Source organism: Yoonia sp. I 8.24, from assembly GCF_022096995.1.
In the GTDB taxonomy this organism is placed as follows: domain Bacteria; phylum Pseudomonadota; class Alphaproteobacteria; order Rhodobacterales; family Rhodobacteraceae; genus Yoonia.
This window is the reverse complement of record NZ_JACXGQ010000011.1, coordinates 1-54,649: the sequence shown is the minus strand read 5'-3', so window position 1 is coordinate 54,649 and position 54,649 is coordinate 1. Positions and strand designations below refer to the sequence as shown.

Here is a 54,649-nt window from a genome sequence, read left to right as displayed (position 1 = left end):
GCCGCTGATCAGTTCAACGAACTCTGCCGCGCCGATATCTTTCCCCGCATGCTTTTCAACATCACCGACACCTTCTCAGACAGCGAAAAACATCGGATCGCCAAAGGCGCGGTTGAAGTGTTTTTGGCGAAATATGGTGCCTAAGCGCTAAAACTGGATTTGGGCCCGACACAACGCCGGGCCCATAGTGCATTAGTATTCCACAACGGCCCGGATCGACTTCCCGGCGTGCATCAATTCAAAACCTTCGTTGATATCTTCAAGCTTCAGCTTATGCGTGATCATCGGATCGATTTCTATTTTGCCGTTCATGTACCAGTCGACGATCTTAGGCACATCCGTGCGTCCTTTTGCACCGCCAAATGCGGTCCCGCGCCAGCTACGCCCAGTGACCAGTTGGAATGGCCGGGTAGAGATTTCAGCGCCCGCTGGGGCCACGCCGATGATGATGCTTTCGCCCCAGCCTTTATGTGCGGCCTCAAGCGCGGTGCGCATCACACCTACGTTGCCCGTGGCATCGAACGTATAATCAGCACCGCCGCCAGTGAGTTCAACAAGATGGGCAACCAGATCGCCCTCTACTTTGGCCGGGTTCACAAAATCGGTCATGCCAAAATGGCGACCCATTTCTTCTTTACCGTCATTCATATCGACGCCGACAATCTGATCAGCCCCCGCAAGGCGTAGCCCCTGCAAGACGTTCAAACCGATGCCACCAAGACCGAACACAATCGCACGGCTGCCGATTTCGACTTTGGCCGTGTTGATCACGGCCCCGATCCCTGTGGTCACGCCACAGCCGATATAGCAGATTTTGTCGAATGGCGCGTCCTTGCGCACCTTGGCCAAGGCGATTTCCGGTACGACCGTGTGGTTCGCAAACGTCGAGCACCCCATATAGTGGTGGATCGGCGTCCCATCGAGCATTGAAAACCGCGTTGATCCGTCAGGCAACAGCCCCGCCCCTTGGGTGGACCGGATTTTCTGACAGAGGTTGGTTTTAGGGTTCAGACAATATTCGCATTCACGGCACTCGGGCGTGTAGAGCGGAATCACATGGTCACCGACCTCAAGCGTGGTGACACCCTCCCCCACTTCGATGACGACACCAGCGCCTTCGTGACCTAGAATCGCCGGGAAAATCCCTTCGGGGTCATCACCGGAACGGGTGAATTCATCTGTATGACACAGACCAGTGGCTTTGATTTCGACTAAAACCTCACCCGCGCGCGGCCCCTCAAGGTTCACTTCCATCACTTCAAGCGGTTGTCCCGCTGCCATTGCTACTGCTGCACGTGTCCGCATTTTCGTCTCCATTTGCTTGCGGCAACGATCTGCGAAAAATACGGAAACTGCAACGATGGTTTTGTTTCAGCTTGCACAGGCTTGGACAATTGTCACATGATCACAAGATGAGATATATCCTCCCATTTCTTATACTTTCTGCTTGTACTGCTGCGGTGCCGAGCCTGCCCGAGATCCAAGACGATACCTGCGGCGCAGGAGAGCATGCGGATTTGATTGGGCAAGACGCCACAGCGCTTGAACGTGTTCTCATTCTGGGAATGGTCCGGGTCACGCGCCCTGGCGACATCGTCACCATGGACTTCTGGCCTACGCGGATCAATTTTCAAATTGACGCTAACGAAAAGATCGTGGCGATTACCTGCGGATAGCTTATTTAAAGGGAAGTGGTCCCCGGCATCGCGAAAAAGGTGGGGGCAATTAGCCGCAACACCGGGGTAGCAATTTGCTATACCGAAACCTTTGCATGCAGATGTGACCCGATTGGGTAAGACGTGCGGCGCAAATGCGGTAATATTGCGGCATGAACATGGCACACCCTTACGGGCTTGATTTTCTTTCATTTTAACGCGACGTTTTACTATGAGCATGCACCCATCTGATCCGTTTTCGCACCCGCCCCAAATCGCATTCCATCGAACCGAATTGGGCGTAATCTTGGGTCTTTACGGCCGTATGGTCGCAGCGGGCGAATGGCGAGATTACGGGATTTCATGTCTGCGCGAAGTGGCTGTGTTTTCGATCTTTCGGCGCGCAGCGGAACACCCGCTGTACCGGATCGAGAAACGCCCGAAACTGCGCCAACGCCAAGGTCAATATGCAGTGATAGGCATGGATGGGCAGGTGCTCAAGCGCGGCCACGATCTACGGCAGGTTTTGCGCGTACTAGAACGCAAACTGATCCGCGCGGTCGAGTGAATTAATACCTGACTAAAAATGTCGGATTGACTCATACCCCCATATCCGGCTAACTTACGCGGGTATCAAGCCACCTGTTCGCGTGACAGCCAGCCAATCCGCTAATTTCCAAGGATGAAAGTGCGCACGTGCTTTCATGCCTCTGTCACCGCAAGGAACTAAAAAATGTCATTCCACAGCGTCCCGCGCCCACAGCCGAGCACCGCACCGAAATTGCCTACATATGATGCCGAAGTGCTGACCCAAGATGGCGATCTCGCCAATATCGTCCTGCGTGATCAGACGTATACGCTTCGCATCACGCGCGCCGGAAAACTGATTCTTACAAAATGACCGCAGCATTTCGCAATCCCGGCGGCGCGGCTGTCGGCCAATTGGCCGACCAATCGCCGCTTGCGCGCTATGTCGTTCTATATTTCCGGATGTGGTGTGATGGCCCCGAAGGGCAAACCGCCGTCTGGAAGGATCTTGCCTCTGGTTTGGGCGAGACACAAGCGCGGTCAACATTGGAAATACTCGAAAGCCTGTTCGACTGTTGTGCGCGCCACCGTCGGCGCCCACTGATGCGCCATGCCGTGAATTGTCGGTGTCTTGGCGCGGATGAAGCCTGTTTTGCACATTTTGTGACCACAGCGACCGAGGGCGATCGGCAAGACGCAATGTTGATCGCAACGCTTCTGGTACGGACAGATGTCGCCCCGATCATCACCCCAATCGCAGCCGATTTGGGATGTGCTTTAATACGCATGATGAAGCGACACAGACCGCCGCTTCATCACTGCGAACCAATCACCGCAACGGTCCACTAAACCCGTCGTCGCGCCAATGGCTGGCCGTGGCCTTGGAACTCCACGCGGGCAATCACCTTTGTCAGCGGTTCATAGACGGTGGCCATGGGCGTCGCGCTAGCATGCAGCATAATATCCGCATCAACCATCATGCCCACATGACCTTGCCAAAACACGATATCGCCACGCATCAGGTCACCCTGCACATCCGTCCCGATCACATCGCACTGCAGATCGCTATCGCCGGGGCAAGCGATGCCGCAAGCTGTCAAACTGGCAAAAATCAACCCTGAACAATCGATGCCGCGTGTTGAATCGCCACCCCAAAGATAGGGCACGCCAAAATGAAGCTGCGCCACATTGATCGGATCCTGAAAAGGACGCTCCACATTGCGCAGATGTTTCTTTGATACGAACCCAACGGTTGTCTCATAAAATTCGCGCCGTTCATCCACAACGGTTACACGTGCCCCAAAGGGTAATGACATCAGCGGCTCTGATCGAAAATCATCCGCTGTATATGCATGGGTCGCTGTCGTACTAACAAAATGTGTGGTGTTTTGATGACGTGCGAGATGCGCCGATAGCACATATCCAACATACCTATTGGCAAGTTGAACAAACGACCATCCTTCGCGGTCTTCTAATACAGTGACAATCGCGCCAAGCAGAACCTGCCGATCCCGTGACCCATCGGGTGCCCGGCGCAAGTCCGTCACCGGGCGACGCACCATCTTCGGCACACCGACGACATAGTTATCCGCCTTGACCGTGCCCGCCAACTCCACCGCCGCGACCCGGCCGTTCGCAGCCAAAAGTCTGCGATCGGTCATAAGTTTAGCAGCGCGGGTAACGCGGCAAGCACTGCACGCGCGCCCATCCCGACGCCGCCTTTTGGCCGCGCGGGAGCGGCAGAAGGTTGCCACCCGTAGATATCAAAATGGATGTAGGGGCTTGTGGTGAAGCGTCGCAAAAACAATGCGGCTGTGATGCTGCCGGCCATACCGCCTTTGGGCGCGTTATCAAGATCCGCAATCCCCGGCTCGATCATTGCCTCGTACGGGGCATGAAATGGCATGCGCCATACCGGATCAGCAACATTCACCGCCGCATCCGCAAGGGCCGCGGCATAGCTATCGCTATCGGTATAGAACGGTGAAATATCCGGGCCGACGGCCACCCGCGCAGCGCCCGTCAATGTCGCCATCGAAATCACCAGCGCAGGTTGATCTTCGTCGGCATAGGTCAGGGCATCCGCCAGTACCAACCGCCCTTCGGCATCAGTATTATTGACCTCGACGGTCAGCCCTTTACGGGATGTCAGGATATCTTGCGGGCGGAATGCGTCACCATCAATGCTGTTTTCCACCGCAGGGATGAGCACCCGCAAACGGATCGGCAGGCCCAACCCCATAATCATATGCGCAAGGCCCAAGACAGTGGCAGCGCCGCCCATATCTTTTTTCATCAGCCCCATCGAGCCGCCAGGTTTGATATTCAGCCCGCCAGTGTCAAAGCAAACACCTTTGCCCACAAGCGTCAGCTGCGGGCCGACATCCCCCCAACGCATGTCCAGCAGGCGCGGCGCGCGCGATGATGCGCGGCCAACCGTGTGGATCATTGGGAACCCGTCCGCGTGCAAATCATCGCCAGTAGAGACGGCGATCTTTGCGCCATACTCGCCCGCCAATGCACGCGCGGCATCCTCGAGCTCTTGCGGGCCCATATCGGACGCAGGTGTGTTGATCAGATCACGGGTAAGCGCCTCACCATTGGCGATGATTTCAATTTTTTCGGCATCGACCCCAGCAGGGGCAATCAACTGCGCGGTCGTCGCGCTGGCGGTCGCGTAGCGGTCAAACATATACTGTGACAAAAGCCATCCAAGCGCCGCCTCTTCCAGTGCGGGGCCGTCCAGACCATCGGTGACCTTATAGACGCCAGCAGGTAGTTTGGCTGCTGCTGCACCCATATGAAACCGGCCGCGCGCGCGGCGTTCGGCGGTGCCATAACCCACCAAGACCTGCGCAATGCTGCCATCCGTCGCTGGCAGGGCCAGGATCTGTCCCAATCCGGCATTAAACCCTTGCGCTATCGCCCACGCGCGGCCCGCATCGTTAAGCGCCGCCAATGCATCATCGAACCCGGGCTTGTCGACCACCGTTATTGGAATTGCGTGGGCGGTTTCGGGGGCGAAGGTCAACAGCATAGGGTGCATCCAATAGGGTCAATTGAAACACCAGATTACCCCGCCACGACGGCACCGCAAGTGGCACCGCTTAGGTTTGGCGAAAATTCCACACTTCGCTGACGGCCGCATCAAAGCCTCGTTCCAGCCGCGCCATTGTCGCCGCAAGCGCGGTGAGATCGGCCTGTCGCAGACAGATTTGCACATGATCCGCCGTGATTGCGATTTCTGTCAGACCAATTTGCTCCGCGATCAGGCGAATCTTACGGCAAGGCTTCAGCATCATCGCAAGGTTTTGTGATGCCAACCCTTTTTGCAGCACATCCAAACGCAGCGCGAGATCTTCGAGCACGCGACACACGATTGCTTCTGCTTCACTTTCGCTTTTGGCGGCAAAAAGACGTTGCAGCGGGATCGCATCGAATTGCAGCCGGTCAGGACAGCGAAGCGTGATCACGTCAATATCAGCATCTACAGTTGGTACCAGCGTTTGATGTTTGTTTTTCATAGGCGTATCATGCGCGCCGAAAGTTTTCGGAGTGTTTACACACAGCAGAAAAAACGCTCGAATTTCCGCTCAATTCGATTTAGTTTGGCTAAAATCACGACGGAGCCCACGATGAAATACGCCCGCCCTCTGCCTTCTTATATGGTCACCCGCTACCAAGGTTGGAAAGCCACGACCCATGCTGAAAACAAAAGCTGGTATCGCCGCCTTGCAGACGAAGGTCAGCGCCCACGCGCGATGATCATTTCTTGTTGCGACAGCCGGGTGCATGTCACGTCTATTTTTGGCGCGGACCAAGGCGAATTTTTCATCCACCGGAACATCGCGAATCTGGTGCCGCCCTATAACCCAGACGGTGAAAACCACGGGACGTCCGCAGCGGTAGAATACGCGGTCAACGCTTTGAAGGTTTCGCATTTGGTGGTTTTGGGTCATTCTAGCTGCGGCGGTGTTGCGGGCTGCTATGACATGTGTTCGGGCAACGCGCCTGAGCTCGAAGAAAAGACCAGCTTTGTCGGCCGTTGGATGGAAATTCTGCGCCCCGGCTTTGACGCGTTGCCCGAAGGTGATGACGAATCCCGCAAAAGTGCGCTGGAAAAGATTTCCGTCACGGTCTCGCTGAACAACCTCATGACGTTCCCATTTGTACAAAAAGCCGTCGAAGAAGGTACGCTGTCACTGCACGGTCTTTGGAACGACATCGGCGAAGGCACGCTCGAATCTTATGATCCAGACGTAGACGGGTTCGTGACGATCTAAGCCCCCCAGTCAGCCGATTGCATTTCGCGCAAACGGCTGGCGGTGCGTTCAAATTCGAACGTCCCTTCACCTTCGAGGTAGAGCAGTTCGGGCGCGGCGGCGGCCGAACAAATCAACTGCACCTTTGCCTCGTAAAGCGCATCAATCAGGGTGACAAAGCGTTTCGCCTCGTTGAAATTACTGCGCGACAGGCTTGGTATATCTTCGAGGATCAGCACACGCACGGCCTCTGCCAGCGCAAGGTAATCCGCCGCCCCCAAAAAACGCCCGCATAGATCATAGAATTTGGCGCGTGCGACCCCGTTATGATAGCCCGGCAAGTCGACCTCGCGGCCTTTGACATGCAGCACTAATGGTTCTGATTTACCATTGCTCAGATGATCCCAGATTTCGGCAATCGCGGCCTGCGCAGTGGCATCGTTGGGAGTAAAATAGCTTTGCTTTCCAGCGAGCCGGTCCTGCCGATAATCTGTGTCGCTGACCAATTCATGCACCACCATCCGGTCTTTGATCAACGCGATGAATGGTGTGAACAGCTGGCGGTTCAAACCGTTCTTATAAAGGTCATCTGGTGGGCGGTTGGATGTGGTCACAACCACAACGCCCGCTGCAAAAAGCGCTTCGAACAGACGACCAACAATCATCGCGTCGGTGATGTCGGTGATTTGCATTTCGTCGAAGGCCAAAAACCGGACTTCGTCCGCCAGTTTCGCGGCAACGGGCGCAATTGCATCATCCACGCCGCGCTTGCGGGCTTCTGTCATCTCTGCATGCACCCATTGCATGAAGGCGTGGAAATGGCTGCGCCGTTTAGGGGCATCAACCTGATCATACAGTAAATCCATCAACATGGATTTCCCGCGGCCCACACCGCCCCACATATACAGGCCCGGCACGGGCGGCGGGGCTTTGCGGAATAGCCCGCGCTTAGCTGGCGGGGTCGCAAGCGCCAAGCGTACGCGCTCTAATTCCGGCAGAACATTTAGCTGCGCATCGTCAGCCGTTAAGGTCCCCGCATCAACGGCGGCATGATATACATCTTGAACTGTCATATTGGTCAGATACCCTGCGACTGCCGCGATGAAAAGCGTGTCGATACAATTGAATAATTGACAAAACATGACCATGCGCGCGAACTGCGCAGATGGAACATAAAGCCCCTCTTATCACCCCTGTCCTGATTGCAGGCTGCCTGATCATCATGACCGGATTCGCGATCCGCGCATCGTTTGGCGTTTTCCAAATTCCAATCGCCGATGAGTTCGGCTGGGCGCGGTCCGATTTCAGCCTTGCGATTGCAATCCAAAACTTGGCTTGGGGGATTGGGCAACCGATATTTGGGGCCATCGCCGAAAAGATCGGCGACCGCAAAGCGATCATTATGGGGGCCTTGTTCTATGCGGCCGGGCTACTGCTATCGGCGGGCGCGACCACGCCAGAGGCACATCAATTTTACGAAATCCTTGTCGGATTTGGGATTGCAGGCACCGGATTTGGGGTGATCCTTGCCGTTGTAGGACGGGCGGCATCGGCTGAAAACAGATCGATGGCGCTGGCCATTGCGACGGCGGCCGGGTCTGCAGGCCAAGTCTTTGGTGCGCCACTGGCCGCATATCTGCTAGGCTTCATGACCTGGCAATCCACGTTTGTGGCCTTTGCGGGGATGATCATGGCGACCCTTTTGGTCCTACCAATGATGCGCAGCCCTGCGCGCGCATCCAAAGCTGAACTTGAAGAAAGCATGGGCACGATCCTGATCCGCGCGTTTAAGGACCCATCCTATACCCTGATCTTTTTGGGGTTCTTTTCATGCGGCTATCAGCTCGCATTTGTGACGGCGCATTTCCCAGCGCTTGTGACCGAAATGTGTGGGCCATTGGACCAAGGTGGGCTGCTTGCCGGACTTGGAATTACGACAACCAGTCGGCTGGGCGCGGTCGCGATTTCATTGATTGGGCTGGCCAATATCGGGGGCACCTTATTGGCCGGATGGGCTGGCAATCGATATTCTAAGAAGTACTTGCTCGCGGGGATTTATACGGGGCGGACTGTTATCGCCGCCTTGTTTATTCTGCTGCCAATTACACCGCTATCGGTGGTACTGTTTTCTGTCGGAATGGGGAGCCTGTGGCTCGCCACTGTGCCGCTCACATCCGGGCTCGTCGCGCATCTTTATGGGATTCGCTATATGGGTACGCTCTATGGGATTGTGTTCTTTTCCCATCAGCTTGGATCGTTTTTAGGCGTATGGCTCGGCGGTAAGCTGTACGATATCTACGGCACATATACGCATGTCTGGTGGGTCGGGGTCGCAATTGGCGCGTTCAGCGCGATCGTGCATTTGCCGATCAAAGAAAATCGCCCCGCGCCAGCCCCGGCTTAGATTTTCATAGCTTTCACAATCGCCTGCAAAAGCTGCGGGCAATGTGTATACGGCATCGCGTGATCAGCGCCCGCGACAACCTCCTGGCGGACGGCGCGGTGCCATTGTGCCAAAACGCCCAGCGCCTGAATTGGGATTACTTGGTCATGTTCTGCCCAGATCGCAATTGTCGGCACATCAATACGCCCAAGGCGACGGTGATCCTTTTCTTGCCCCTCAGACAACATACCGCGACGGCTTGAAAGAACTGCGGGTAAATATCCACGACGCCGCAATTCAAGGCGCTGTGCGGCATAGACCTTGCCCGCCATTGAACTTGGTCCGACCTTTGGGATCGCCTTTGCGGCACGGCGACGTGCGAACATTCCATACACCCAATCGCCCAACACTGGTGTCTTACGACAAAACTCAGAAAATTTGCTTTCTTCGGTCACGACACCAGCCGTAGCGACAAGAATGAGCTGCTTGATGAAGTGCGGGTTATCGGCCGAAAACGCCGTCGCAATAGCGCCCCCCATCGAATAGCCGACAAGCGTTATATCCTCCGAGAGTCGATGATAAGATAATAATTCGGAAAGCTGTCGCAAGAAAAACGCGCGATCCTGGCGGCCAGATACTGTGTCCGACAACCCGCGCCCGTAAAGATCGTACACCAAGACCCGGTAACCCATTTCGCCTAAGCCGTCTGCAAGCCCGTCAATCGAAGCAGATGAGGTCGATAACCCGTGCACAACCACCGCAACCGGACCGCGCGCCGGCCCTACCCAGCGGTAATGCGTTAAACCTTGTGACAACGGCGCGAGATCACCGGTCGTCTGCCCGCGATCCCATTCGCTCACAGGTTTACACATGCGTTCCAACAGCAACGGCAAGGCAGCCAAAACCACAAATGCCCCAAGAACCCAGTAATACCACATGATCTTTCGTCCCGTTATTTAGCAGGTACCGCGCCCCGCGTCTGCCATGCAGCCAGTATGTAGCGGCTTGTCATAAGATCAAGATGCGCCCCACCACCGTTTTTGAACAGCGTAATCTCAGCGTCATCGACGCGTTTAAACTGACTTAGCGCATAATAGTCGGCCACAACATCCTTTTGCGTGATTGCCCCTGTTTCCAGCGGAATCTTGAGCTCTCCGATATGCCCCATGGTGGTGTCAAAACTATCCACAAAGATACGCGACCTTTGAAGTGCAAGATCATCGGCCTCGCGCATGTCGGGTCGATATGCGCCAATAAGATCAATATGTTGCCCCGGTCGCAGCCACTCGCCCTTGATCAGAGGGTCGTTCGACATCGTGGCCGAAGTCACGATATCTGCGGCGTTCACCGCCTCGGCGATATTTTGCGCAACTTTGACCTCTGGATGTGCCTCTTGAAACAAATCGGCCCCCGCAGGCGATCTGTTCCACACGGTGAACGCGGCGTCCGGAAAGGCAGCCGAGTAAGCAGCAAACAAGCTATGCCCGACCGTGCCCGCACCCACAATCAAGATTTTTTTACTATCAGGTCGCGCCAAACGCCGTGCCGCCAACAAGCTATCGCCCGCAGTTTTCCACTTGGTCACAAGATGGAAATCGACGATGGCTTCTAACGATCCGTCATCCCCCGAAAACAGGTTCACAGCGCCGCCAACCATCGGTTTACCCACCGTGCGGTTGCCCGGAAAGATTGTCGCGCATTTCACCGCCAGCCCCATGCCCGCAATCCAAGCCGACCTGTTCAACAGCGTATTGTCACCCTCATAAAGAAACACATCCGCGACATCCGCTTTGGGCAAATCATGCCCAGCGACCAACGCGTCGGTAAGCGCGATCCAGTCTAGCTGCGCCTCGCCTTCGGCGAATGGTATCATCGCGGTCATTGTGCGGCCTTCGCGGTCAAAAGTGTTTCAGCAACCAGACGGTCCGCCCAGCCCTGCGCGCCTGAAAACAAATGGGTTTGCCATCCCCGTGCAGCTGCCGTGTCGATATTTTCGGCACGGTCATCAACGAACAGCAAAGCCTCAGGCGCGATACCGCAATCCTGTTCGACCATTTCATAAATCCGGTGGCCCGGCTTCACCTCTTGCATATGGCCCGAAATATAGCGGCGGTCGAATTCTTTGAGAAATGGATAGACCGGCTCCGCGATGTCAAATGGCTGAATACCAAAGTTAGACAGGGCAAAAACCGGCACCCCCGCCGCACGCAACGCCCGTAGCAGACGCACAGAATGATCAATCGCGGGTGTCGCCATATCCGACCAATTATCGTGCCACATACGCACTTCGGCGGCCCAATCGGGGTTGGCCTCTGCTGCGGCATAAATCGTGTCGCGGAAATTATGGCCACGGTCGACCAGATCATTGATCCCGTGCAAATCAATCTCTGCAAACATCGCCTTGCGGCGTTCAGCGCCGATGACACGGTCATAAAACCGCTCTGGCTGCCATTCAATCAGCACGTTTCCGATGTCAAAAATGACGGCCTGAATTTTTGCCATACCGACCCCCAAAATATCTTGTTGCGGATAGTCTAGCAGCCGGGGGGTTGGTGTAAATGCTATCGCGCGGCTTGGCGCACCATCCGTTCAAGCGCGTCTAAAAAACGGGCACGGTCGGCTTTTCCAAAGGGTTTCCCACCACCTTGGCGAAACGGGTCAGCGGCGCGCATGTCTGCCATCAGATCACGCGTTGCAAGCACATTGCCAATATTCGCCGTCGTCAACGGTTCGCCATTGTGTTTGAGCACAAGCGCCCCGTTTTCGATGCAACGCGCGGCCAACGGAATATCCCCTGTGATCACCACATCGCCTTTGGTCGCGCGATCCGCGATCCACATATCCGCGATATCAGGCCCATCCGGTACGACGACAGTCTCAACAAACGGATTCGCCGATGGTCTGATCCCCCCGTTTGAGACCACAAACATCTTCAGTTTATGACGGGTGCCCACCCTTTCGACTTCGGCCTTGACCGGGCAGGCATCTGCATCAACATAGATCATGCGTAAAGCGCCTCTGCATGGAATGCGACGTGGTCTTCCATGAAGGTTGCGATAAAGAAATAGGAATGATCATAGCCCTTTTGCAGGCGAATCGTGCCTTGTTGCGAGTTTGCAGCCATCGCTTGCGCGAGCGCTGGCGTGCCCAGCAAATGCGTGAACTGATCGTCGGTGCCCGTATCGATCAGAACCGGACCGTCAAAGCCATCGCCCTGCATCAAAACGCTGGCGTCATGCGGGCCCCACTTGGCCTCATCCGCACCCCAATAGGCCGTGAACTGCTTGCGGCCCCATTCGCTAGCCAACGGGTTGCAAATGGGCGCGAAAGCCGACACCGACCGAAACCGCCCCGGCAATGCCATCGCCATGGTCAATGCACCATGCCCGCCCATCGAATGGCCGCAAATGGATTGGCGATCCATATCTAGCGCAAAGTTCTCAGCCACCAGCGCGGGCAATTCCTCGGCAACATAAGTCCACATTTTGAAATGTTGGTCCCAAGGGGCTTCGGTTGCGTCAATATAGAACCCAGCGCCCAGCCCCAGATCATAGGCTTCATCATCAGGAACATCCGTGCCGCGCGGTGATGTGTCCGGAAAGATTAGCGCAATCCCTTGTTCGGCCGCCCAAGCCTGCGCACCAGCCTTGGTCATCGCGTTTTCATGGGTGCAGGTCAGGCCTGACAAAAACCACAAGACAGGCACGGGGCCATGGGCCGCTTCTTCGGGAAGAAACACCGCAAAGGTCATATCGCAATTGCAGCTTGTCGATGCGTGTGAATAGACCCCTTGGGTCCCGCCATAGCAGCGATTTTCAGAAATTGTTTTCATCGAAGCCTCCTGTCATTTGCACAACGGCTAGCGCAGGATCAAATGCTTGTCACCCACGCAATCACCAGCGAAACAGTAACCACGCTGGCAACCGTAGAAATCAAGATTGTTGCCGACACGCGGGCCGGGGCGACGCCGTAGTGCTGGGCGAGAATATAGACATTCCCCGCGACCGGCAAAGACGCCGCCGCGATCATGACGCCTGCCGCATATGGCGCGATCCCGAAGATGTAGAATGCCGCAATGGCGACGGCCAGCGGATGTAGGATCAGCTTGCAAAAGCTCAACCAACCCGCGACTGCAAGACGCTCTGCCGATTTGGAGGCAAGCGAAGCACCAATCACAAACAGGGCCCCGGGTGTCGCCGCAGCGCCAAGTAAGGTCAGGAAGTCGTTGACCGGCACAGGGACCGAAAGGTGATTGGCCGATGCAAGAACCCCTAACGAAATTGACACAATCATTGGATTCTTTAACAACCCCAGCCCCACGGCCCCCAAGACACGCGGCGAAACCCGCCCATCCCGCGCGCCAGTAATCAAGATGACAATCAAGCTACCAAAGACGATCAAGTCGACGACCAGCACCATCATCACTGGGCCAATTGCGGCTTCTCCCAAGAGCAAGACCAGCATCGGGATGCCAAGAAAACCGACATTACCGACAACCGCGCATTGGGCCTCAACCGCGGCTTCGGTCATCGGAACGCCCCGACGTAACGCGGCAAATGTCGCAATCAGATAGACCACCATCGTCGCGCTAAAATAGGCAAGCACGAAAGGCCAGTCCAACACGTCATCCAGCGCCAAGTTCGCGGAAAACCGGAACAGCATCGCAGACAAGGCGAAGTAGAATACAAATTTCGACAGATAGGCGTTGGCTTCTGCCGGGAAGAACCCAGTCCATGCCGCCCCATAGCCCAAGGCAATCAACATAAAAAACGGCAAAGTTTGCAGAAAAATATCTATCATCTGCGGTTAGTCAAACGTGCCCACCGCACGTCCCAACAGCATAAACGCACGCGCGCTGCGTGTTTCGGCAAGGATAAGTAAGGCGTCATCGCTGATTTCAGGCGCAAATTGCGCGAGCATTTTGTCGAAGTAGCGCAAAAAGTGCAGCATCGAATCGCGAAAGATCGTGTCGTCTTTCTTGCGGTGCATCACGGCGGCAAGTGCTTCGGGGTCGGCCACACCGCCCAAGCCCGCAATCGCGGCCCCGCGCGTGCCCGCCGCAAATTTGCGCCATAACTCTGCGCTGGCTGGCGCGACCTCAAGATCATCCATATAGATGCCGTCTTGCGACAAAAGCGTCAGCACATCTTGGCTGGCTTGCACCAATTGCCGGGCTTGGGGATCACGCAACGCGGCACGGAGGGCTGCGAAACCTTCGGCATCGTCTTCGGTATTGGGAAAGTTCAAGGCGCGGATCAGATCGATTGGGTCCAAGCTACTGGTAGGCGCTGCGGCCACAGATACGGCGGTTGGTTTGGGTTCAGGCGCGGGCTCAGGTTTCTGTGCCGGTTTTGTATCAACGGGCCGCTGAGGCGCAGGCTGGCTCGCACGGGTTTGGCGCAGCGCATCAAGTGCGGACTGCATGCGAAACGCGTCATCACGCAGCTTACGGTGCGCGCGAAGGCCCGCAGCAGCCAATAAGGCCACTGCAACAGGCAAACATGTGACAACAACCAAGGCCACAAACCGCAAGCTATCAAACCCGGCATCGGTCACAATTTGCGGCGGGGCCAGTAAGAAAAGAACCGCGAGCACGGCTAGCCACCCAACCGCGCACCCCACGGCAACGCGTGAAACTGGGTCTGGATCGGGGTTTTGAGGGCGCGCCATGCGACGATTGCCCTCTATTTGAACGTGATCGACAGGATTTCGTAGCTACGCACACCGCCGGGGGTACGTACTTCGACGCTGTCGCCTTCCTCTTTGCCGATCAAGGCACGTGACAGGGGCGACTGCATGTTCAGTTTGCCGTTTTCGATATCGGCTTCGTATTCGCCAACAATCTGATAGGTTTTTTCTTCGTCGGTTTCTTCATCGACTAGTTCGACCGTCGCCCCAAATTTAATCGTACCAGTCAGCTTGGCCACGTCAATGACATCGGCCAAAGAAATCACGCCTTCCAATTCTTTGACGCGCCCTTCGATAAAGGACTGCTTTTCCTTTGCGGAATGATATTCGGCGTTCTCGGACAGATCACCATGTTCGCGCGCTTCGGCAATGGCGCGAATGATGGCCGGGCGTTCGACCGTCTTTAGATGCTTCAATTCGGCATCCAGCTTGTCAAAACCTGCGCGTGTAAGTGGGATCTTGTCCATAATGCCTTTGCTCCGGGGTAAATTGTGTCAATCGAACGTTCATAGCCTAAATGGGGTTAGCAAAGTCAAGGGTCTTGGCGCGCTACCGTGTCGCGGTCAAACGCTTTGACGTCGTGTATTGATTGCCCCACAATCCTGCATCAGGTAACGCTTAGGACAAGCAATTTAAAGGGGGCACCGCCCCAATAGACGAAGGATACCCAGATGGCCGAGACGACACGCGAAACGATGGAATATGACGTAGTAATCGTTGGCGCAGGACCTGCCGGGCTGTCAGCAGCAATCCGCTTGAAACAACTGGATGCCGATCTAGAAGTCGTTGTGCTGGAAAAAGGGTCCGAAGTTGGCGCGCATATTCTCTCAGGCGCGGTGCTTGACCCATCTGGCTTGGACGCGTTGATTCCCGATTGGAAAGAAAAAGGCGCGCCATTGAACGTGCCCGTCGAAAAAGACAACTTTTACATGATGGGCGAAGCCGGGCATATCCGCATCCCCAACATGGCGATGCCACCGCTGATGAACAACCACGGCAATTACATCGTTTCGATGGGTAACGTCTGTCGCTGGATGGCCGAACAAGCCGAAGAGCTTGGCGTTGAAATTTTCCCAGGCATGGCCTGTTCCGAACTGGTCTTTGGCGAAAATGGCGAGGTCAAAGGCGTCGTTGCGGGCGAATTTGGCAAAAGCGCCGATGGTTCTGAAGGCCCCGGCTATGAGCCCGGCATGGAGCTACACGGCAAATATGTATTCTTGTCCGAAGGTGTGCGCGGGTCGCTATCCAAGCAAGTCATCGCCAAATACAATCTGACCGATGGGCATGATGTCCAAAAATACGGTCTTGGCATGAAAGAAATTTGGGAAATTGACCCCGCCAAGCACAAGCAAGGCACCGTGACCCACACAATGGGCTGGCCGTTGGGCGGCAACGCAGGCGGCGGGTCATTCATCTACCACCTTGAAAACAATCAAGTCTACGTCGGTTTCGTGGTTCACCTGAACTATAAAAATCCACATATGTTCCCTTACATGGAATTTCAGCGGTTCAAACACCATCCGATGGTGGCTGATCTGCTCAAGGGCGGCAAACGGGTGGCTTACGGCGCGCGTGCAATCACCGAAGGCGGCTATCAGTCGATGCCAAAATTGACCTTCCCCGGCGGCGCTTTGCTGGGTTGTTCTGCGGGTATGGTCAACGTGCCACGTATCAAAGGCAACCATAACGCCATGCTCTCTGGTATCGCCGCCGCCGAAGCTGCGGCTGCCGCGATTAAGGACGGTCGCCAAAGTGACGAGCTGGCAGATTACGAGGTCGCAGTACGCGAAGGTGACATCGGTGCGGACCTGAAAAAAGTACGCAACGTGAAACCGCTTTGGTCAAAATTCGGATTGCTGACGTCCTTGGCTGTTGGCGGTATGGATATGTGGACCAATACATTCGGGTTCTCGCTGCTTGGCACGCTCAAGCACGGCAAATCTGACGCGGATGCGACCGAAGAAGCCAGCAAGCACAAGGTCATCGACTATCCAAAACCAGACGGGAAGCTGTCGTTTGATCGTCTGACCAACGTGTCGTTCAGCTTTACCAACCACGAAGAAAGCCAGCCTGCGCACTTACAGCTCACCGACCCGTCCGTGCCGGTTGACGTGAACCTTGCCAAATACGCCGGCCCATCAGCCCGCTATTGCCCAGCCGGTGTATACGAATTTGTGCACGAAGAAGGCCAAGACAGCCGGTTTGTGATCAACTTCCAAAACTGCGTGCACTGCAAAACCTGCGATATCAAAGACCCAAGCCAGAATATTACGTGGACGGTCCCGCAAGGCGGCGATGGGCCGAATTACCCAAATATGTAAGTAAAAAAGGGGCCGCAATGGCCCCCTTTTTCGCGGTATCCGTAAGGTGGATTTTAATCCACCTTACCGCAAAACATATCCACCCGGCCATGTCAGCGCGTAATCAAGCGCAATCTCTGCGCTCTCACCCGCCGGCACATTCAGATCCCATTCCAGAATGCCTCGCCGCCCTTCGGGGTTCGTGCGGTCAGCGGATGGGCTGGCCAAAACGGTCACTTCGAGGTCATCCTGTTCCGAATAAGGCACCGCATCACGCAGCAAGACATCCCAGTCTTGACCCGTCAGGTTTTCGACAATGATCACCGCCTCTTCTTTCAGCTCATTTGTACTGCTGAACACGCCACGGTCGCCTTCTGACCGATTTGGGGTCATGCGGTTCAAGATAATCCCGTCTAATGGGCCAAAGCCCATTTGCGTGTCCGCACCCGACGCAATCAACGGCAATTCACTAAAGCCAATCATCGTGCCATCCGCGAACATCAATACCGCGCCGGGCAGCAACAATTCATCCGTCGTATTGGTCACTTCGGCGACCCGGTAGGCGATGCTATCACGGCTTGGCGCGGCCTCGGCCCAGACATCTGCGTCCAGCGTGAGCGTATCAAGCGGCAAGCGCAAATCTTCGACGCCATTACGGATATTCACGCGGCCCGGATAGGAATAAGTCACCGCCGCCCCACTAAAATCTGCGGTCGCGATCACAGTTGGGGCCATCTCAGCCGCCATCATCGGGGCTTCCATCATGGCGACTGACCCGACCAACTGATCCGAAACTGCGCGCATAGTCCGCTGATTTTCGAGTTCTTCTTCCGACACAATCTGGCGTAACGGGGCCCAGACGCCGCTTGGCGCGATTTGTTCGCCCGGGCGCGCCGTAGAGAGCACCAGCTTCACATCCATCCAATCTTGACCGCTGCTTTGGCTGATCACCACCGAACGCTCCAGATCAAGCGCAGGCGTATCCCCTGTCGTCAGCCGCATATCGTAAACGGGTGCCCAATTCGCAAAGCCTTCTTGGGTACTGACATCAATCGCGACTTCGCCCGCCTCGGCCATCAAAACAGAAAACGTCAAAACCGATCCGTCTTTTTCAGGGGCCATAAGTGCAGCAAGCGCGCGCTGCGCGTCGCGCAACGCGGTCACATCATCTTCGCGCGCGCGCTCTGCTGTGCGGGCCTCTTGTTCTGCGGCAAACCCCGCCTGACGCGCAGCCAAGGTTTCAGCGCCGACCATTTGGGAAAGTGCGCGAATATCATCAATGCCATTGGCCGACAGCGCATCGCCCGCGCTGGCTTGTGATAGGCTTTGCAGGAACGCAATTTGTTCATCCGCCGCCTGTACCCGTAACCGGATTTCCGCGATCGCCGTATCACGCGCGCGCAAGACATCTTCAAGCCGCGCGACCTCATCTTTGGCGGCTTGAATTTCCGGCGAGGTTTGGTCCGGCGTGACGGGCAAACGATCATGCGCAAGGTTCACAGCACCAATTTGCACGCCTTGCGGCGCAGCCAAACGCAGCCCTTGGGTCATTAGTCCTTGGGGCAATCCGGGCACAATGATTTCATGTTGCCCTGCGGGTAAATCAAGCGTGACTTGCCGCATGACCGTTGCAAGGCCGGGGTAGATTGTGACGGTATCAACATGGGCTTCGCCCGTGAAACTATCCGCCAAGGCGGGCGCGCAAAGCGCGATCAAGCTGGTTGTCAAAAGTGGACGCAACATATGTGGTCTCCTCATTGGGACTTTGAATAAGTGTATGATGGTAGGACGTGCGCCACCACGCAATCCTTGGGTGGCTTGGAAAATAAATTCATGTGGTGGTTTGCAACCAATTGACCGCCTCCGTAAAGCCGCCCACACATGCGCGTGGAGGGCCAATATGCACACAGTAAATAGACACGCCAATCTGATCGGCAGCCTTTGGATGATCGGGGCGATGGCCTGTTTTGCGATCGAAGACGTCTTGTTCAAAGCGGCGTCCCAGAGCATGGCTGTGGGGCAACTTTTGATGCTATTTGGCGCGGGTGGCGCGCTAGCGTTTTGGGCAATGGCGATGGTTACCAAAACCCGGTTAATCAGCCGTGATGTTGTATCGCCAGCAATGCGCATTCGGGTGCTCTTTGAGATTTTGGGGCGGTTATTTTTTGCGCTGGCCCTTGCGTTGACCCCGCTTTCTGTGACCACGGTCATCTTGCAAGCGACCCCGATTGTTGTTGTCGCGGGGGCTGCGTTGGTGTTCGGCGAAACGGTTGGTCCACGTCGCTGGGTTGCGATTTTTATTGGGCTGTTGGGTGTTGTCATCATCATCCAACCCGGCGGTGATAGTTTTACGGCGACGTCCATTCTTGCCCTGATTGGGATGTTTGGTTTCGCGGGGCGCGACCTTGCCAGCCGCGCGGCCCCTAAAACACTGGGCACCGCCGCATTGGGGTTTTACGGGTTCATGTCCCTCTTTGCTGCTGGCGCACTTTATGCAGCCTATGAAGGCCAGCCGTTTACGGCGATCACATCCGCAAATGTCCCCTATTTGATCGGGCTCGCATTGGTCGGGGCAGTTGCATATGGCGGGTTGATGAAGGCCATGCGTACAGGCGACGTGTCAGCGGTCACGCCGTTTCGCTATATACGGCTGTTGTTTGGGATCGGCTGCGGTGTTTTGTTTTTTGGCGAAACTGTGACACCCGCTATGTTGATCGGCAGCGCCTTGATTGTGGCCTCAGGGCTAGTGATCGTTTGGCGCACAAGAACGCAAAAAGGGACGCCGTAAGCGCCCCTTTTCCAGCAGTTCGGAACGAACCGACTAGCCTTTTTTCAAACACTCACGGCCCAGTACTTCGGCGATTTGCACCGCGTTCAGCGCCGCACCTTTGCGCAGGTTGTCAGAGACGCACCACAGGTTCAGGCCGTTGTCGATTGTGCTATCTTGGCGGATACGGCTGATGAAGGTTGCAAAATCGCCAACGCATTCAATTGGGCTGACATAGCCGCCATCTTCGCGCTTATCGATCACCATGATCCCCGGAGCTTCGCGCAGGATATCGCGGGCTTCATCTTCGTCCAGATGATCTTCGAATTCGATGTTGATCGCTTCAGAGTGACCAACAAAGACGGGAACGCGCACACAAGTCGCTGTGACTTTGATTGATGTGTCGATGATCTTTTTGGTTTCGGCGACCATTTTCCATTCTTCTTTGGTCGATCCATCTTCCATGAACACGTCGATATGCGGAATCACGTTGAACGCGATCTGCTTGGTGAACTGCTTGGCAGGTTTATCATCGGTCGGATTGTAGATCGATTTTGTCTGATCCCACAATTCGTCGATCCCACCTTTGCCCGCACCGGACACAGATTGATAGGTGCTGACCACGACACGTTTGATTGTCGCGCGGTCGTGCAGTGGTTTCAATGCCACAACCATTTGCGCGGTCGAACAGTTCGGGTTCGCAATGATGTTTTTCTTTGTGTAGCCGTGAATTGCATCTGCGTTCACTTCGGGAACGATAAGCGGCACATCGGGATCATAGCGGTAAAGCGAAGAGTTATCGATCACCACACAGCCAGCAGCGGCGGCTTTGGGGGCGTAGATTTTTGTCGCGTCAGAACCGACAGCGAATAGGGCCATGTCCCAACCGGTGAAATCAAAGGTATCAAGGTCCTTTGTCTTCAGGGTCTTCTCGCCAAAGCTGACTTCGCTACCCTGCGATTTGCGGCTGGCAAGCGCGACGATCTCGTCCACAGGAAATTCCCGTTCGGCGAGGATGTTCAGCATTTCACGGCCCACGTTACCAGTGGCCCCTACGACGGCAATTTTATAGCCCATGTCATCAATTCCTTTTTGGCGGTTGCTGCCTGTTACACCCTTCGTGAAATAAGGAAAAGAGGCATACAAAATGCCAAGCATCTATCAATGCGCCCGGATCATCAAAAGATACGTCGAAAGCGGATTTTGGGGTTTAGATGTATAGGCTTACATAAGACCCTTTCGTTCAAAACGTGATTTGGAATTGTACGTACAGCCCGATATGCTGACCGCGAAACACAACCGAAAAGAACCGTCCCATGAAACGCGCCCTCCTTTCACTTGCTACCACCGCCGTTTTTGCAAGCTCGGCGCTGGCCCAAAGCCAAGCAGAACAAGACCGCTATGATGCGCTTGTGACACACTATCAATCCGCCACAATCGTTGGAGAGCCAAGCCTTTCGCCCTGCACATTGTCCGAAAACGCCGCAGGTTATTGCCTGAATATTACGGTGGTTGCGGCCCCTGCGGACCACATCACAGGCCCCTATTGCCCGCTCAACATTTCCGACACCGCCGAGGCCGGCGGCAAATGGTTCGTCGACGGCAAAGTCATAGATGTCGATGGGGAATTCATAGCCAACCTGTCAGAAATTTACCAAGATGACATCTGGCAAATGTTTGACCCTGAAACCGGTGATGTCTTTGTGCGCAACAATGAAATCGGCTGTATCGTGGCCGGTGATCCGACCAACGCAACCGGGCAGCCCAACAATATCTGCGTTGATTGTAGCCTCGGCTTTATCGGTGAAACCGTCACCAACACCTATCAAATCCCGCTTAGCCCGGTCCCGCGTGAAACCAGTGAAAGCGACATCCGCCAAGGCGTCGGTCTGGCGTTCAACGGGGTCAAAGTCGAAGGGCCAGCGCCGCTTGAATTGATCCTTGGTGGGCATACACTTGGGCCGTTCGATGATTGCGGGGGGCATATTAACCCTTCCGAAGGCTATCACTATCATGGGATCATGGACGGCTGCGGCGCGCGTGTTGCAGCCGCGATCGATGGGCATGCGGCACAATTGGGTGTCGCGCTGGATGGGTTTGATCTGTACGAACAGCTTGATCAAGACGGCACAGAACCCGCTGATTTAGACGCCTGCCGTGGACATAGCGTAGCGGGGTTGGGCTATCACTACCACGTATCAGATACAGCTACGAACCAAATCCTACCCTGCCTGACCGGGCAAACCGCCTGCACCCAACTCAACGAAGACGGCAGCTGTGATACGTCACCACGTGGCGGCAGACCGGGCGGCCCGCCTCCCGGTGCAGATCAATAAGACGCGTGCAGATTGCTGCGTTACACAGGCAAAGCCGTCGTGTGGCGCACTGTCCGCAGCGAAAACGAAGATTGCATCTGCGCCACACCCGGCAGACGCGCCAAATAGCGGCGATGGATGCGCGCGAAATCATCAGTGTCGTCCGCCACGACCTTGAGCAAGTAGTCAGCTGTACCCGCCATCAAGTGGCATTCCAGCACATCCGGCACCAACGCTACGGCACGTTCAAACGCGTCTAGCACCTCATCCGCTTGGGCGCTGAGCGTGATTTCAACAAACACGGTTGTCGGTAGGCCAACTTTGCGCGGGTCCAGCAGCGCAACATAATCGCGGATATAGCCGTCTTTTTCCAACCTTTGCACCCGACGGTGGCAAGCCGATGGCGACAGGTTCGCAACCTCGGATAGTTCCGCATTGGACATGCGTCCGGTTTTTTGCAGCACCTGTAAGATTCGGCGATCAATACTGTCCAGTTCCATATGACGCACAATCCTTTTGAAATTTGAAATATTTACGCACGATCTTGCCACAGTTAGCGCAAACAACCAATGCTATTCCCAAAGAAATTGCGCCTGATCAGGCCGAAGGTTTCCCAACACAGGAGGAGAAAACAATGCACATCGGTTGCCCAAAAGAGATCAAACCCCAAGAATTCCGCGTTGGTATGACCCCAAACGCGGCACAAGAGGCTGTCAATCACGGCCATGCCGTGACCATCGAAACAGGTGCTGGGATCGGCGCAGGCTTTAGCGACGCCGACTATATCGCTGCTGGCGCTGCTATCGCAGACACTGCCGCCGAGATTTTCACGGCCGCAGATATGATCGTTAAGGTCAAAGAACCCCAAGCCGTTGAGCGCAAAATGCTGCGAGAAGGGCAAGTTCTATTCACTTATCTGCACCTTGCTGCCGATATGGATCAAACCCGTGATCTGATGGAATCAGGTGCGACATGTATTGCCTATGAAACGGTCACTGATGATCGTGGCGGCCTGCCACTGCTTGCGCCAATGTCAGAAGTCGCTGGCCGTCTTGCCCCACAAGTGGGCGCATGGACGTTGCAAAAGGCTAACGGCGGACGTGGTGTTTTGATGGGTGGCGTGCCCGGCGTTAGCCCGGCCCGTGTCGCCGTAATCGGCGGCGGCGTCGTTGGCACCCAAGCGGCCAAAGTTGCTGCGGGCATGGGCGCCGATGTGACGGTTCTGGATCGTTCATTGCCACGTCTGCGGTATCTTGACGACGTATTTGGCGGGCAATTCAAGACCAGCTATGCGAGCGCAGGCAACACCATCGAACTGGCACGCGAAGCTGACATGATCATCGGCGCGGTATTGATCCCCGGCGCCGCAGCACCCAAACTGATTTCACGCGCACAACTGAGCGAGCTCAACCCTGGGGCGGCGTTGGTCGATGTGGCCATTGACCAAGGCGGGTGTTTTGAAACGTCACGTGCCACGACTCACCAAGACCCAGTCTACGAGGTCGATGGGATCATGCATTACTGCGTGGCCAACATGCCGGGTGCGGTCGCGCGCACATCCACAATCGCGCTTGGGAATGCGACTATGCCCTTTATGATCGCATTGGCGGACAAAGGCTGGCGTCAAGCCTGCGAGGATGACGCGCATCTGCTGAACGGGCTGAATGTGCATGCAGGCAAACTCACCTATGCCGCCGTTGGAACAGCGCTTGAAATTGACGTGTTATCGCCAAGTGCCGCGCTTAAGTCATAAATAAAAAAGGCCCGCTACATCTGCGGGCCTTTCTACCTATCGCTATAACGCGAGGTTTACTTCTTCAAAGCTGCTAAGATATCCGCAAGCAACTCTTCTTGCGTTGGACCTTTTGGCTCTTCTGGCGCTGCCTCTTCTTCTTTGGCTGCAGCGTCTTTGGCCCGGTTCACTGTCTTTACCAACATGAACACCACAAACGCGATGATCAAAAAATTGATGATCGCCATGATGAACGACCCGTAGGCAAAGATCGATGCACCAGCTTCGCGTGCCGCTTCAAGCGACGCACCTGCAGGCACGTCACCCGCGAGAACCGCGTATTTATTTGTAAAATCGACACCACCGGTCACAAGGCCAATAATCGGGTTAATCAAGTCGCCCACAAGCGATGTCACAATCGCCGTAAAGGCGGCACCGATGATGATACCGACAGCCATATCCATGACGTTGCCCTTGGCGATAAAGCTTTTGAATTCATTGATCATATTTTATCTCATTTTTTCTGTTGCGCACTGGCGCACATCATCCTCTATTTTTGGGAAGGTTTCTATAGGTTTTAATCTCGTGCGCCGGACATAAGTAAACCGGGTCAGCCCCTGCCAATAGGACCACCAATATGATTGATACGACAGCTTTCCCGATTACTGCACGTTGGCCTACCAATGACCCATCGGTTATCCAACTTTATTCATACCCCACACCAAACGGGGTAAAGATTTCCATTGCGCTCGAGGAAATGGGTTTGCCTTACGAGCCACATCTTGTGACGCTCAGCGATGCAGACGTCAAAAGCCCCGCATTCCTATCGTTAAACCCCAACAACAAGATCCCCGCCATCATTGACCCCAACGGGCCAGATGGCCCTATCGGACTATTCGAAAGCGGCGCGATACTTCTCTATCTCGCTGAAAAATCTGGTAAATTTCTAGGAAAGACCGCAAGTGATAAAGCCAAAATCACGCAATGGCTCATGTTCCAAATGGGCGGGCTTGGCCCGATGCTGGGGCAGATGGGGTTTTTCTACAAATTTGCAGGTGCCGATATCGAAGACCCCCGCCCGCGCGAACGGTATCTGAACGAAGCAATCCGCCTTTTGGCTGTTTTAGACGGCCAGCTTGAAGGAAAAGATTGGATCGCAGGCGGTTTTTCCATTGCCGATATGGCGATTGCGCCCTGGATCAACGCGCTTGAGTTTTATGGCACCAAAGACGTAGTCGGCTATCACGATCTGAAAAACGTACCTGCCTACGTTGAGCGGTTTTTTGCCCGCCCAGCCGTTCAAAAGGCCAAATTCATCCCAAACCCAAACGGGTAGCTAGGGCAACTGCCCGCTGATGACATAGCGCAAAATCTCAACGACCTGTGCTGGCTCTTGCACCACCGCAAGGGCCGCCGCGTCGACTTCTTTGAGCGCATGCTGATGATCTGCACCGTGCATCACGATCAGCGACTTGCCCAAAGCCGCCGCATAGCCCGCGTCAAACGCTGCGTTCCATTGTTTGTATTTCTCGCCAAATCGCACGACGACAACATCCGCGTTTTCAATCGCATGGCGGGTGCGGATCGCGTTTAGCTTCGCGCCTTTGTTGTCGTGCCAAAACTTGTCATCCTCGGCACCCATAATCGCAACGCCGCAATCATCTGAGGCCGCGTGATCCGTCACCGGGGCTGAAAATGTCACGGCCAAATCCGCCGCCGCTGCGGTGATCTGATCGCGCCAATCCGTATGAATTTCACCCGATAGATAGACATTCAGCATGGTTCTCTCCCTTATCCGCGCAGCACGCCACCAGTCGCTTTGGTGACTTTTTCAATGATTTTCGCTGACACCGCTTCGATATCCGCATCCTTGAGCGTCTTATCTTTGGGCTGCAAGCGCACGGTCACCGCCAACGATTTCTTACCATCGCCCAGCGCACCGCCGATGAATTCATCAAAAACACGCACATCAGCGATCAACGCCTTGTCCGCACCGGCCGCTGCGTTCGCCAATGTCAGCGCCGCAACATCGGCATCGACCACAAAGGCAAAATCACGATCAACGGCCTGCAAATCGGTCGCGGCCAACGCAGGGCGGGTCGCGGATTTGTTTTTCGGGGTTGGAATTTCATCAACCCAAATTGTAAAGCCGACAGCCGGCCCTTTGATGCCCATAGTGCTGAGCACTTTGGGGTGCAATTCACCAAAGACAGCCATGACTTTTTTCGGGCCTAGGCAGATTTTGCCATGCCGTCCCGGATGCCACCAATCGGATGCGCCACGTAAAATCTGGACTTTTGCAGGGGCACCGATCGCGCTCAGGATCGCCTCGGCGTCGGCCTTAGCATCAAATAGATCGACTGGGCGCGCCGTACCGTGCACATCTTTTGGCGCTGTCTGTCCGATCAATACGCCGCTGATCAGATTGTGTTGCTGCCCCGGCTCTCCACCATGAAAAGCAGCGCCGACCTCAAACAAAGCCATATCCATGAAACCGCGCGCCTGATTGCGGGCGGCTGCACGCAACAGACCGGGCAACAGCGCGGGGCGCATATGGGACATTTCTGAACTGATCGGGTTTTCAAGCATCGTGGCGTAATCGCCGCCACCGAACAATGTCGCAGCTTCGCGGTCGATGAACGTGTAGGTCACGCATTCGTTGTACCCAAGCGTCGCCGCCGTCCGGCGCGCCGCTTGTTGACGCAATTGCCCATCAGTCAAAATCGGCTTTGGCACGCCAGCCGTCATCCGCGGCAATGGCACGCCCTGCAATTTCGTCAGGGACGCAATGCGCGCAACTTCCTCGACCAAATCGGCCTCACCCTGCACATCGGGACGCCAAGACGGCACGCTGGCCATATTGCCTTCGAGCTTAAACCCAAGCGCAGTCAGCGTCTGGCGCTGGGTGCTTTCAGGAATATCCATGCCAACAAGGCTAATCACACGCTTTGCGTCCAGCTTATAGGCACGCGCCGTGTCAGGCACGCTGCCCGCTTGAATAACTTCGGACGCTTCGCCACCCGCGATATCAACGATCATGCGTACGGCATGTTCCAAACCTTCGGGCGTGAATGCCGGATCAACACCACGTTCAAACCGGTAGCGCGCATCTGAATTGATCTTCAGCGCGCGCCCCGCATAAGCGATCTGCACAGGATCCCAATAGGCGCTTTCGACGAACACATTCACGGTCTCTTCAGTACAGCCCGTCGCCGCACCGCCCATGATCCCGGCGATGCTTTCAACGCCCGTATCATCCGAAATCACCATCTGGCCTGACTGCAATGTGTAGTCTTTGTCATCAAGTGCGGTGATCACCTCGCCACCTGCGGCACGGTGCACACGTAGGTTGCCCGCAACCTCATCGGCATCGAATACGTGCAATGGACGGTTCAGATCATAGGTGAACCAGTTGGTGACATCGACCAAGAAACTAATCGGGCGCAAACCAATAGCACGCAACTGCTGCTGGAGCCACTCTGGGCTAGGGCCATTTTTGACACCTTTAATCAAACGACCATAGAAAACTGGGCAGCCATCAAGCGTATCATCATCAATAGATACATTCAGGTCCGCCTTGAATGATGCGGCAACCGGATCAACTTCACTAGGTTTCAGCGTGCCCAAACCCCGCGCCGCCAGATCACGCGCAATCCCACGCACGCCCAGCGCATCAGGACGGTTTGGCGTAATCGCAATCTCGATCACCGGATCGACCTTGGACGGGTCGTTTGCCGCCAGCCAATCAGCAAAGGTCTCGCCAACCTCACCCGATGGCAATTCAATGATGCCGTTATGCTCGTCGGACAGTTCCAGCTCTTTTTCAGACGCCATCATGCCAAAGCTATCGACACCACGGATATTGCCGACCTTGATAGTGATATCGAGGCCGGGGATATAAGTGCCCGGTTTTGCCAAGACCACAGTGATCCCCGCACGCGCATTGGGCGCGCCGCAGACAATCTGGGTTTCGCCCTCGTTCGACTGCACCTTACAGACCTTCAGCTTGTCCGCATCAGGATGCTTTTCGGCGTGGGTCACCTTAGCGATGGTAAAATCGCGCAGCTTTGCCGCAGGGTCTTCGATGCCTTCGACCTCAAGCCCAAGATCGGTCAACGCGTCCGCGATCTGATCAAGGGTCGCGTCTGTCTCAAGATGGTGTTTCAGCCAGGAGAGGGTGAATTTCATAGGTCCGGTCCTGCGGTTTACATTGGTTGGATTGGGCTTAGCGGATTACGCACAAATGGGAAAGACCGTAGGGTGGGGTTTACCCCACCGCCCCGTCAAAGTTCACGGCCAGCGAGGTCTTCGATTAGTTCAAAGGTTTCAAACACGAGCATCATTTCGGGGTGAAACTCGCCGCTGCGCTTGAAATAGGCTTTATGTGACTTGCGCCAAGCAAGCAGCGTATCATCCTCGCCCTCGGCCAGCGCCATCTCTTCGGTGACATCGCAATAGCGGACCTCTTCGACGCCAGTGGTGCGGATCACCAGCGCTGGGGTGCCATCCCAATTCGCCGCAATATCGCAGCGGCCAACAACGGGCAGCGCGTCTGGGTCGCCGTCAAATTCAGACAGCGCCGCACAGGTCGCACGTTTTTTGCCCTTGCGGACCAGCGCAATCAAGTGCTGACACAGCTCTGGTCCATCACCAAACCGAAACGTCCCCGCACCGGGATATGTGTCTTGCAGGTCTTCAATTTCATCGGCCATTTGGTTTCCATTCATTCAATACAGAGGGCGGCGTGCGGACCTCGGGGTGGGTGCGAAGCGCCCTCCCCATGGGGGAGGTCCGGGCGCTGCCCGGCGATGCCGGGCGGGATTACAATTCGATACCCGTTTTTTCAGAAATACTTTTCTTTAGATAGCCAACGGCAAGCTGCTTCACGACTTCTAACGTAGCATTGCCACCAGTTTCTGTTACAGCGGCCTTCGTTTTTAGCCAAATACTCTCAGAACAGACAGCATCATAATAATCCTGCCCTTGATTTGTGATAAAGAAAAAGCCGTCCTTAGAGCTTTTTCCCTCAATCAAACCAGCGTTTTGCATAAGATAAAGCTGATAGGAGTCTCCAGACTTCATTTCCTTGCTGAAGTCGACAAATCCGTCGTCATATTGTGAGGGCATATCAATGACCTCTACTATTATTTCACGAATTCTATCTAGATTCCTTTTAGGCATTACACCTACAGCCCGCCATGCAGCGTCGGCACCTTCAACGCACTAAACCCATAGTGGCGCAACCAGCGCAGGTCTGAATCAAAAAACGCCCGCAGATCGGGGATGCCGTATTTCAGCATCGCGATCCGGTCGATCCCGACACCAAAGGCAAAGCCTTGCCACAGGTCAGGGTCTATTTTGGCGGCTTGCAGCACCTTGGGGTGGACCATGCCGGAGCCCAGCACTTCGAGCCAGCCGTCGCCTTCGCCGACCTTCAACTGCCCATCAACCCATGAACACTGAATATCCACCTCGGCGGATGGTTCTGTGAACGGGAAATGCGAGGCGCGGAAACGCGTTTTCACGCGGGCACCAAAATAAGCGCTAAAAAATTCCTCAAGCACCCATTTGAGGTTGGCCATGCTGATGTCTTTGTCGATGGCCAGACCTTCGACTTGGTTAAACATCGGCGTATGCGTCTGATCATAGTCGGCACGGTACACGCGGCCCGGGCAAATGATTCGAATGGGGGCGCCATTTGCCTCCATACTGCGGATTTGCACGGGGCTGGTATGGGTGCGCAGCACATGCGGCGGACGGTCATCATCCGCGCCGCGATGCGTATAAAACGTGTCCATCTCGGCCCGCGCAGGGTGGTGGCCGGGAATGTTGAGCGCGTCAAAATTATACCAATCGGATTCGATCTGTGGCCCTTCGGCAACCGAAAAACCCATATCGGCAAAGATCGCGCTGACCTCTTCGGTGACCTGACTGATCGGGTGGATTGACCCCACGCGGCGGTCACGTGATGGCAATGTCACATCCAGCCATTCACTACGCAGCCGTTCATCCAGCGCCGCATCGGCAAGCGCGACCTTTTTCGCGGCCAAGGCGCTGTTGATTTCATCTTTCAGCGCGTTCAGCGCGGGGCCTGCGACTTGACGTTCTTCCGGGCTCATTTTCCCCAATTCGCGCATTTTCAGGCTGATTTCGCCTTTTTTGCCGACGGCCTGCACCCGCAGATCTTCGATCGCTGCCTCGTCCGCGGCATCGGCAACCAGTGAAAGGTATTTTGATTTCAGATCGTCCATGGGGCGCCTCTTGCAACTATCCACGCGGTGCTAGCGAAATGAGGGCTTAGTTGCAAGCATATGCACGACTAGCATGGGTCATCCCGGCGCGATTTTAGCAATCTCTGACCTGAAATATGCAAGGGATACTGTGGCGTGATTTCCAGCGATGCCGTGGTATTTTGACTGCCCAGATGACGTCGGCAGACCCGCCCAAATCGCCGCGAGGTTATTCATAAACCGCTGCTGACTGATTTGTCCGGCCCGAAACGCGGGCAGACCCGCATCGGCCAAGAGCACATCCGCAAGCCGATCTTGCATCGCAGGGCTAAACCGATCGCTGTGGCGCGCACCCGTTTGTTCAACCACGCGGGCCAGCGTATCTGGAATAAACTGATAGCGTCCAATGGCATGCGGCTGACCTGGGGTTGCCGCGATCCAGGCAAAAATTTCACCAATCGTCATCTGTGTTGGGGGTTTATCAGGCTTGACCGTCGCGCCATGCTGCACTGCATCATACCCAGCAAAGGGCGATTCGGCGCGCCCAATGACTGCGCGCACATGGGCGACTACATCAGGGTTCGCATCAAGTGGCGCGCCTTGCCTAAGCATGACAGGGAACGGGGCGAATAGACTGCCCTCAGCATTACCTGCAAATAGGCTCGCCCCGGTCGATGTTGTTTCCACCGCATCCGTTGAACGTGCGAGCAACCCTTGCGCCTGCCCAAAAGCGCCATCACCAACAAGCGACCCCGTTTCCGCCCGGCAGATCACCGGCCAAATCAGCATCGCACAGCACAATGTCAGCCGCAGTATCACCATGAACTGGAACATCGGGTAAATTCGTTTCGTTTTCGTTGCCAAAAACGAGAAAGGCCGCATTGGTTTCCCAATACGGCCTTAAATCAATCATGTCATTGTCAGCTTAGGCTGCCAATGCATCCTTGGCTTTACCAACGATTGTCGCAAATGCGTCAGGTTCGTTCACGGCCAGATCAGCCAGAACCTTACGGTCGACTTCGATGCCAGCCAATGTCAGGCCGTTGATGAACTTTGAATAGTTCAGTGTTTCATCAACCGACCGCACACCTGCGTTGATCCGCTGAATCCACAAAGCGCGGAAGTTGCGCTTGCGATTATGACGGTCGCGGGTTGCATATTGGTTGGCTTTGTCGACGGCCTGTTTGGCGACTTTAAAAGTCTTTGACCGACGATCGTAATAACCTTTGGCAGCGTCGAGAACTTTTTTGTGACGACGATGAGTGACTGTACCACCTTTAACGCGCATATCCTAAATCCCTCTAATTAACGTGCGTAAGGCATCATTGATTTAACGATACCTTCATCAGCTTTGCACAATGTGGTCGTGCCACGTGCGTTACGGAGGAATTTGTTCGAGCGTTTGATCATGCCGTGTTGCTTGCCCGCTTGGGCAGCCACGACACGGCCAGAGGCCGTCACTTTGAACCGCTTTTTGCAGCTCGATTTTGTCTTCATCTTCGGCATTTCCGTCTCCTCTTTGGGTCGGTAGAAAACGCGACTCGGCATGCCATATCGGCCGGACGCGCGGGTTCAGACGCGCCGTATAGGACGCATCCGAACAATTGGCAAGTGGATTAGAGCAGATAGCGCCCGATGACATCGACAAAGATCTCGTCAATCGTCGAAATCCCATAGACGCCCGGATTCTCCTGCAACGCATAAGCAATACTGACGCCGCCCAGCACACCAAATGCGACCGCGACACGCGGGAATCGACGATCCGAGAACGCCGCAATCAAAGCCGGAATCGCGAAGGCGCAGCACAGCACGCCCACCACAAAGATCAGGTCATAATCCATATTCACGTTCCCGTTACACGACTTTTCGGTAACTTAGTCCGCTTCCGCCGGAAAAATCAAACGTTCATCGCATGGAGCGACACGCAAAATGTTGGTTGAACCCGGTGTGTTGAACGGCACGCCAGCGGTAATTACGACCATATCGTCTTTGGTCGCTAGGTTTTGGCCAATGGCCGCACGGACCGCCGCAATCACCGCATCCTTAAAGCGGTCAACCGGGCCAGTGACCACACAGTTTGTCCCCCAAGACAAGCAAAGGCGACGCGCCGTATCAATATGGCTGGTCATGGCAATAATCGGCACACGGGGGCGTTCGCGTGATACAAGCAAGGCAGTCGTGCCGGATTGTGAGAAACAGCAGATTGCTTTGACGTCGGTCGTTTCCGCAATTTCGCGCGCCGCAGACACAATACCGTTCGCAACGGTCTTACCGTCGGTGTGGCGAGATGCCTCGATGATATCCGTGTAGGTTGGGTCGGTTTCGACCTCACCTGCGACATTGTTCATCGTGGTGACAGCTTCGATCGGATAATCGCCTGCCGCTGATTCCGCAGAAAGCATGATCGCATCTGCGCCTTCATAAATCGCGGTCGCGACGTCGGATACTTCGGCGCGGGTCGGCATTGGAGAATCGATCATCGATTCCAACATCTGCGTCGCAACGATCACCGGCTTGGCAGCCGCGCGTGATTTGCGGATCAGTTGCTTTTGGATTGGGGGCACCGCGTGCACCGGCAATTCTACACCCAGATCACCACGCGCAACCATGATGCCATCACTGACCTTAAGAATTTCATCAAACGATTTCACAGCGTTTGGTTTTTCAATTTTAGACAGGATCGCAGCGCGACCTTTCGCCAAGGCACGGGCTTGCTCAACATCGGCGGCGCGCTGCACGAACGATAGGGCCAACCAATCGACACCCAACTCGCATACGAATTCGAGATCTTTGAGATCCTTTTCAGACAGCGCCGCCAATGGCAGGGTCACGTCTGGCACGTTCACGCCTTTGCGGTTCGAAATTGTGCCGCCGACGATGACTTCACAATCCGCAAAAGTCGCGCCGCAGTCTTTGACGCGCAGCTTGATTTTGCCGTCATTCACCAACAAATGCGCGCCGGGCTCTAGGGCATCAAAAATTTCTTTATGCGGCAGCTTCACGCGATTGACGTCGCCTTCGGCATCATCAAGATCCAACCGGAACGATGCACCAACGACCAGCTCTTCTTCACCATTTGCGAAGACACCAACACGCAGTTTCGGCCCCTGCAAGTCAGCAAGAATTGAGATCGGGCTGTCCAAGTCTTTTTCGACCTGACGAATAATTTCGTGGCGGACGCGAATTTCAGCATGGTCGCCATGCGACATATTTAGACGAAAGACATCTGCACCTGCTTCGTGCAACGCACGGATCATTTCGTAATCATTAGAGGCAGGGCCAAGTGTGGCGACGATCTTTACGTTACGGTGGCGTCTCATGATAATTCCTTCGTGCGTCTAATGCCGTTAGCGATAACACCCGGCTTTGCGCCCTTATTGCGCAATTCTATCTCTATCACAACTAGCCTACTACGCGTGACACCGGAATGACATCAAACATGTCACACGCGCCCTTTTTATGGGCCCCCATTGCAGTTAGGTTAAGACAACAACGGAGGATACCATGGACGACCAAACCCGGATCGAGATCGAAGCTGCAGCATTTCGGCGCCTGCAACACCATTTGATGCAAGATCGGCCTGATGCACAAAACATCGATATGATGAATCTAGCCGGATTCTGCCGCAACTGCCTGTCACGTTGGTACCAAGAGGCCGCGAACGAACATGGCATAGAGATGGACAAAGACGCAGGACGCGAAGCGTTCTATGGAATGCCGTTTGCGGAATGGAAAGCAAAACACCAGACCGAAGCAAGCCCCGAGGCGCAAGAGGCATTTAAGGAATCGCATGGTTGAGGGTTGGGCCACCAAATGCGGTGACCCAAAGCGTGCGAACGCTAAAAACTATAGTTTGCGCCGATCGCAAAACCAATCAGGCCGTAATCTTCTTCGCCGTCGCGGACAGATTGATAGTTCTGCGCTTCTGCTCCGAAGTTAATATCCAATGCGCCCGCGCCAACTGCACGCGACCATGTGAACCCTGTGCTCAGTTCGGATGCAGCGACTTGATGAAAATCGTCATCTTCGTCTTCGATGCCGAATACAACGGACGTGCGCGCACCACCGTAAAACCCAAACCCTTTTCCCAAATCTGACGTAATTTTGGCCGCAATAACTGGACCCGTCGAACCATCCCACTCACCATCTGGCGCCAAAAGTTTAAGACGCCGGACACCAGCACTGAATTCGGCAGATACTGTGTCGCTCAGCGCAATCTGGGACACATACTCTAGGTCTGCGTACCCCAGCTCGATATCGGCGCCGCCTTCATCGACAGCAGCAAACCCAAAGACGCGCAAACGGACAGAATTGTCATCAGATGTGTTGTAGCCAAAGGTCACACGCCCACCGGTGGACAGATCCTCTTGCTGTTCGTCGCCCCCAGTATCACTCCACTGAAATTGCAATATTTCATAGCCCGCGTAAAAACCACCTGCGTCTTGTGCCAGCGCTGACGTCGCAAAAAGACTGGCAACTCCGGCTAGGGCTGCACCAAAAACTTTCATAATACTTTCCTCTATTGATCACGAGCAAACCTCGCTCAATGTAACCAACAGCTGAGAGGGCAGCTTTAATCCCAACTCATTTGAAAAAAGACAAAATAAATCAAAACGGACACCGAACATATATGCCCAATGCAAAAGCCGCAGGGGGGTACCCTGCAGCTCAATAATACCTCTAGCGAAATATGTTAGATGCCAGCCTTGCGGCTTTCTTCTAGGTAAATCTCGCGCAGACGACCTGCGATCGAACCCGGTGTGCCAGTGCCGATTTTAGCGCCGTCGATTTCGACCACAGGCATCACAAATGTGCTGGCCGAGGTGATAAACGCCTCATCCGCCTCTTGCGCCTCGGCAATGGTAAAGCTGCGTTCTTCGACTTGCATTTGGGCTTCGCGCGCAAAACGCAAAACTGCGGCACGGGTAATACCGTGCAAGATTTCATTGCCAAGGTTGCGGGTAATGATCGTATTACCTTTGACGATATAGGCGTTGTTTGACGTGCCTTCGGTTACGGCCCCATCTTCAACCATCCATGCGTCGTCGGCACCCGCGGCCTTGGCCATCATCTTGCCCATGGATGGGTAAAGTAATTGCACGGTCTTAATGTCACGACGCGCCCAGCGCTGATCTTCGATAGAGATCACTTTGATGCCTTTTTGCGCGACCGGATTATCGGCAAGACCGGGTTTGTTTTGCGTGAACAGCACCACAGTTGGCGTAGTTGCTTCGGGATCGGGAAAAGCAAAGTCACGGTCATCAGGTGCACCACGTGTGATTTGCAGATAAATCATGCCCTCTTCGATGCCGTTCAAACGGACCAGTTCACGATGCACCTCAAGCAAATTGGGCAGCACGGCCGGGTGCGGCATGTCCAGCTCATCCAAGGAACGTGCGAGCCGCTTCGCGTGACCATCAAAATCGATCAGCTTACCGTCCAGAACTGATGTCACCTCGTAAACACCGTCGGCCATCAAGAACCCGCGATCAAAGATCGAAATCTTGGCTTCGTTTTCAGGTAGGTAGTCGCCGTTGACGTATACTGTGCGCATGGTCATCCCCATAATGCGGCGGCAGGTGCATGCACGCCTTTGTCATCAAATTGCAGTGGTTGGTCACGGTCTTCGGCCAATAACAGCGGGCCGTCAAGGTCCGTAAACGCCACGCCCTGCGCCAAAATGGTCGCTGGGGCCATCGCAAGCGACGATCCGACCATGCAGCCGACCATCACGCCATAACCTTCTTTGATCGCTTGTTCTTTTAAGGCAAGAGCCTCGGTCAATCCGCCAGTTTTATCAAGCTTGATATTCACCATATCATATTTGCCCATTAAGCCCGGCAGGCTTGCGCGATCATGACAGCTTTCATCGGCGCAAACGGGCAAGGGCCGCGCGATCTCAGCAAGCATATCATCGGCACCTGCGGGCAACGGCTGTTCAACCATCCGCACACCAAGGCGGATCAGATGTGGGGCAAGATCGGCATAAACATCCGCTGTCCAGCCTTCGTTGGCGTCCACGATAATCTGCGCGTCAGGCGCACCGCGGCGCACGGCCTCTAGCCGGGCCATATCGTCCGGGGTGCCAAGCTTGATCTTTAACAGCGGACGAAACGCGTTTTTTGCGGCCTGCACTTGCATCGCATCAGGCGTGTCCAGTGACAGGGTGAAGGCCGTGATCTCGGGGCTGGGCGCGGGCAAACCCAACAAATCCCACACGCGTTTACCCGCACGTTTCGCCGCGTGATCCCAATACGCACAATCCAGCGCATTACGCGCAGCCCCAGCGGGCAATGCATCAGGCAAATCGCTCCAGGCCCCGTCGAAACCTGCAATCTGCGCGGTGACGCTATCAAGCGTTTCATCGTAGCGGGCATAGGGCACACATTCGCCGCGCCCGACCACGCCGTCATCGCGTACAGTTACAGTCAACACTTCGGCCTGCGTACGCGACCCGCGACTGATGGTGAATACCTGCGCGAGTCGAAATACATCAGAGTTCACTTCAATCTGCATGCCCACCCCTTCTTTTTTCCACAAAATACTCCCGGCGGAGCCGATCAGATTTTGCTAAATCTGATCTTATAGCCCCGCAAGCGCATCGACCAGACGGCCAGCGCCTTGGCGATATGTATCAACAGCCGGCAGCCCCATGCGGGCTTCGACTTCGGCCAGATATGCCTCGGCTTCCGGTTCAGACAGATGCTGGGTGTTCACTGAAACACCAATCACTTGGCAGTCGGGGTTCGCAATACGTGCCAACGGAAGCGCTGTATCACGCAATTTTTCAAGGCTTTGCAACGCATACCCCGGAAGACCGCGCATATGGGCGCGGGTCGGTTCATGCGCCAACACAAGCGCGTCGGGCTGGCCGCCATGAATCAACGCCATTGTCACACCAGAATAAGACACGTGGAACAGGCTGCCCTGCCCCTCAATGTGATCCCAATGATCATCATCATTGTCCGGGGTCAGGTATTCGACCGCACCCGCCATGAAATCAGCGATCACAGCGTCAAGCGGTACACCGCCCCCGGTGATCAAAATCCCTGTCTGGCCGGTCGGGCGGAAGGTGGAATTCATGCCGCGTTTTTGCATCTCAGCATCCATCGCAAGCCCGGTATACATTTTCCCAACGGAACAATCTGTCCCCACGGCAAGGCAGCGTTTTCCGGACCGTTTTTTGCCATTCGCAATTGGATAGGCGACAGACGGAATGCGCACATCAAATAGGGTGCGTCCGTTCACACGTGCAGCCGCCATCAGGTCGTTTTCATCGCGCAGCAAATTGTGCAGACCCGAAGCAACATCAAAGCCCATTTGCAGGGCTTCTACCAAGACCTCTTTCCACGCATCCGAAATCACGCCACCGCGATTGGCGACCCCGATAACAAGCGTCTTTGCGCCAGCCTCTTTCGCTTGGGCGAGCGTCATATCGGCAATGCCGACGTCTGCACCACAACCTGGCATGCGAAATTGCCCGACGGCGTTATCGGGGCGCCAATCTTTGATCCCCTGCGCCACCTTCGCGGCAAGCTGATCAGGCGCATCGCCAAGAAACAAAAGATATGGGGTCTGGATCATGGGACTACTCCGAATGCAGGGAAAACTCTTTCTTGACGATTACAGCGCCAATCACGGGAATTCTTTGCTATCTCAGCCCATTGCCCGCCAGAAGACGCAAGAATATAGCGCAAAATTGCAATAGTTCGAATAATTTTGCGTACTGCCCGTAGGGTGGATCTCGATCCACCAGCGCACAAAAAAACCCGGGCGCGAACGCCCAGGTCATGCTCACTTAACAAAGGTTAAGTATTAGCCTTTTGAGAACTCTGGGTAGGCTTCCATGCCCAGCTCGGACACGTCCAAACCGTTGATTTCAGCTTCTTCAGAAACCCGGATACCGACGGTTGCTTTCAGGATGAACCAGACAACAGCCGATGCAACGATGGTCGCAAGACCGATCACAACGATACCGAACAGTTGGTCGCCAATGGTTGCAGTGCCAGTCAGCACAACAGCCAGCGTACCCCAGATACCGCAGACGAGGTGAACTGGAATCGCGCCAACAACGTCATCGATCTTGAACTTATCAAGAAGTGGTACGCTAACAACAACCAAGACGCCGCCAATCATACCAATGATCGTAGAAAGGCCCAAAGACGGTGCCAAAGGCTCGGCCGTGATAGACACCAGACCAGCAAGTGCGCCGTTCAGAACCATTGTCAGGTCGACTTTTTTGTACAAAAGCTGTGTGAGAAGCAGCGCAGCAACGGCACCACCAGCAGCAGCCGCGTTGGTGTTCGAGAAGATGCGCGAAACATCTGCAACGTCGCCAACAGAACCCATTGCAAGCTGTGAGCCGCCGTTAAAGCCGAACCAACCCATCCACAAGATGAATGTACCCAATGTCGCCAATGGCAGGTTTGAGCCCGGGAAAGGTGTTACCTTACCATCTTTGTATTTGCCCAAACGTGGTCCAAGAATGATCGCACCAGTCAACGCAGCCCAGCCACCAACAGAGTGAACGATGGTCGAACCAGCAAAGTCAGAGAAGCCAGCTTCGCCAACAAAACCGCCGCCCCAAGTCCAAGACGCAGTGATTGGGTAGATGATTGCAGTCAAGATGATCGTGAAGATCAAGAATGGCCACAGTTTGATACGCTCAGCGACGGTACCAGAAACGATCGATGCGGTTGCCGCACAGAACATCAGCTGGAAGAAGAAGTCTGAACCGGTTGACGCATAGCCGTAGTCGTCAGCACCTTCTGCCGTCACACCAACAGCTTCCAGAACACCTGGACCGAAGAGGCCAGATAGGTAGCCTTCGATTGCCCAATCGCCCAGTGGGTACATCAGGTTGTAACCGATGAGGTAGTAGAAGATTGACGCCAAACCAAACAGCGCGACGTTTTTGGTCAGCTGTGTGGTCACGTTCTTAGAGCGCACCAGACCGGCTTCCAACATGGAAAAGCCCGCAGCCATGAAGAATACAAGAAAGCCGCCGATCAAGAACAGCAGCGTGTTAAAGATAAAGACGGAATCCGTTGGCACGGCGACCGCCACTTCGGCGTCCTGTGCAAAGGCCACCAACGGCATCGCGGTCGCGAGCGCTGTGGCTGGAATAAGATTTGAGAGTTTCATTAGTGTCTGTCCCTTGTTTTTTGGGCGCGCTTAAAGCGCGTCGTCGTTTGTCTCGCCTGTCCGCACGCGAACGGCGCTTTCAACGTCGAGAACGAAAATCTTGCCGTCGCCGATTTTTTCGGTTTTAGCGGTGGATGCGATGGTGGAAACCACCTGCTCGGCCATCGACGCTGGCACGACGACTTCAAGCTTGACCTTTGGCACGAAATTCACGGCGTATTCTGCGCCGCGGTAAATTTCAGTGTGGCCGGATTGCGAGCCGAAGCCCTTGATTTCTGACACCATCATGCCACGTACACCCACGGTGGTCAGCGCTTCGCGGACCTCCTCGAGTTTAAACGGCTTGATTGTTGCAATGATGAGTTTCACGTTCTTCCCCTTGCAATATTTAAATGCACGCCGCTTTTGCAGCGACGGCTTGCAAGGGGACAAAAACCGTGTGTGTCCCGTCCGAGCAAGGTTTCCGAGGTGTTAAACTGCCCCAAAAACGACCACAGTTGCACAATTTTTGCACAAACTACCACAATAGCCTACTTTTTGTGCGATATAAAAACATGGTATGCACGACTCATCGTGCTCTACATTTGTGAAAACCGACGTTATGGTTGTAAAAAACCTGATAAATAATCAATCGAGCAGACAATGACTGGAAACGGCAATAAGCGGACACCTTTGGTGGCAGATAAGCGCTACCCGGCGAAAAAAACGCCAAAAAAGAAGCCCGCGCCAAAGAAAAAGCCAACCGCGAAACCTGCGGCCCGCCGCAAATCCGCGCCAAAGCCGCGCAAGCCGCGCGGGCTATTGGGCTGGATTCTGCTGCCGTTCCGTTGGGCCTTGCGCATCATTTGGGCCGTTAGCTGGCGTCTTGGTCTTGTCGTTGGCCTGATCATCGCCGGATTTTCATTCTATTTCGCAGCTCAGATGCCCCCCGTTGAAGAGCTAATTGACGGGCGGACGCGTGGATCGGTCACAATGACCGACTTCCGCGGCGAAGTCTTTGCTTGGCGCGGTGACCAGTTTGGCGGCATGGTCACAGTGAATACCGTATCGGACCACCTTACCAATGCGGTGATCGCCACCGAGGATAAGCGTTTCTATCGCCACTTTGGTATTTCCCCGCGCGGGATCGCATCCGCTGTACGGATCAACCTGCGCGAAGGGCGCGGGCCGCTGTCTGGCCACGGGGGCTCTACAATCACGCAGCAAACCGCCAAACTGCTTTGTCTTGGCGTGCCCTATGATCCAACAAAATGGGAATCCGAAACTGATTATGAAAGAGACTGCCGCCAAGGCTCGCTTTGGCGTAAAGCCCGCGAAGCTGTGTATTCTGTTGGTATGGAAATCGCCTACACCAAAGACGAAATCTTATCCATTTATCTGAACCGCGCCTACCTAGGCGCAGGTGCACGCGGCTTTGAGGCCGCATCGCAGCGCTACTTTGGCATTCCGGCAAGAGCGTTAGACCCCGCGCAGTCGGCGATGTTGGCCGGGTTGCTCACCGCGCCGTCAACCTTAGCGCCTACCGCCAATTTGCAGCGCTCCCAGAACCGTGCTGCTGTCGTCGTCGGCTTGATGGAGGCCCAAGGCCATTTAACGACCGCCGAGGCTGATGAGGCCCGAACCAACCCCGCGACCCTATCGGAAACCGCACGCGCAAATGCCGCCACCTTCTTTGCCGATTGGATTATGCGCAGTGGACCAGAATCGTTCACCCGCAACACCACCGAAGATGTGCATATCCGCACCACCCTTGATCCCGCAATCCAAGCAGCCGCCGAAGAGGCGATGATCAGCGTGTTCGAGGAAAGGGTCAGCGCCGATTCAACAGCACAAGCCGCGATTGTCGTTATGTCGGCAGACGGCGCGGTCCGCGCAATGGTCGGCGGGCGCAACATCGGTGAAACGGGCGCGTTCAACCGCGCGACCCAAGCCAATCGGCAGACTGGGTCTTCGTTCAAACCGTTTATCTTTGCTGCGGCGCTTGATCTTGGCGTGTCACCTTACACCATGATCGATGATGCCCGCACGTGTTGGAGCAGACGCGGCGCAGGCGATTGGTGCCCCGAAAACTATGACCGCGAATTCAAAGGGCCGATCACCCTGATCCAGTCCCTTGCCGAAAGCCGCAACATCCCTGCGATTGTCTTATCCGAGGACGTCGGTCGCGAACTGGTACGCAACGTCGCCAACGGCTTTGGGCTCAACGGAGACTTGGCGGCGGGGCCTGCCCTAGCGCTGGGCGTGTCCGAAAGCACTCTGCTGGATATGACAGGTGCCTATGCAGGCATTTTGAACGGTGGGTCGCAAGTGACACCCTATGGTTTGGTGGATCTGCGCATCCGTGGCGACAGCGATTCACTGATGGATTCGCAAGGATCCGGCATCGGCGAACGGATCATCAGTCAAAACGCGGCACGTCAGCTGACGTGGATGATGACAAAAGTTGTTGAAGAAGGCACCGGAGGTCGCGCGCAGATTGATGGTTGGGAAATCGCGGGTAAAACCGGCACCACCCAAGGGGCACGTGACGCGTGGTTTATCGGATTTACCGGCGATTATGTCACCGGGGTTTGGATGGGCAACGATGATAACCGTCCACTGACAGGTGTCACAGGTGGCGGGCTGCCCGCAACGATTTGGCGCGAAACCATGACCCGTGTTCTGGCCGATAAAACACCAACGCCGCTACCGCTGACTGTACCGGAACGCCCTGTCGATTCTGGTCTCTTGCACAGCGAAGGCGGTGAAGTGCTGGATCAAGATATCCTGAATCTGCTGGATTCGATTATCGGCGACTAATATTCGCCTTCTTCGCAGCGCGAATAGCGAAACGCATAGCCGTTCCACACCATAATGATGCCGGTCTGTTCGGCGTCATTCATTAGGATGGCACGTTCTGACCAAGTTTGCCCCTCGCCCGAGCATTCCATCTGAAAAATGGTTGCGTCCATATCGTTGATATCAACGGGGTTGGTCATGCGGCATTGCATTTCAACGCCATAAAAAATCCCGTCTTTGATCTCAAGCGACCCGCCATCAACACCAACCAACGCGCATTCCGAATGGGCCGTCTGTTTATAGACACCGTCAAATGGGACGGCAAACGCGAGATTAGGGGCAAGCAGGGCAAAGGCAATTTTAGGTAAATATGTCATATCATCAAGGCTAGCGGGAATACGGTAAGATGATCAATCTCTTAAATGAATGTTTGCCCGTAAATTCACAGGTGTAGATTGAAGGTTAACACCCTTGTGTTTTGCTATAGGTTGCGCAAAATCTGCGCAGGTAAGGAAATTTTCACGCATGCCCGACAACGCCAAAGGTCTGTCTCAACTGCGCGCCGCCCGACAGTCTAGCCGTGCGCTCTATTGGGCCGTCGCAATTTTCAGCTTTTTTGTGAACCTGTTGATGCTGACCGGGCCGCTTTATATGTTGAACGTCTATGACCGCGTGCTGAGCTCGCGGTCGTTTGAAACGTTGATCGCGCTATCGGCTCTCGTTGGGTTTCTATACGGGATGATGGGTATTTTGGATTATGTCCGCGGCCGGGTCATGGCCCGTGTTGGTGCAGAGTTTCAAACGCAGCTAGACCGTCCGGTCTTTGCCGCCGTAATGCAAGCTACGACGTTAGCGCGCGCGCCGCGCGAAGCAGCGACAGGGTTGCGCGATCTCGAATCCATCCAGCGCATGATCACGTCTCCGGCGCTGATGGCGGCATTTGATCTGCCTTGGGCACCTCTGTTTTTTATGGGCATTTTCATATTCCACCCGCTGATGGGGATGCTTGCGGTCATTGGGGCCGTCATATTGATCGCAGTGGCACTGATGAACCAATTTAGCAGCCGCAAGCCGTTAACCAGATCGCAGGCCGCACGGTTTGCAGCGGACCAAATGGGCAGCCAAATCCGTCAAGAAAGCGAAATGGTACATTCGCTAGGTATGCGCGATGCAGCCTTTGGGCGCTGGCAACGCGCGCGCGGAAAATCGCTAGAGGCAACCATATCAGCCGCAGATACATCGGGTACGTTTACAGCACTGACCAAAACGTTCCGGCTTATTTTGCAATCGGCAATGTTGGGTCTTGGGGCCTATCTTGTGTTGAACAACCAACTGTCGCCCGGTGCGATGATTGCTGGGTCAATTCTATTGGGTCGCGGGCTTGCACCGATTGAATCGATTGTCGGCCATTGGGCGGTATTCCAAAGCGGGCGCGAAGGCTGGCACAACTTGTCGGTCTTGCTTAGCGCCGTTCCCGCCGATACCGCGCATACCACATTACCAAAGCCAAACGCGCATTTGCGCGTGGAACAAGTGACCGTGGTCCCGCCCGGTGAAACCCTGCCGGCGTTGCGTGCCATGAGCTTTGAGGTCAAACCCGGCCAAGCCGTTGGCGTAATCGGCACCTCCGGCGCCGGGAAATCCACACTGGCGCGGGTGTTGACAGGGGTATGGCAACCTGCGGGCGGCAAGGTTCGTTTGGACGGTGCGGCGCTTGACCAATATGATCCGGATACCTTGGGGCAATATATCGGATACTTGCCGCAGCGCGTACAGTTGTTCGACGGCACAATCAAAGAAAACATCGCCCGGATGGCGTTGCAGCCAGATGACGCCGCCGTGGTCAAAGCCGCGCAAAAATCCGCAGCACATGATATGATCCTGCGGTTGCCCGATGGCTACGACACACGTGTAACCGCCACTGGTGGCCGGTTGTCAGGCGGGCAAATTCAGCGGATCGGCTTGGCGCGCGCGCTTTACGGTGATCCCGTTATGCTGGTCTTGGATGAACCCAATTCGAACCTTGATAACGAAGGATCAATTGCGCTGAACCGCGCGATCAAAACGCTCAAATCCGAAGGGGCGATTGTGTTTATCATGGCGCACCGGCCCGCCGCGATCCAAGAATGCGACGCGCTCTTGGTGATAGAAAACGGCGCGCGCCGTGCCTTTGGGCCCAAAGATGCCGTGATGGCCGAGATGGTCAAAAATCACGGCGACATTCAACGCGCAAGCGGCAAAGCCGGGGGTGTCACATGACCGATCCTACCCAACATAACTGGTCTGCAAAACGGCTGCTTTGGGCGGGAATTCTTACTCTGATCGTTCTTGTTGGTGGGTTCGGGACATGGGCCGTACTTGCGCAAATCACCGGCGCGGTTGTCACCAGCGGCCAGATCGAGGTCGACCGCAATCGCCAAGTTGTACAACACCCTGACGGCGGGGTGGTCTCTGAAATCTTGGTGGTTGAAGGCGACACGGTTGAAGCCGGTGATTTACTTGTCCGATTAGATGCATCTGTGTTGCAGTCAGAACGCGCAGTTGTTGAAGGGCAGTTATTCGAAATTCTCGCCAGGCGCGCACGGCTCGAGGCAGAACGCGATGGTGCAGATACGCTGACGTTTGACGCGACCTTGACAGAAGCAGGCACGGTTGAAGCGGCCGAGTTGATTGCAGGGCAAAACCGGCTTTTTGCGGCCCGTCGCGACTCGAACCAAAGTGCTGTCGAACAGCTACACCAGCAAAGCGCCCAAATCGCGAGCCAAATCGACGGCATCACCGCACAGCAAACCGCCCTTGCAACCCAGCGCGCCTTGATCGCACAAGAGCTGGCAGATCAGCAAACGCTGCTTGACCGCGGACTTGCGCAGGCCAGCCGGGTTTTGTCATTGCAACGCGAAGAGGCCAGCCTGCTTGGCACGATGGGTGATCTGTCCGCACAAGCCGCGCAAGCCGCTGAACGCGCCACCGAAATCGACCTGCAAATCTTAGCGCTTTCAACAACGCGGCGTGAAGAGGCAATCACCCGACTGCGCGACCTGCAATACAACCAGCTAGAACTGGCCGAACGGCGTCGCACATTGATCCGTCAATTGGATCGTTTGGATATCCGCGCGCCCGTGTCGGGGGTCGTTTACGGCATGCAGGTTTTCGCCGAACAATCTGTCATCCGCGCCGCTGATCCTGTGCTTTTCTTGATCCCGCAAGACCGCCCGCTAGTGATTGCGACCCAAGTGAACGTGCAAGATGTCGATCAGATTTATGTCGGCCAAGAAGTCACGCTGCGCTTTTCTGCGTTTGATCGCAGCCGTACACCCGAACTTTTTGGCACAGTCACCCAAGTCTCAGCCGATGCATTTCAGAACGAAAACTCGGGTCAGTCATTCTACCGCGCCGAGGTGCAATTGAACGATGGCGAAATCGCGCGGCTACCCGCAGATATGACGCTGATCCCCGGCATGCCGGTCGAGGCATTCATTCGGACTGCGGACCGGAGCCCGATGGGATACCTGCTCAAACCGCTGGCAGATTATTTTGCCAAAGCATTCCGCGAGACGTGATTGCACGCAGCCGGATTGCCCGCTAGCGTCCGTCAAAATGACAGGAGATTCCCATGAGCGCGATTGAAACAAAACTGGCCGAATTGGGTGTGACCCTGCCTGACGCACCCGCACCCGCCGCCAACTATGTGCCCTATGTTATTGTTGGCGATATGGTTTACGTGTCGGGCCAAATTTCGGCCTCAGCGGACGGTTTGATAACTGGTAAGCTGGGCGCTGATATAAGTGTAGAAGCGGGTGCTGACGCCGCCAAAGCCTGTGCAATTAGCTTGCTGGCCCAACTCAAGGCTGCTTGTGACGGCGACATCGACCGCCTCGTGCAGGTTGTTAAACTGGTAGGTTTCGTCAATTCCACTGCTGATTTCACGGACCAACCCAAAGTCATCAACGGTGCATCTGACTTTATGGTTGCCGCCCTTGGCGATGCAGGCCGCCATGCGCGCTCTGCAGTCAGCGCGGCCAGCCTGCCGCTAGACGTTGCAGTCGAAATCGAAGCGATCTTTCAAATAAAATGACGCTACCCGCATCCTTCTTTGCCCGCCCGATCACCCACCGCGCCCTGCATGACCGTGCAAATGGACGCGTTGAAAATAGCCTTGCGTCGATACAGGCCGCGATTGATGCTGGCTATGGCATTGAAATTGACGTGCAGCTATCGCGCGACGGGCACGCCATTGTGTTTCACGACGACCTGCTTGATCGGCTGACCGCGCAAACCGGTCCCGTGAAATCACGCGATCTTGCCGAATTGGTGCAGATTCCCCTGACGGATGACGCGGGCAAAATTCCAACGCTGCCCGAGGTTCTGACCACCGTGAAGGGACAAGTCCCGCTGCTGATCGAGATTAAAGACCAAGACGGCGCGATGGGCCCAAACGTCGGCCAGCTTGAAAAGGCCACCGCCGATGCGCTCGCCAACTATACTGGCGACGTTGCCGTAATGTCTTTCAACCCGCATAGCGTGGCCGCGATGGCGCATCTTGCCCCGCAAATCCCGCGCGGGATCACGACCTCTAGCTACCTCTCAAAATTTTGGCCAGAGGTTCCCAGTGGCAGGCGAAATGAATTGCGCGATATCCCAGATTACGACCGCACCGGAGCCTGCTTTATCAGTCATGAGGCCGATGATCTGGACCGCCCACGCGTGACCACGCTAAAATCGCAAGGCGCACGTGTGCTCTGTTGGACCATCCGATCGCCTGAGGCAGAAGCAAAGGCGCGCGAAGTCGCGGAAAATGTGACCTTTGAAGGGTACCGCGCTTGACGCGGACCCGCGCAACCCCAAATCTGTGGATATGACCAACACCCCGATTGAAATTGCAGCGCACCCCAGCCTTGCCAGCATTGACACCGCAGAATGGGATGCCTGCGCCTGCCCCGAAGACGCAACCGGCCGGCCCGTTGACCCGTTCACCACCTATCGGTTCTTACGCGCGGTTGAGGATAGCGGATCAGTGGGTGCGGGCAGCGGTTGGCAACCCCGTTATCTGACAGCGCATCAAGACGGGCAGATGATCGCTGCCGCCCCGCTTTATGCCAAAGGCCACAGTCAGGGCGAATACATCTTTGATCACAATTGGGCGCAGGCCTATGAAAACGCAGGCGGACGATATTACCCGAAACTACAGATCGCCGTGCCATTCACACCAGCGACAGGGCGTCGGTTTTTAACCCGCCCGGGGTTTGAAACCGTCGGTATGTCGGCGCTAATCCAAGGCGCAATTCAAATCGCCGCCGATAATGAATTGTCATCGTTACACGCCACGTTCTGCACCGAGGCCGAGGCCATCGCAGGCGCTGAAATGGGGCTGCAATCGCGCATTGGTCAACAATACCACTGGATCAACGATGACTACGCCGATTTCGACGCATTTCTTGCAACGCTGTCCAGCCGCAAACGCAAAAACATCCGCAAAGAACGCGCCCAAGCGCACGCCTTTGGTGGTGAAATCATCACCCTGACGGGCGATCAAATCCAATCCACCCATTGGGATGCGTTTTGGGAGTTTTACCAAGACACTGGCACTCGCAAATGGGGGACCCCCTATCTCACCCGAGATTTTTTCGACCGGGCACAAGAGAGCTTGCGCGACGACATGCTGCTGGTGTTCGCCATGCACGACGGGCAGGCAGTTGCGGGGGCGCTGAATTTCATTGGCCGTGATACGCTTTATGGGCGGTATTGGGGTTGCACCGAACATCACCCCTGCCTGCATTTTGAAATCTGCTATTACCAAGCAATCGACTTTGCGATCCAAAACAGATTGCACCGGGTCGAGGCCGGTGCCCAAGGTGAGCATAAGCTTGCGCGCGGATACCTACCCGTTGCGACGCATTCTTTGCATTGGTTCGGCGATCCCGGGTTTCGTGACGCCGTTGGGCAGTATCTTGAGGCCGAGCGTGCCGCTGTTGACAATGAAATCGAAATTCTTACCAGCTATGGCCCCTTCAAGAAATCCAACCAAGAGGAACAGCAATGACCCCTTTAGAACGCAAAGAACTGCTTTCGCCACTGCTGGTGAACGGTTGGGCCATGGTCGACGGGCGCGACGCGATCAGCAAGACCTACCGCTTCGCAAGTTTTATTGACGCCTTTGGGTTCATGACACGTGCTGCATTTTGGGCAGAAAAATGGGATCATCACCCCGAATGGACAAATATTTATAAAACGGTCGTCGTTACGTTGACCACGCATGACGCAGGTGGTCTATCGACGCGAGACGTCAAGCTTGGCGAAAAATTGGATGAACTTGCAGGAGGCAGTCTTGGATAAGCTGTTAGATACCGCCATTTGGAATGGAAACACCATCGGAGATGTACTGACGGTACAGTTTCTCGTCTCTATCTTCGGAAATGTCGCTGCCGCGATTTTTATTTTAATTGCCGGATTTATCCTTGGGGGCTGGCTGCGGCGGCGGCTGGTCAAACTTGGGCAAGCAAACCCGCATCTTGATATCACCCTGTTCAACTTCCTAGGCAATATCACCCGCTATGTGGTGATTGGCTTTGCCTTTCTCTTTGTACTCAACACATTTGGCGTTCAAACTACGTCATTTGTCGCGGTCATCGGTGCGGCGGGTTTGGCCATTGGTCTAGCCCTGCAAGGCACTTTGTCGAACGTCGCTGCTGGTGTGATGATCGTATTCTTCCGCCCAGTAAAAATCGGCGATTTCGTCGAGGTTTCTGGCCAAATGGGTACCGTACAAAACGTCACGCTGAACTTTATCGAACTGGCGTCGCCTGCGAACCTACAGATCATCATCCCAAATGCACAGGTTTGGGGCAATACGATCGTCAACTATTCTATCTATGAAACACGTCGCGCAGAATGGGTGTTTGGCGTCGGCTACGGTGCAAATCTAAAGACCGCCGAACAGGTGATCCGCGATACAATTCTTGCCGATCCACGTGCAAAAACCGACCCAGAGCCGTTTATTCAGGTCAATAACCTTGGCGACAGTTCTGTTGATTTTCTGGTGCGTGTCTGGTGCGACCGCGGCGATCTGTTCCAGTTCCAAGCCGATATGAAACGTCAGGTCAAAGAAGCGCTTGATAAAGCCGGGATCGATATTCCGTTCCCGACCCAGACAATTGTACGAGCCAACGGCTAGGCCGACCGGGCGGCGTAAAACGCGCCGCCCAACCTTGTCCTAGTCCATCGCTTCGAGAAGCGTCTCACCCGCAGAAATATCGCATTCACCCGGATTAGATTCAGCGTTCAAAATGCTGACCACACCGTTATCAACCAGCATCGCATAGCGTTTTGAACGGTTGATGAACCCAGCAGGCGGCGCACTAAATTCCATACCGATTGCGGTAGTGAATTCGCTGTGCGCATCCGCAAGCATCGTAATCCCTTCGTCGGTCGCGCGGGTCGCCTCGCCCCATGCTTTCATCACGAATGGATCATTGACCGCGACGCAGATAATCTCATCCACGCCTTTGGCCTTAAAGTCATCAGACGTCACCATAAAGCTGGGAACATGCGCTGTCGAACATGTGCCAGTATAGGCACCCGGCAGGCCAAAGATGATTACTTTGCGGTTTGCCAATTTATCGGCAAGCGCGACTTCCTCTGGCCCGTTGTCGCCCAGCGCCAGCAGTGTTGCATCTGGCAGCGTATCGCCTGTTTTTATTGTCATTATTATTTGCCCCTTCGTGTTTGTTTCTTTTGGTGAGTCCCATATAGATGGGCGTGAAACAAGTGGGTGACCCCCAAGGAGATCAACATGACACATGTCGTCATCGTCGGCGCAGGCCAAGCGGGTGCTGCATTGGCTGCGAAATTGCGCAGTGATGGCTTTGATGGCGACATCACGATGATTGGGGCGGAAACTGTGCCCCCGTACCAGCGCCCACCGCTTTCAAAGGCTTATTTACTTGAGGAAATGCCGAAAGAACGGCTGTATTTGCGCCCCGCCGAATTCTACGAAGATCAGCAAATTTTACTGCGTTTGAGCACCCGGGTGGTCGCAATTGACCGCCAAGGCAAGACCGTCACCCTGTCCGATAACAGTGTTGTGAGCTACGACGAACTGGCACTCACAGTCGGCGCACATCCGCGCATGCTGCCCGCTTCCATCGGTGGTATGCTCGATGGGGTCTACGGAATGCGCGATCTTGACGACGCAGATGCAATGGCACCAGCGCTCGTTGAAGGCCGGCAGGTGTTGATTATTGGTGGCGGCTATATCGGGCTAGAGGCGGCAGCGGTGGCTGCGAAACGCGGGCTAAAAGTCACGTTGGTCGAAATGGCAGACCGCATTTTGCAGCGGGTCGCCGCGCCGCAAACGTCAGATTATTTCCGTGCGCTACACAAGTCACACGGCGTCGATATCCGCGAAGGCGTGGGGCTTGATCGCCTGATCGGCGATGATCGCGTCACCGGCGCGCGCCTAACCGATGGCACCGAAATCGCCATCGATTTTGCCGTTGTCGGGGTTGGGATCAACCCAGCAACGATTCTTGCTGAAAGTGCCGGCATCGCAGTCGATAGCGGGATCACCACCGACGAAAACGGGCGCACCTCTGATCCGCATATCTGGGCCGCGGGCGATTGCGCATCTTGTCTGTTCAAGGGCGCGCGTATTCGGCTTGAAAGTGTGGGCAATGCGATCGATCAGGCCGAAGCCATCGCGCGCAATATCATGGGCAACGATGAACCCTATGCGCCAAGGCCATGGTTCTGGTCGGATCAATATGATTGCAAATTGCAAATTGCCGGCCTGAATACAGGCTACACCGATGTTTATACCCGTATTGGCGATGCACCCGGGGTACAGTCAAACTGGTATTTTAAGGGCAGCGAGCTGTTGGCCGTTGATGCGATGAATGATCCGCGTAATTACATGATCGGCAAACGCCTGATCGAAGCAGGCCGCAGCCCGACGCCCGCGCAAATCACAGATCCAGCGACAGATATGAAGGCGCTTCTTAAGCCATGAGGATCGTTGCAGGCACCCATCGCGGTACGGTCCTAGCAGATGTCGGCGCGGGTGATACGGCCGCGCATTTGCGCCCCACAACAGACCGCGTCCGTGAAAGCCTGTTTAACGTCTTGCAAGGCGGCCGCTTTGGCGATTCGATCAACGGCGTTACTGTGTTGGATCTTTTTGCTGGCACCGGTGCGCTCGGGCTTGAGGCGCTTTCACGCGGGGCATCCCATGTGACATTCGTCGAAAACGGACGTGTGGCGCAAAAGCTGATCCGCGCAAACATCGCAAAACTGCGACGCCAAGCAGACACAAAGCTGATCAGCGCCGATGCGATGCAACTGCCTGCGGGTACAGCCTGTGGGTTGGTGTTTTTGGACCCGCCTTACGGGCACGCGCTTGGTGCAAAGGCCTTGGCGTCGGCAAAGGCCGCCGGATGGATCGCGCCCGGCGCGCTAATCGTTTGGGAAGAAAACACCGCCCAAATCGCCCCCCCCGGATTTTCAACACGTGATCAGCGCCGCTATGGCGACAGCTGGGTCACGTTTCTTGAGGCAAACCAATGACCCCCAAACTGGTAATTTTTGATTGCGACGGCGTGCTGGTCGATACGGAACCGATGACGGATCAGATCATATCGGCCAACCTCGCAGGTTTTGGCCTGACTATCAGCCCCAGCGACGTCCATCACATGTTCGCAGGCGGCACGATTACAGGCGTCGGCGTTGAGGCCACGCGCCGTGGCGCGCAGCTTCCCGATACTTGGGAGGCGGATATCTATGTCGACATATTTGCGGCGCTTCGCAACGGCGTGCCCGTCATCGCGGGGGTGATTGACCTGATCCACGCGCTTGACCGCGCTGGGGTTAAACGCGCCATTGCATCAAACGGCCCCGTGCCCAAGATGGAAATCAGCCTCAGCCCGTCTGGCCTATTTGATCTGTTTGCAGGGCGTATCTATTCAGGCCACGAACATGGGCCCAAACCCAACCCCGATATGCTGCAAAAGATCATGGCAGATCACGGTGCCAGCCCGGATGAAACGGTGATGATCGACGATATGCCTGCTGGTTTCTTAGCCGCCAAAGCTGCGGGTATGCCCTGCTTTGGCTATGTCGCAGATGGCGACCCCACCCGCATCGGCGATACAGGTGCTACACCAATTACCCATATGGACCAAATCACACAGGCGTTGGGGCTGGGTCAAAATACCTGATTGGTGCCCAGCACTTCGGCGGGGGCAACCCACCAATCCATTTGCGAAACCTGAACAATCCGCGCGACATGGCGCGCTGTGGCCATGTCTTTGACCAACCCAAAACATGTCGCGCCCGACCCCGACATGCCTGCAACGCTGACACCGGGCAGTGAATTCAGCTTGGCAAGAACCGTGCTGATTTCAGGGGCAATCGCCTGTGCCGCAGCCTGCATATCGTTACGTTGTTCGCGCAGCCATGCCACGAAAGCATCGTAATCCGCGCCATCTGGCATTGGTGTCATGGGTGCATCGTTTTTATTGGTCATTTTCGCAAATACTTGCGCCGTTGGCACCGCAACCTTGGGACGGACCAGTACAATCGCACAGGCGGGCAGTTGCGGCACAGGCGTCAGTTCTTCTCCAATGCCGGACATGCGCATCGGATTGGGCGCAGCCAAACAGACTGGCACATCCGCGCCGAGCGCTGCTACGGCGGGGTGGTCAGCTTCAAGCGGCGCAACTCCCCAAAGTTCGGCCAGCATCGCCAAGGTAATCGCAGCATCCGATGAACCGCTGCCAATACCCGCCGCATGTGGCAGATGTTTTTCTAACGTTAATGAGGCGCCATCAATAACCCCGCGCACCCGCCGAAGCACCTGCGCTGCCCGCATCATCAGATTGCTTTCATCAGTAGGAACGCCGCCAGAAAACGGGCCGTGCACGCTGATCTTGAGGTCTGGCGTGATTGTTGCGCTCAGCTGGTCACAGACTCCAGCAAACACCACCAGACTATCAAGCAAATGATACCCATCATCACGCTGCCCCGTCACATGCAAGGTGAGGTTAACCTTGGCCGGGGCGATCGCCTTAATTGTCGCCACTGGCCACCCGGATCGGCGCAAGGCCTTCGTCAACGAGCACAAGATCGAGCCCGCGTTCTAGCTTATCACGGATACGCGCGGCATCCTTTTCAAGCGGATCAAATGACAGCGCACGGTTCCATTGAAACTCTGCTTCAATGGTGCGGCCAACAGCCCAATACACATCCCCCAAATGGTCGTTCACTACAGCGTCGACAGGGGCAAGCGCGGCCGCATTTTCAAGCAATCCGACAGCTTCGTCATAGCGCCCAAGCTGGAACAACACCCAGCCAAGACTGTCAATAATCGCACCGCTATCGGGGCGCGCATCCGCCGCAGTTTCGAGCATGCCTAACGCCTCGTCGAGCTTTTCACCGCGTTCGACCAGCGAATACCCCAAATAGTTCAACACCATCGGATGATCGGGTTGGAGCGCAAGCGCCGCACGAAAATCCGATTCTGCACTGGGCCAATCATCCGTTTGGTGATCACAGATACCGCGTGTGTAGTAGACAAACCATTTGGCAGGGTTGTCATCTGAATAAAGGTCGAGCGCACTTGTGTAGGCGGATTTTGCCGCAGCAAACTGTCCATCATGGCGCAGGGCATCTCCGAGGTTTGCAAAAACTTGCGGCATATCAGAATGGCTACGCGAGAGGGCATCCAGCACTTCGATCGCGGCATCAACGCGCCCGCCCGCCTCTAGAACATCAGCCCGGCCCAATTCAGCGGCATAAAACGCTGGGTCATCGCGCGCGACACTGGTGTAGGCCGCGTTGGACAGATCATATTGATCAAGCTTTTCCAGCAAGCCTGCGGTCATCAAAATTGCGACCGAATTGTCCGGCCACAAAAAATTGGCCGAACGGGCGAACATCAATGTGTAAGCGTCAGGCGCGTCATCCATCACCGCGCTGGCGGTGACATGATAGAGCTCGGCAATGCCTTGCTGGGGGGTCGCGACTGCATCATAGGCCACAGCCTCGCCCGCTGCCAACTGCGCGCGCAGCATGACCAGTTCGGGATCCAAATTCGCCCCAAAAATCAGATCAAAAATCGTCAGCGCGTCATCATTGCGGCCCAGCTGGCTGAGGATTTGAACATGGGCGATACCGCTATTGCGATTATAGCGCATCCCGCCCGCGATTGGGGTCGTAAACACGGCTTCTGCACCTTCGAAATCACCGACGGAGGCCAGCGCATAAGCCTTGTGGGTCATGCCGTAGACAGCCAGCCCATCGGTCTCAATGACCCGGTCAAACGCCGCGCGCGCCTTGCGCATATCACCGTTACCTAAATGCGCCCAAGCCTGCGCCACGCCATCAATCAACGGGCTTACCGTGCGGCCATTTTCAAGCCCGCGAAAGATTTCGTCCCAGTTCCCGGCGTCGACATCAGCCGCTTGCAAGACCAAATGTGCCACCTGATTGCGGATATCAAGATCGGCCAACGCCTCTGCGATAACCACCGCTTTATCGAAATCAGCAAGCGCCACATAGGCGGTCAAGTTCAGGTCTAACAGGTCACCATTCGTCGGATCAGCAAGCAACCCTTCGGTCAGATACCGCACGCTGGTTGCAAAATTGCTGTCGAAGACGGCCTGCCGACTGGCCAAATATGCGCCTGCATCCGGATCGGCATGCGCCGCCCCACCAGAGGTCAAAAAGCAAGACACAACGAGAGCGGGAATAAGGGAACGTTTGAGCAAAATACAAATAGCCTTGTGGAAGTTTCAACTACAGCCTACGCACAGCTGACGAAGCTTGCAAACACGTCCTCGTGAACACAGCGGATCACGCTAAATTGGGGGGGGGGGG

General features: G+C 55.4%; 61 protein-coding genes (1 of these 61 cut by a window edge). 24 read left to right on the top strand and 37 right to left on the bottom strand.

All coding sequences use genetic code 11. The features are described from left to right. Positions 1 to 144, top strand: the 3' end of a protein-coding gene (locus Yoon_RS16935; RefSeq protein ID WP_238113860.1) for a TetR/AcrR family transcriptional regulator. Its footprint begins 474 nt before the window's first position; the window shows 144 of its 618 coding nt (coding positions 475–618); its start codon lies beyond the left edge, outside the window; the stop codon is at positions 142 to 144. A 48-nt stretch (positions 145 to 192) separates the two neighbouring features. Here Yoon_RS16935 and Yoon_RS16930 read toward each other — a convergent pair whose 3' ends face one another. Continuing rightward, positions 193 to 1,305 carry an S-(hydroxymethyl)glutathione dehydrogenase/class III alcohol dehydrogenase gene (locus Yoon_RS16930; protein WP_238113859.1) on the bottom strand — a complete coding sequence of 371 codons (1,113 nt, stop codon included), beginning with the start codon at positions 1,303 to 1,305 and terminating at the stop codon, positions 193 to 195. A 107-nt stretch (positions 1,306 to 1,412) separates the two neighbouring features. On the opposite strand from Yoon_RS16930, the gene Yoon_RS16925 reads away from it, so the two are divergent. The 4 genes from Yoon_RS16925 (at position 1,413) to Yoon_RS16910 (ending at position 3,032) form a co-directional block, all read left to right on the top strand. Then, positions 1,413 to 1,676, top strand: a complete 264-nt coding sequence (locus Yoon_RS16925) for an I78 family peptidase inhibitor (protein ID WP_238113857.1) — start codon at positions 1,413 to 1,415, stop codon at positions 1,674 to 1,676. A 211-nt stretch (positions 1,677 to 1,887) separates the two neighbouring features. Further along, positions 1,888 to 2,223: a DUF2794 domain-containing protein gene (locus tag Yoon_RS16920; RefSeq protein ID WP_238113855.1), complete on the top strand. Its 336-nt coding sequence runs from the start codon at positions 1,888 to 1,890 to the stop codon at positions 2,221 to 2,223. Positions 2,224 to 2,388: 165 nt separating this feature from the next. Continuing rightward, positions 2,389 to 2,556, top strand: coding sequence for a hemin uptake protein HemP (gene hemP / locus Yoon_RS16915; protein ID WP_113776916.1), 168 nt, complete (start codon positions 2,389 to 2,391; stop codon positions 2,554 to 2,556). Then, positions 2,553 to 3,032, top strand: coding sequence for a hypothetical protein (locus Yoon_RS16910; protein ID WP_238113853.1), 480 nt, complete (start codon positions 2,553 to 2,555; stop codon positions 3,030 to 3,032). Before hemP ends, Yoon_RS16910 begins: the two co-directional genes overlap by 4 nt. Here the strand turns inward: Yoon_RS16910 and Yoon_RS16905 are convergent. From Yoon_RS16905 to Yoon_RS16895, 3 genes are all read right to left on the bottom strand, one after another. Then, positions 3,029 to 3,844, bottom strand: a complete 816-nt coding sequence (locus Yoon_RS16905; RefSeq protein WP_238113850.1) for a C40 family peptidase — start codon at positions 3,842 to 3,844, stop codon at positions 3,029 to 3,031. The two genes, Yoon_RS16910 and Yoon_RS16905, sit on opposite strands and share 4 nt — an antisense overlap. Next, complete coding sequence (locus Yoon_RS16900; RefSeq protein ID WP_238113848.1) at positions 3,841 to 5,220, bottom strand: M17 family metallopeptidase; 1,380 nt, start codon at positions 5,218 to 5,220, stop codon at positions 3,841 to 3,843. The genes Yoon_RS16905 and Yoon_RS16900 overlap by 4 nt, the downstream gene beginning before the upstream one ends. Positions 5,221 to 5,290: 70 nt before the next feature. After that, entirely contained in the window at positions 5,291 to 5,707 is a 417-nt protein-coding gene (locus tag Yoon_RS16895; RefSeq protein ID WP_238113847.1) for a hypothetical protein, read from the bottom strand. Between the two features lie 111 nt (positions 5,708 to 5,818). Between Yoon_RS16895 and Yoon_RS16890 the strand changes: the two genes are divergently transcribed. Then, positions 5,819 to 6,466 (top strand): carbonic anhydrase, encoded by a 648-nt coding sequence (locus Yoon_RS16890; RefSeq protein ID WP_238113845.1) that lies wholly within the window; start codon positions 5,819 to 5,821, stop codon positions 6,464 to 6,466. On the opposite strand, the gene zapE is transcribed toward Yoon_RS16890, so the two are convergent. Further along, a complete protein-coding gene (gene zapE / locus Yoon_RS16885) occupies positions 6,463 to 7,518 on the bottom strand; it encodes a cell division protein ZapE (RefSeq protein ID WP_238113843.1) in 1,056 nt (351 codons plus the stop codon). The genes Yoon_RS16890 and zapE overlap by 4 nt on opposite strands. Positions 7,519 to 7,610: 92 nt before the next feature. Here zapE and Yoon_RS16880 point away from each other — a divergent pair, with 92 nt between their 5' ends. After that, positions 7,611 to 8,849: an MFS transporter gene (locus Yoon_RS16880; RefSeq protein WP_238113841.1), complete on the top strand. Its 1,239-nt coding sequence runs from the start codon at positions 7,611 to 7,613 to the stop codon at positions 8,847 to 8,849. Here the strand turns inward: Yoon_RS16880 and Yoon_RS16875 are convergent. From Yoon_RS16875 to greA, 8 genes are read right to left on the bottom strand one after another with little or no spacing between them, the layout of a single operon-like run. Beyond that, positions 8,846 to 9,766 carry an alpha/beta fold hydrolase gene (locus Yoon_RS16875; protein ID WP_238113840.1) on the bottom strand — a complete coding sequence of 307 codons (921 nt, stop codon included), beginning with the start codon at positions 9,764 to 9,766 and terminating at the stop codon, positions 8,846 to 8,848. The genes Yoon_RS16880 and Yoon_RS16875 overlap by 4 nt on opposite strands. A gap of 14 nt (positions 9,767 to 9,780) precedes the next feature. Then, positions 9,781 to 10,710 (bottom strand): ornithine cyclodeaminase family protein, encoded by a 930-nt coding sequence (locus tag Yoon_RS16870; RefSeq protein WP_238113838.1) that lies wholly within the window; start codon positions 10,708 to 10,710, stop codon positions 9,781 to 9,783. Then, positions 10,707 to 11,330 (bottom strand): HAD family phosphatase, encoded by a 624-nt coding sequence (locus tag Yoon_RS16865; RefSeq protein ID WP_238113836.1) that lies wholly within the window; start codon positions 11,328 to 11,330, stop codon positions 10,707 to 10,709. Before Yoon_RS16865 ends, Yoon_RS16870 begins: the two co-directional genes overlap by 4 nt. 59 nt (positions 11,331 to 11,389) lie before the next feature. After that, a complete protein-coding gene (locus Yoon_RS16860) occupies positions 11,390 to 11,833 on the bottom strand; it encodes a YaiI/YqxD family protein (protein ID WP_113776924.1) in 444 nt (147 codons plus the stop codon). Then, a complete protein-coding gene (fghA, locus tag Yoon_RS16855; RefSeq protein ID WP_238113833.1) occupies positions 11,830 to 12,660 on the bottom strand; it encodes an S-formylglutathione hydrolase in 831 nt (276 codons plus the stop codon). Before fghA ends, Yoon_RS16860 begins: the two co-directional genes overlap by 4 nt. Before the next feature lie 38 nt (positions 12,661 to 12,698). Continuing rightward, the gene (locus Yoon_RS16850; protein ID WP_238113831.1) at positions 12,699 to 13,628 is read right to left on the bottom strand and encodes an AEC family transporter; all 930 of its coding nucleotides are present in this window, start codon (positions 13,626 to 13,628) and stop codon (positions 12,699 to 12,701) included. Between the two features lie 6 nt (positions 13,629 to 13,634). After that, positions 13,635 to 14,498 carry a hypothetical protein gene (locus Yoon_RS16845; protein WP_238113829.1) on the bottom strand — a complete coding sequence of 288 codons (864 nt, stop codon included), beginning with the start codon at positions 14,496 to 14,498 and terminating at the stop codon, positions 13,635 to 13,637. A gap of 14 nt (positions 14,499 to 14,512) precedes the next feature. Then, complete coding sequence (gene greA / locus Yoon_RS16840; protein ID WP_238113827.1) at positions 14,513 to 14,983, bottom strand: transcription elongation factor GreA; 471 nt, start codon at positions 14,981 to 14,983, stop codon at positions 14,513 to 14,515. A gap of 204 nt (positions 14,984 to 15,187) precedes the next feature. Between greA and Yoon_RS16835 the strand changes: the two genes are divergently transcribed. Continuing rightward, complete coding sequence (locus Yoon_RS16835) at positions 15,188 to 16,837, top strand: electron transfer flavoprotein-ubiquinone oxidoreductase (RefSeq protein WP_238113825.1); 1,650 nt, start codon at positions 15,188 to 15,190, stop codon at positions 16,835 to 16,837. 63 nt (positions 16,838 to 16,900) lie between these two features. Here Yoon_RS16835 and Yoon_RS16830 read toward each other — a convergent pair whose 3' ends face one another. After that, positions 16,901 to 18,559 (bottom strand): DUF4139 domain-containing protein, encoded by a 1,659-nt coding sequence (locus Yoon_RS16830; protein ID WP_238113824.1) that lies wholly within the window; start codon positions 18,557 to 18,559, stop codon positions 16,901 to 16,903. A gap of 157 nt (positions 18,560 to 18,716) precedes the next feature. Between Yoon_RS16830 and Yoon_RS16825 the strand changes: the two genes are divergently transcribed. Then, positions 18,717 to 19,604 carry a DMT family transporter gene (locus tag Yoon_RS16825; protein ID WP_238113823.1) on the top strand — a complete coding sequence of 296 codons (888 nt, stop codon included), beginning with the start codon at positions 18,717 to 18,719 and terminating at the stop codon, positions 19,602 to 19,604. Between the two features lie 33 nt (positions 19,605 to 19,637). Here Yoon_RS16825 and Yoon_RS16820 read toward each other — a convergent pair whose 3' ends face one another. Then, positions 19,638 to 20,660, bottom strand: coding sequence for an aspartate-semialdehyde dehydrogenase (locus Yoon_RS16820; RefSeq protein WP_238113822.1), 1,023 nt, complete (start codon positions 20,658 to 20,660; stop codon positions 19,638 to 19,640). Positions 20,661 to 20,899: 239 nt separating this feature from the next. Between Yoon_RS16820 and Yoon_RS16815 the strand changes: the two genes are divergently transcribed. Further along, positions 20,900 to 21,919 carry a YHYH protein gene (locus Yoon_RS16815; RefSeq protein ID WP_238113821.1) on the top strand — a complete coding sequence of 340 codons (1,020 nt, stop codon included), beginning with the start codon at positions 20,900 to 20,902 and terminating at the stop codon, positions 21,917 to 21,919. A 20-nt stretch (positions 21,920 to 21,939) separates the two neighbouring features. Here Yoon_RS16815 and Yoon_RS16810 read toward each other — a convergent pair whose 3' ends face one another. Then, the gene (locus tag Yoon_RS16810; RefSeq protein WP_113776932.1) at positions 21,940 to 22,398 is read right to left on the bottom strand and encodes an Lrp/AsnC family transcriptional regulator; all 459 of its coding nucleotides are present in this window, start codon (positions 22,396 to 22,398) and stop codon (positions 21,940 to 21,942) included. 134 nt (positions 22,399 to 22,532) lie between these two features. Here Yoon_RS16810 and ald point away from each other — a divergent pair, with 134 nt between their 5' ends. After that, positions 22,533 to 23,651 carry an alanine dehydrogenase gene (gene ald, locus Yoon_RS16805; protein WP_238113820.1) on the top strand — a complete coding sequence of 373 codons (1,119 nt, stop codon included), beginning with the start codon at positions 22,533 to 22,535 and terminating at the stop codon, positions 23,649 to 23,651. Between the two features lie 56 nt (positions 23,652 to 23,707). On the opposite strand, the gene mscL is transcribed toward ald, so the two are convergent. Further along, positions 23,708 to 24,136 carry a large conductance mechanosensitive channel protein MscL gene (gene mscL, locus Yoon_RS16800; protein ID WP_238113819.1) on the bottom strand — a complete coding sequence of 143 codons (429 nt, stop codon included), beginning with the start codon at positions 24,134 to 24,136 and terminating at the stop codon, positions 23,708 to 23,710. 131 nt (positions 24,137 to 24,267) lie between these two features. Between mscL and Yoon_RS16795 the strand changes: the two genes are divergently transcribed. Further along, positions 24,268 to 24,966, top strand: coding sequence for a glutathione S-transferase family protein (locus Yoon_RS16795; protein WP_238113818.1), 699 nt, complete (start codon positions 24,268 to 24,270; stop codon positions 24,964 to 24,966). On the opposite strand, the gene Yoon_RS16790 is transcribed toward Yoon_RS16795, so the two are convergent. The 10 genes from Yoon_RS16790 to pyk all read right to left on the bottom strand — a co-directional run bounded on the left by Yoon_RS16790 (position 24,967) and on the right by pyk (position 33,180). Further along, on the bottom strand, positions 24,967 to 25,410 hold the full coding sequence (locus tag Yoon_RS16790) for a YtoQ family protein (RefSeq protein WP_238113817.1): 444 nt from the start codon (positions 25,408 to 25,410) through the stop codon (positions 24,967 to 24,969). Positions 25,411 to 25,421: 11 nt separating this feature from the next. Beyond that, positions 25,422 to 27,818 (bottom strand): phenylalanine--tRNA ligase subunit beta, encoded by a 2,397-nt coding sequence (gene pheT / locus Yoon_RS16785; protein ID WP_238113815.1) that lies wholly within the window; start codon positions 27,816 to 27,818, stop codon positions 25,422 to 25,424. A 95-nt stretch (positions 27,819 to 27,913) separates the two neighbouring features. Further along, complete coding sequence (locus tag Yoon_RS16780; RefSeq protein WP_238113813.1) at positions 27,914 to 28,342, bottom strand: ASCH domain-containing protein; 429 nt, start codon at positions 28,340 to 28,342, stop codon at positions 27,914 to 27,916. 109 nt (positions 28,343 to 28,451) lie between these two features. Beyond that, entirely contained in the window at positions 28,452 to 28,811 is a 360-nt protein-coding gene (locus Yoon_RS16775) for a DUF2513 domain-containing protein (RefSeq protein ID WP_238113811.1), read from the bottom strand. A gap of 5 nt (positions 28,812 to 28,816) precedes the next feature. Next, the gene (gene pheS, locus Yoon_RS16770; RefSeq protein WP_238113809.1) at positions 28,817 to 29,881 is read right to left on the bottom strand and encodes a phenylalanine--tRNA ligase subunit alpha; all 1,065 of its coding nucleotides are present in this window, start codon (positions 29,879 to 29,881) and stop codon (positions 28,817 to 28,819) included. 78 nt (positions 29,882 to 29,959) lie between these two features. Further along, positions 29,960 to 30,694 carry a hypothetical protein gene (locus tag Yoon_RS16765; protein ID WP_238113806.1) on the bottom strand — a complete coding sequence of 245 codons (735 nt, stop codon included), beginning with the start codon at positions 30,692 to 30,694 and terminating at the stop codon, positions 29,960 to 29,962. A gap of 91 nt (positions 30,695 to 30,785) precedes the next feature. After that, positions 30,786 to 31,148, bottom strand: a complete 363-nt coding sequence (gene rplT, locus Yoon_RS16760) for a 50S ribosomal protein L20 (protein WP_106746300.1) — start codon at positions 31,146 to 31,148, stop codon at positions 30,786 to 30,788. 17 nt (positions 31,149 to 31,165) lie between these two features. After that, on the bottom strand, positions 31,166 to 31,366 hold the full coding sequence (gene rpmI / locus Yoon_RS16755; RefSeq protein ID WP_238113804.1) for a 50S ribosomal protein L35: 201 nt from the start codon (positions 31,364 to 31,366) through the stop codon (positions 31,166 to 31,168). 110 nt (positions 31,367 to 31,476) lie between these two features. Beyond that, a complete protein-coding gene (locus Yoon_RS16750) occupies positions 31,477 to 31,701 on the bottom strand; it encodes a hypothetical protein (protein ID WP_238113803.1) in 225 nt (74 codons plus the stop codon). 33 nt (positions 31,702 to 31,734) lie between these two features. Further along, on the bottom strand, positions 31,735 to 33,180 hold the full coding sequence (pyk, locus tag Yoon_RS16745) for a pyruvate kinase (protein WP_238113801.1): 1,446 nt from the start codon (positions 33,178 to 33,180) through the stop codon (positions 31,735 to 31,737). Positions 33,181 to 33,364: 184 nt separating this feature from the next. On the opposite strand from pyk, the gene Yoon_RS16740 reads away from it, so the two are divergent. Next, positions 33,365 to 33,658, top strand: coding sequence for a DUF1244 domain-containing protein (locus tag Yoon_RS16740; protein ID WP_238113799.1), 294 nt, complete (start codon positions 33,365 to 33,367; stop codon positions 33,656 to 33,658). 41 nt (positions 33,659 to 33,699) lie between these two features. On the opposite strand, the gene Yoon_RS16735 is transcribed toward Yoon_RS16740, so the two are convergent. From Yoon_RS16735 to Yoon_RS16710, 6 genes are all read right to left on the bottom strand, one after another. Beyond that, entirely contained in the window at positions 33,700 to 34,368 is a 669-nt protein-coding gene (locus tag Yoon_RS16735; protein WP_238113797.1) for a hypothetical protein, read from the bottom strand. Positions 34,369 to 34,553: 185 nt separating this feature from the next. Next, a complete protein-coding gene (locus Yoon_RS16730; protein ID WP_238113795.1) occupies positions 34,554 to 35,420 on the bottom strand; it encodes a D-amino-acid transaminase in 867 nt (288 codons plus the stop codon). Continuing rightward, complete coding sequence (gene dgcA, locus Yoon_RS16725; RefSeq protein WP_238113793.1) at positions 35,417 to 36,376, bottom strand: N-acetyl-D-Glu racemase DgcA; 960 nt, start codon at positions 36,374 to 36,376, stop codon at positions 35,417 to 35,419. The genes Yoon_RS16730 and dgcA overlap by 4 nt, the downstream gene beginning before the upstream one ends. Before the next feature lie 66 nt (positions 36,377 to 36,442). Then, on the bottom strand, positions 36,443 to 37,444 hold the full coding sequence (gene dgcN / locus Yoon_RS16720) for an N-acetyltransferase DgcN (protein ID WP_238113791.1): 1,002 nt from the start codon (positions 37,442 to 37,444) through the stop codon (positions 36,443 to 36,445). A 231-nt stretch (positions 37,445 to 37,675) separates the two neighbouring features. Beyond that, positions 37,676 to 39,004 carry an ammonium transporter gene (locus tag Yoon_RS16715; protein ID WP_370642211.1) on the bottom strand — a complete coding sequence of 443 codons (1,329 nt, stop codon included), beginning with the start codon at positions 39,002 to 39,004 and terminating at the stop codon, positions 37,676 to 37,678. 30 nt (positions 39,005 to 39,034) lie between these two features. Continuing rightward, a complete protein-coding gene (locus Yoon_RS16710; RefSeq protein WP_113776946.1) occupies positions 39,035 to 39,373 on the bottom strand; it encodes a P-II family nitrogen regulator in 339 nt (112 codons plus the stop codon). Between the two features lie 273 nt (positions 39,374 to 39,646). Here Yoon_RS16710 and Yoon_RS16705 point away from each other — a divergent pair, with 273 nt between their 5' ends. Next, positions 39,647 to 41,803 carry a transglycosylase domain-containing protein gene (locus tag Yoon_RS16705; RefSeq protein ID WP_238113789.1) on the top strand — a complete coding sequence of 719 codons (2,157 nt, stop codon included), beginning with the start codon at positions 39,647 to 39,649 and terminating at the stop codon, positions 41,801 to 41,803. Here Yoon_RS16705 and Yoon_RS16700 read toward each other — a convergent pair. Beyond that, positions 41,800 to 42,159: a hypothetical protein gene (locus Yoon_RS16700; protein ID WP_238113787.1), complete on the bottom strand. Its 360-nt coding sequence runs from the start codon at positions 42,157 to 42,159 to the stop codon at positions 41,800 to 41,802. The genes Yoon_RS16705 and Yoon_RS16700 overlap by 4 nt on opposite strands. A gap of 148 nt (positions 42,160 to 42,307) precedes the next feature. Here Yoon_RS16700 and Yoon_RS16695 point away from each other — a divergent pair, with 148 nt between their 5' ends. Genes Yoon_RS16695 through Yoon_RS16665 form a run of 7 tightly spaced genes read left to right on the top strand, consistent with a single transcriptional unit; the run spans position 42,308 to position 48,953 of the window. Beyond that, positions 42,308 to 44,041, top strand: coding sequence for a type I secretion system permease/ATPase (locus Yoon_RS16695; RefSeq protein WP_238113785.1), 1,734 nt, complete (start codon positions 42,308 to 42,310; stop codon positions 44,039 to 44,041). Beyond that, positions 44,038 to 45,342, top strand: coding sequence for an HlyD family type I secretion periplasmic adaptor subunit (locus tag Yoon_RS16690; RefSeq protein WP_238113784.1), 1,305 nt, complete (start codon positions 44,038 to 44,040; stop codon positions 45,340 to 45,342). The genes Yoon_RS16695 and Yoon_RS16690 overlap by 4 nt, the downstream gene beginning before the upstream one ends. Before the next feature lie 53 nt (positions 45,343 to 45,395). Further along, positions 45,396 to 45,857, top strand: coding sequence for a RidA family protein (locus Yoon_RS16685; protein WP_238113783.1), 462 nt, complete (start codon positions 45,396 to 45,398; stop codon positions 45,855 to 45,857). Then, positions 45,854 to 46,606: a glycerophosphodiester phosphodiesterase family protein gene (locus Yoon_RS16680; RefSeq protein WP_238113782.1), complete on the top strand. Its 753-nt coding sequence runs from the start codon at positions 45,854 to 45,856 to the stop codon at positions 46,604 to 46,606. The genes Yoon_RS16685 and Yoon_RS16680 overlap by 4 nt, the downstream gene beginning before the upstream one ends. Positions 46,607 to 46,637: 31 nt before the next feature. After that, positions 46,638 to 47,822, top strand: a complete 1,185-nt coding sequence (locus tag Yoon_RS16675; protein ID WP_238113884.1) for a GNAT family N-acetyltransferase — start codon at positions 46,638 to 46,640, stop codon at positions 47,820 to 47,822. Then, positions 47,819 to 48,115, top strand: a complete 297-nt coding sequence (locus Yoon_RS16670; RefSeq protein ID WP_238113781.1) for a 4a-hydroxytetrahydrobiopterin dehydratase — start codon at positions 47,819 to 47,821, stop codon at positions 48,113 to 48,115. Before Yoon_RS16675 ends, Yoon_RS16670 begins: the two co-directional genes overlap by 4 nt. Further along, the gene (locus Yoon_RS16665) at positions 48,108 to 48,953 is read left to right on the top strand and encodes a mechanosensitive ion channel family protein (RefSeq protein WP_238113780.1); all 846 of its coding nucleotides are present in this window, start codon (positions 48,108 to 48,110) and stop codon (positions 48,951 to 48,953) included. The genes Yoon_RS16670 and Yoon_RS16665 overlap by 8 nt, the downstream gene beginning before the upstream one ends. A 39-nt stretch (positions 48,954 to 48,992) precedes the next feature. On the opposite strand, the gene Yoon_RS16660 is transcribed toward Yoon_RS16665, so the two are convergent. After that, positions 48,993 to 49,484: a peroxiredoxin gene (locus Yoon_RS16660; RefSeq protein WP_238113779.1), complete on the bottom strand. Its 492-nt coding sequence runs from the start codon at positions 49,482 to 49,484 to the stop codon at positions 48,993 to 48,995. 87 nt (positions 49,485 to 49,571) lie between these two features. On the opposite strand from Yoon_RS16660, the gene Yoon_RS16655 reads away from it, so the two are divergent. The 3 genes from Yoon_RS16655 to Yoon_RS16645 are packed head-to-tail and all read left to right on the top strand — an operon-like array spanning position 49,572 to position 51,990. Next, the gene (locus Yoon_RS16655) at positions 49,572 to 50,786 is read left to right on the top strand and encodes an NAD(P)/FAD-dependent oxidoreductase (RefSeq protein WP_238113778.1); all 1,215 of its coding nucleotides are present in this window, start codon (positions 49,572 to 49,574) and stop codon (positions 50,784 to 50,786) included. After that, entirely contained in the window at positions 50,783 to 51,340 is a 558-nt protein-coding gene (gene rsmD, locus Yoon_RS16650; RefSeq protein WP_238113777.1) for a 16S rRNA (guanine(966)-N(2))-methyltransferase RsmD, read from the top strand. Before Yoon_RS16655 ends, rsmD begins: the two co-directional genes overlap by 4 nt. After that, positions 51,337 to 51,990, top strand: coding sequence for an HAD family phosphatase (locus Yoon_RS16645; RefSeq protein ID WP_238113775.1), 654 nt, complete (start codon positions 51,337 to 51,339; stop codon positions 51,988 to 51,990). The genes rsmD and Yoon_RS16645 overlap by 4 nt, the downstream gene beginning before the upstream one ends. Here Yoon_RS16645 and Yoon_RS16640 read toward each other — a convergent pair. Together Yoon_RS16640 and Yoon_RS16635 are read right to left on the bottom strand one after the other, a co-directional pair. Beyond that, positions 51,978 to 52,853: a 4-(cytidine 5'-diphospho)-2-C-methyl-D-erythritol kinase gene (locus tag Yoon_RS16640; RefSeq protein ID WP_238113773.1), complete on the bottom strand. Its 876-nt coding sequence runs from the start codon at positions 52,851 to 52,853 to the stop codon at positions 51,978 to 51,980. The two genes, Yoon_RS16645 and Yoon_RS16640, sit on opposite strands and share 13 nt — an antisense overlap. Further along, positions 52,840 to 54,540: a tetratricopeptide repeat protein gene (locus Yoon_RS16635; RefSeq protein ID WP_238113771.1), complete on the bottom strand. Its 1,701-nt coding sequence runs from the start codon at positions 54,538 to 54,540 to the stop codon at positions 52,840 to 52,842. Before Yoon_RS16635 ends, Yoon_RS16640 begins: the two co-directional genes overlap by 14 nt. Positions 54,541 to 54,649 lie beyond the last annotated feature (109 nt).

Excerpts from the sequence above, each read along its gene's own strand:
- Yoon_RS16910 (WP_238113853.1), top strand. The coding sequence starts at position 2,553 with ATGACCGCAGCATTTCGCAATCCCGGCGGCGCGGCTGTCGGCCAATTG.
- Yoon_RS16895 (WP_238113847.1), bottom strand. The coding sequence starts at position 5,707 with ATGAAAAACAAACATCAAACGCTGGTACCAACTGTAGATGCTGATATT.
- Yoon_RS16930 (WP_238113859.1), bottom strand. The coding sequence starts at position 1,305 with ATGCGGACACGTGCAGCAGTAGCAATGGCAGCGGGACAACCGCTTGAA.
- zapE (WP_238113843.1), bottom strand. The coding sequence starts at position 7,518 with ATGACAGTTCAAGATGTATATCATGCCGCCGTTGATGCGGGGACCTTA.
- Yoon_RS16850 (WP_238113831.1), bottom strand. The coding sequence starts at position 13,628 with ATGATAGATATTTTTCTGCAAACTTTGCCGTTTTTTATGTTGATTGCC.
- Yoon_RS16660 (WP_238113779.1), bottom strand. The coding sequence starts at position 49,484 with ATGACAATAAAAACAGGCGATACGCTGCCAGATGCAACACTGCTGGCG.
- Yoon_RS16685 (WP_238113783.1), top strand. The coding sequence starts at position 45,396 with ATGAGCGCGATTGAAACAAAACTGGCCGAATTGGGTGTGACCCTGCCT.
- Yoon_RS16645 (WP_238113775.1), top strand. The coding sequence starts at position 51,337 with ATGACCCCCAAACTGGTAATTTTTGATTGCGACGGCGTGCTGGTCGAT.
- dgcN (WP_238113791.1), bottom strand. The coding sequence starts at position 37,444 with ATGATCCAGACCCCATATCTTTTGTTTCTTGGCGATGCGCCTGATCAG.
- Yoon_RS16900 (WP_238113848.1), bottom strand. The coding sequence starts at position 5,220 with ATGCTGTTGACCTTCGCCCCCGAAACCGCCCACGCAATTCCAATAACG.
- Yoon_RS16810 (WP_113776932.1), bottom strand. The coding sequence starts at position 22,398 with ATGGAACTGGACAGTATTGATCGCCGAATCTTACAGGTGCTGCAAAAA.
- Yoon_RS16825 (WP_238113823.1), top strand. The coding sequence starts at position 18,717 with ATGCACACAGTAAATAGACACGCCAATCTGATCGGCAGCCTTTGGATG.
- Yoon_RS16730 (WP_238113795.1), bottom strand. The coding sequence starts at position 35,420 with ATGACCATGCGCACAGTATACGTCAACGGCGACTACCTACCTGAAAAC.
- pyk (WP_238113801.1), bottom strand. The coding sequence starts at position 33,180 with ATGAGACGCCACCGTAACGTAAAGATCGTCGCCACACTTGGCCCTGCC.
- ald (WP_238113820.1), top strand. The coding sequence starts at position 22,533 with ATGCACATCGGTTGCCCAAAAGAGATCAAACCCCAAGAATTCCGCGTT.
- Yoon_RS16820 (WP_238113822.1), bottom strand. The coding sequence starts at position 20,660 with ATGGGCTATAAAATTGCCGTCGTAGGGGCCACTGGTAACGTGGGCCGT.
- Yoon_RS16845 (WP_238113829.1), bottom strand. The coding sequence starts at position 14,498 with ATGGCGCGCCCTCAAAACCCCGATCCAGACCCAGTTTCACGCGTTGCC.
- Yoon_RS16865 (WP_238113836.1), bottom strand. The coding sequence starts at position 11,330 with ATGGCAAAAATTCAGGCCGTCATTTTTGACATCGGAAACGTGCTGATT.
- Yoon_RS16765 (WP_238113806.1), bottom strand. The coding sequence starts at position 30,694 with ATGTTCCAGTTCATGGTGATACTGCGGCTGACATTGTGCTGTGCGATG.
- Yoon_RS16775 (WP_238113811.1), bottom strand. The coding sequence starts at position 28,811 with ATGCCTAAAAGGAATCTAGATAGAATTCGTGAAATAATAGTAGAGGTC.
- Yoon_RS16705 (WP_238113789.1), top strand. The coding sequence starts at position 39,647 with ATGACTGGAAACGGCAATAAGCGGACACCTTTGGTGGCAGATAAGCGC.
- Yoon_RS16780 (WP_238113813.1), bottom strand. The coding sequence starts at position 28,342 with ATGGCCGATGAAATTGAAGACCTGCAAGACACATATCCCGGTGCGGGG.
- Yoon_RS16795 (WP_238113818.1), top strand. The coding sequence starts at position 24,268 with ATGATTGATACGACAGCTTTCCCGATTACTGCACGTTGGCCTACCAAT.
- rpmI (WP_238113804.1), bottom strand. The coding sequence starts at position 31,366 with ATGCCGAAGATGAAGACAAAATCGAGCTGCAAAAAGCGGTTCAAAGTG.
- Yoon_RS16925 (WP_238113857.1), top strand. The coding sequence starts at position 1,413 with ATGAGATATATCCTCCCATTTCTTATACTTTCTGCTTGTACTGCTGCG.
- rplT (WP_106746300.1), bottom strand. The coding sequence starts at position 31,148 with ATGCGCGTTAAAGGTGGTACAGTCACTCATCGTCGTCACAAAAAAGTT.
- Yoon_RS16680 (WP_238113782.1), top strand. The coding sequence starts at position 45,854 with ATGACGCTACCCGCATCCTTCTTTGCCCGCCCGATCACCCACCGCGCC.
- mscL (WP_238113819.1), bottom strand. The coding sequence starts at position 24,136 with ATGATCAATGAATTCAAAAGCTTTATCGCCAAGGGCAACGTCATGGAT.
- rsmD (WP_238113777.1), top strand. The coding sequence starts at position 50,783 with ATGAGGATCGTTGCAGGCACCCATCGCGGTACGGTCCTAGCAGATGTC.
- Yoon_RS16670 (WP_238113781.1), top strand. The coding sequence starts at position 47,819 with ATGACCCCTTTAGAACGCAAAGAACTGCTTTCGCCACTGCTGGTGAAC.
- Yoon_RS16715 (WP_370642211.1), bottom strand. The coding sequence starts at position 39,004 with ATGAAACTCTCAAATCTTATTCCAGCCACAGCGCTCGCGACCGCGATG.
- Yoon_RS16875 (WP_238113840.1), bottom strand. The coding sequence starts at position 9,766 with ATGTGGTATTACTGGGTTCTTGGGGCATTTGTGGTTTTGGCTGCCTTG.
- Yoon_RS16860 (WP_113776924.1), bottom strand. The coding sequence starts at position 11,833 with ATGATCTATGTTGATGCAGATGCCTGCCCGGTCAAGGCCGAAGTCGAA.
- greA (WP_238113827.1), bottom strand. The coding sequence starts at position 14,983 with ATGGACAAGATCCCACTTACACGCGCAGGTTTTGACAAGCTGGATGCC.
- Yoon_RS16880 (WP_238113841.1), top strand. The coding sequence starts at position 7,611 with ATGGAACATAAAGCCCCTCTTATCACCCCTGTCCTGATTGCAGGCTGC.
- Yoon_RS16890 (WP_238113845.1), top strand. The coding sequence starts at position 5,819 with ATGAAATACGCCCGCCCTCTGCCTTCTTATATGGTCACCCGCTACCAA.
- fghA (WP_238113833.1), bottom strand. The coding sequence starts at position 12,660 with ATGAAAACAATTTCTGAAAATCGCTGCTATGGCGGGACCCAAGGGGTC.
- Yoon_RS16675 (WP_238113884.1), top strand. The coding sequence starts at position 46,638 with ATGACCAACACCCCGATTGAAATTGCAGCGCACCCCAGCCTTGCCAGC.
- Yoon_RS16735 (WP_238113797.1), bottom strand. The coding sequence starts at position 34,368 with ATGAAAGTTTTTGGTGCAGCCCTAGCCGGAGTTGCCAGTCTTTTTGCG.
- hemP (WP_113776916.1), top strand. The coding sequence starts at position 2,389 with ATGTCATTCCACAGCGTCCCGCGCCCACAGCCGAGCACCGCACCGAAA.
- pheS (WP_238113809.1), bottom strand. The coding sequence starts at position 29,881 with ATGGACGATCTGAAATCAAAATACCTTTCACTGGTTGCCGATGCCGCG.
- Yoon_RS16905 (WP_238113850.1), bottom strand. The coding sequence starts at position 3,844 with ATGACCGATCGCAGACTTTTGGCTGCGAACGGCCGGGTCGCGGCGGTG.
- Yoon_RS16740 (WP_238113799.1), top strand. The coding sequence starts at position 33,365 with ATGGACGACCAAACCCGGATCGAGATCGAAGCTGCAGCATTTCGGCGC.
- Yoon_RS16920 (WP_238113855.1), top strand. The coding sequence starts at position 1,888 with ATGAGCATGCACCCATCTGATCCGTTTTCGCACCCGCCCCAAATCGCA.
- Yoon_RS16695 (WP_238113785.1), top strand. The coding sequence starts at position 42,308 with ATGCCCGACAACGCCAAAGGTCTGTCTCAACTGCGCGCCGCCCGACAG.
- Yoon_RS16655 (WP_238113778.1), top strand. The coding sequence starts at position 49,572 with ATGACACATGTCGTCATCGTCGGCGCAGGCCAAGCGGGTGCTGCATTG.
- dgcA (WP_238113793.1), bottom strand. The coding sequence starts at position 36,376 with ATGCAGATTGAAGTGAACTCTGATGTATTTCGACTCGCGCAGGTATTC.
- Yoon_RS16815 (WP_238113821.1), top strand. The coding sequence starts at position 20,900 with ATGAAACGCGCCCTCCTTTCACTTGCTACCACCGCCGTTTTTGCAAGC.
- Yoon_RS16690 (WP_238113784.1), top strand. The coding sequence starts at position 44,038 with ATGACCGATCCTACCCAACATAACTGGTCTGCAAAACGGCTGCTTTGG.
- Yoon_RS16700 (WP_238113787.1), bottom strand. The coding sequence starts at position 42,159 with ATGACATATTTACCTAAAATTGCCTTTGCCCTGCTTGCCCCTAATCTC.
- Yoon_RS16790 (WP_238113817.1), bottom strand. The coding sequence starts at position 25,410 with ATGCTGAATGTCTATCTATCGGGTGAAATTCATACGGATTGGCGCGAT.
- Yoon_RS16750 (WP_238113803.1), bottom strand. The coding sequence starts at position 31,701 with ATGGATTATGACCTGATCTTTGTGGTGGGCGTGCTGTGCTGCGCCTTC.
- Yoon_RS16830 (WP_238113824.1), bottom strand. The coding sequence starts at position 18,559 with ATGTTGCGTCCACTTTTGACAACCAGCTTGATCGCGCTTTGCGCGCCC.
- Yoon_RS16835 (WP_238113825.1), top strand. The coding sequence starts at position 15,188 with ATGGCCGAGACGACACGCGAAACGATGGAATATGACGTAGTAATCGTT.
- Yoon_RS16870 (WP_238113838.1), bottom strand. The coding sequence starts at position 10,710 with ATGACCGCGATGATACCATTCGCCGAAGGCGAGGCGCAGCTAGACTGG.
- pheT (WP_238113815.1), bottom strand. The coding sequence starts at position 27,818 with ATGAAATTCACCCTCTCCTGGCTGAAACACCATCTTGAGACAGACGCG.